This window comes from Methylotuvimicrobium buryatense 5G, from assembly GCF_000341735.1.
Taxonomy (GTDB): Bacteria; Pseudomonadota; Gammaproteobacteria; order Methylococcales; family Methylomonadaceae; genus Methylotuvimicrobium; species Methylotuvimicrobium buryatense.
In genome coordinates, this window is sequence record NZ_KB455575.1 from 1,270,619 (window position 1) to 1,328,289 (window position 57,671).

Sequence of the window (57,671 nt, forward strand, 5' to 3'; positions counted from 1 at the left end):
ATAATTCAAGAATGCGCGGAACGCTACGAAAAGAAACCACCGCATCAAGCACGATAAGCACGCATAAAAGTCGCGTTTGCTGAGCTTGTGTTATGTCAATAACCGTTGAAGTATTCGCGGGTACAACAGCAATATCCTGGGTTGTTAGGGTTGACTGATGCTCGAAGGTAATGTTTTTTTTGCTTCGACAAGCTGCTCTAACTGGCAATTATTCCGTTTCAGTTCCGCTATTTTTTTCAAATGACGTTTTTGTGTTTTTCTAAGCTCACGAAGCTCAGCTGCGCGCTCAGTCGCTTTGTTTTTCCATTCATCGCGGCTGTTTAGTAGTTTTGACATTTGAAGCATAGTATTTGGGGGATGGGTTAAAATAAGACCTATTTGTACCGCATACAGCGATAATTTTAAATCCACAAGCTGAGGAAATAAAATCACTGTAAAGTGAACGATTATAAACCATATAGTTGTGCTTCTTTTAGCTAAGTCATTGATTAGTCGCTTTATGAGCAAAATAAAAGCGGCTTAAGCTGTCGTTTTGGTCAAACGATTGCATCCAGAATGATTTTAAGTTATTGAATATTAATAAGGTATGTGATTTGATGCATGCGTTTCGACAGCCTAGGATCGCTCCCACAGAGCACCCAACCCTTTTGTGGGAGCGACACCTTCGTCGCGATTTCGAGGCCGTGAGCGTTAAACGCCAACAAATGATATCGAAGTCTCATTGGCTAAGTAACTGTTTAAAAACTGCCTCCCGATTTTTCTCGGGCGCGTTACGCTAAACTTCGGTAAATAAATGATAGACAGTTATACCTTTCACACTTCAAATTTCGGCAGTATCTGAGGAGGCGCCGGGGTGTACGGCAAAGGCTTTGCCAGCATGGAGCTGGCATAGAGCCTACAGGGATGTATTTACGGCGTCCTTTGACGGACACCCCGGCGCCGAATTTTGATCTGCGATGTGCATACTTAGCGAAGATAAACCCCGTCCGAACCAATCTTCCCCGCCCCGTTCAACACATAAATACCTGCCGAATTGGCTGGCACATGAAAACCCAGGCAGCCGTTACCGACCGACATTTCCTTCCCGGTGATTGCGTCGCGATAAACGCCGTTACGGATATTTTCAACCGCAATGTCCTGATCACTTCCGATTGACAGGCCGACCACGGCATAGCTCGCTCCATCTTGAAAATCGCGTACGAATCGCATGCCGCTTCCCCACTCATGGATTTGGCTCATTTCGCCCTTTTGCAATGCGGGTATCGCTCGCCGGATCTGATTCAAGCGCTTGATGTGTTGATATAGCGGATGGCTTTGGGTCGTACCAATGTTCTCGTCGGTCAGATGATCGCCGAAATAGGCCCTACCGGTTTGATCGAGCGTGTCGTCGTTGCCGATAACATCCTGCGGCGCACCTTTCATGAACTCGATTTCCTCGCCGTAGTACAAGCAAGGAATGCCGCGCACGGTCCACAACAAATTATAAGCGGCCGCCGCCATCCACTGCTCGCCTTTAAAGCGGAAACGAAAGTCGTTGTCAGGCCCGACATCGTGATTCTGTAGAAAGGTCACCAGCGTCGAGGCATTGCCGTAGATCCAATCCATTTCCAGCACCCTAGCCACACCTTCGAAGCTGCCCCGACTCAGATTATCGCGAAAGGTCGAGAACAATCCGAAATCGAGTTGCGGAAAACCGGAATCACCGCCGGAATGCGGATTACGCGGATCGTGACCCAAGCGTGTATACCACCACGGACGAATAAACGAAGGCCCGTTGTCGCCGCCGCCGAGATCGCCCCAACCGTAGCCCTTGACCAAATTTTCCCCGAACACGAACAGCCCCGGCTTGTGCGCCTTCCAGGCATTGACGTATTCCAATAGATTGTCGCGCGGCACATGCTTGACCGTGTCGATACGCAATGCATCGACGCCCATGTCGAGATAACGGTTGACCGCGCCGATCAGATAATCCTTGACGTTTTGACGGTCGGTCGCGAGGTTGATGCAATCGCCGGCGATATGTTTCTTCTGAACGGCCTCGCTTTCCCAATCTCCCCCGCAGATAAAGCCTTGCTGCATGTACCATTCGGGATCGAGAGCTTGCGCGTCGATGCCGAAAAAACGGCCGGGATCGTAACCGGGTTTCGGAATCGTTTCACCGGTCTTGGGATCTTGCAGCGGCAACTTGCCTTCGGGATCGCTATGATGCCTTTCACGATACCAGTCAGGAGCCAACGGGTTGTCGATGTCGTCGCGGTTCGGCCAAGTGTAATTGCCAAGATGGCCTTGATACGGACCATGATCGACTCGACCTTGCTCCGAACCTTGCGGTACATAATATTTGATCGGCAGATGATCGATGTGCACCTTGCCGCGAATACCGTACTGGCAAGAATGATTGACGACGACATCCTGAATGATCTTGATGCCGCGTTTATGGGCTTCGTCGATCAAATTCTGATAAGTCGCATCGGGCGATTCTAGGCGTGGATCGATGCGGGTCCAATCGTAGGCGTGATAACCGTGATAATCCAAACCGCTACGGTTCTCGACCGGCGGCGTGATCCAGATCGCGGTGAAACCGAGATCGCGGAGGTAGTCGAGACGTTCGATCAAACCTTTGAAATCGCCGCGCCAATGCGGGTCTTCCGGTTCGCCGGTATCAGGATTGAACTTGATACGGTCGCGGCAAAAAAAACTGCTGCTCGGGTCGCCTTCATTGAAACGAGCGGTCAGCAAGAAATAAATCGTTTCCTCACGAAAATCGCCCAATGGCCCGTTCGGATCGACCGGAACATGTAAAGGCTTCGCCGAAGCGTTTGAGCTCGGCCGTGTCGCGGCTGAAATCCCGCTAAAGGCGGCCACTCGCGGATCGACGTTCTCTTCGTATTCATGCCAATGCCCGTTCGCGTAATAGCCGCTACGCGCACAGTGCAAATCCCCAGTCTGCGAACCATTGCCGTCGTTGAAGACCACGCTGGCGGACTTCACGCCATTAAAGCGATAAACGAACCAACCATCGTTATCGACCATTACCGGTACGCCGGGCCAATGAGTGTTTTCGCCGCTCGGATAAGTATTCCAGTAATGAATATGAACGAAATCCGCCCAATCGGCGGGTTTAAGGAAGCGTATAACGAGTTCGGGCATGTGATTTTAAAGCGATCGGTGAATAAGATGGGTATCAAGACAGTATGCTAGTCATAAAACCTTAAACTAGCACACTGCGCCGGGGATAATGGCAATTGAATACTCGACTGTCAAGTACCGGATGATTAATCCCACAATTCCCAATTTGAAAATCCGCAAGAGCATGGAGGGAGTAACGAATTTTGCTCCTGCAAAAATCCACAAGGGTAAAAAAGAGCGCTTTCATCTTTTGCCTTCGAGTGTCTTCAGTGGAAAAACCGAAGACTTCGTTGACATTTACAGGTATTACTCCCTTTTGATCGAAAAACCGTCTAAGAATAAAAGGTATGGGGTGTATCTATAAAGGGATTATACACATCGCAGATCAAAATTCGGCGCCGAAGTGCCCGTCAAAGGACGCCGTAAATACGTCCCTGTAGGCTCTATGCCAGCTCCATGCTGGCAAAGCCTTTGTCGAGCACCCCGGAGCCTCCTTAGTCACCTGCCGAATTTTGAAGTACGAAAGGTATAGATTCATTGCCATAGCGTTCCGCCGTCCTCCAAGACTTCGCGGCAAAATTTTACGACGCTCGCATCATAGATGGAGCCCTTGCCTCGCTCGATCTCGTTCAAAGCCGCTTGCACTCCCAAAGCCGCCCGATAGGGCCGATGCGAGGCCATCGCTTCAACCACATCGGAAACGGCGAGAATGCGCGATTCCATCAAAATTTCGTCGCCTTTTAGCCCATGAGGATAACCGGTGCCGTCCAAGCGCTCATGATGCTGAACAACCATTTCGGCTATCGGCCATGGAAATTCGATGCCTTTGACAATTTCATAACCGATCGACGGATGGCTTTTAATGATAGTAAACAATATCGGTTCTAGCTTACCGGGCCGATTGAGTATTTCGATCGGGACGGCAATCTTGCCGATATCGTGTATCGTCGCACCTAACCGCAATCCTTCCAAGCGATAAGCATCGAAACCCATACGCCTGCCGATTTGCACGGCCAACTCGGCAACTCGCTCTTGGTGCCCGGCGGTATACGGATCGCGTTTTTCAATCGTCATGGCTATCGCGCGAATGGTTTGTATCAATGATCCTTGCAATTTCTCGGCAAAACGCTGCTGTTCTTCCTCGGCATGTTTGCGCACCGAAATATCGATGATACTGGCCCGGTATTCGGCAACGCAGCCTGTTTCGTCTTTTATTGGATCGATGCTAAGACTAACCCACAGCCCGCGCCCATCGGCACGGCGCATATTGAGCTCGATATCGCGAATGCTTTGCTCGCCGGCGAATAATTTCCCGACTTCCGTTTCCCCAAACAGATCGAAAATCGTGTTCGTTTCCAAAATAGCCCTGTCATATCCCAACATCTCGCATAACGACTGATTGAACTGCAACAAAACTCCGTTTTTAGGTGCAACAGATACATAAGCATTAGGCGCGTTTTCGTATAATTCCTCGTATCGATTCTCGGCGACTTTCAATACCGACTCGGCATGCTCGCGCTCTTGTCGAATACGCAATGCTCGGATACCGAACGCCAAGTCGCCGGCCATTTCTTCGAGCAATCTCAACTCGGCTTGATCGAAGGCATCCGGCTCAGCAGAATCGAGCGTGATCGCACCCAAGGTTTCGTCATCCGAAATCAACGGTAGCGCGACCACTGACGCATAACCTTGTGCCAACGCGGCTTCTCGCCATGCAGGGGCAAAATCATGAGCATTATTGACGATATCTTTCAGAATAAACGTTTCCTTGTTGCGAATGGCGTAGGCGGCCGGATTACGTCCGCTTGCATCATCGGCCCAAGACAGCTCGGCCGAGGTAATCAAGTCGATATCGCCCCCGGCAAAAGCCATCGGACGAATCGTTTTTCGATCGTCGTGTTCCGCATAGCCGACCCATGCAAAACGGTAACCGCCGCTGTCGATCAAGATACGGCATATATCGTTCATCAAAGTTTGTTCTTGTTGCGCATGGACAAGCGTGGTATTGCACAGGCTCAGCGTGCGCAATGCCCGGTTGAGCCTATGCATTTCACTCTCGGCCTGACGCAGCTCGGTAACATCCTGTACCGTGCCGATCATACGGATCGGTTCTCCCGCATCGTTGACAATCACTTCTCCGATTTCGTGAAGCACTCGCTCGACACCATCGGCACGGCGAATACGGTGATCGAGCTCGTATTCATCGCCTCGCGAGAAGGCATTTTGCACGGCATCGGCCACAAAGTCGCGATCCTTCGGCGATATCGACTCAAGAAACCTTCGATAGGTCGCAACGAATTGTTGCGGCTTGAAACCGAACATGCGGTACACTTCGTCGGACCACGACAACTCGTCGGTGACAATATTCCATTCCCAACTGCCTAGATGAGCGATGTGTTGAGCCGCGGCCAAGTTCGTTTCACTGATCTGCAAATGAATCATCGTCTTGATGCGGCGGAGGGTGTTGACAATCATCTCGCCAACCGTTTGCAGTAGACGCTCTTCTTCTTCGTTCCAACGACGAAGACGCTTGACGGAATCGACGCCGATAAACCCCGAGAAAACGCCGCCGTAATTAAATGGTTCAGAAAGTAGCGAAAGTATATTCTCCCGCTTGAACTCCTCGCGCTCGAGGATAGCGACGGAAGGCAAGCGATTAACATCTTCTATCTTTACGCTCCTTCCGCTCATCAGCTCTCCGAACAACCACGGAAAGGATTCGACCGTAAATTTGCTTAGTGAATCGATTTCCGGCTCGATGCCTTCCGCACACCACTCGTGAGTATGCCCAAAAATATCTTCGGTATCGTCGTAATCGAAAATATACACCCGATCGACGTCTAAAAACCGGCCTAATTGCGTGAGGGTTTTCAAAACCACTTCATTGACTTGTTCCGGTCTAGCGTTACTCAAGTTCGAAGCGATTTCGGCAATCAAGGCTTCTAAACCGATACGATAGGTCAGTGCCTGCTCGGCCCGCTTGACTTCGCTAAGGTCCAGAACGGTCAAGACAAAGCCTTCTCGTTCATCGTTATCGTTTAAAATTCCCGCAACCGTGATAAAAACCGGCAACCCAAGACCGTTCGGCACATTCAATTCCATTTCGGCCGAAAAGTCTTCGCCGTCTCGCTCGGCTTTATCGAATAGCGCTTGCAACTGCGACATGAAATAGGCCGTGACCAATAAACAGTCTCCCTTATTAAACAAGCGCTTGTTGCACTCGGGTTCGTGCGAATCGCAGCCTAGAAGAGCCCTCAAACTCGGGTTGCAAAAAATCACCCGGCGCTCGCAATCCAATATCATAATACCTTCGCCAGCCTGCTCTAGGGCTCGGTTCAATATTCTTCGACGCGCCTCCGTCTTGCGCAACTCGGTTACGTCTTCCAAAATATGAATCGCACTCTTGACGCTTCTATCCGCATGCATAATCCCGAAGGAGCGCGAAACGAATATATCTCCATTAGGTAGTTGTAATTCGTTTGCTTTTGCAAAACTGTCTTCCGGAAAATTACGGCATGCGGGCATCGGTTCATTCAGTTTCGGAAATAATTCGAAATACAAGCGTCCAATGACTTGATCCAGCGTCATTCCCGCACGATCGCAATAAGCGGGGTTGGCTCTAACGATGCGCATCGCGGCATCGTGAATGAAGATAGGATCGCCAATCGCATCGAAAGCATCGTTCCAATCTTTGCTAATGCGCTCCAATCGTCGCCGACTTTCTTCCAATTCGGCGGTTCTTTCCCTAACTCTATCCGCTAAATAATCGCGCGCGTCGATCAATTCGATTTCAGTTTTGCGCAGGCGGCCATTCAGACGTATGAAATAAACAACAACGAGGCTTAATACCAACGGCGTCAGTATCGACAATAACAACCAATGCCAATAATGACGCAAAAAATCCTCAAAACCGATCCGGCCAACACCTTCATATGGGCTCAAACGAAGCTCACGCAATAAGTCATGCACCGGGCGGTAGTTATAAGCTACAGTCCAACCGGTAATTCCCGCTGCTTGAGCTGCAGAACTATCGTTTGACATCAACATTAACGCCGAGGCAACTTCGAGACTCAAAGACTCGGGTGTATCGGCAAGTTTGGCGAATGGCCATTCGGGATAAAGGCGAGTGCTGCTTAAATAACTGAAATTTTCATGCTGTATAGGATTGATGATTTTCAGTTCATTCAGATCGATCTCGCCTTCTTTATGCATGTGCTCCAAAGTATCGCTACGCGCGGTCCCGGCATCGACAACTCCATCTAAAACCGCTCGAACGGTCGCATCATGGGTATTAAGAAAACTTAACCGAGTATGCTTCTCCGGCATCACGCCCTGAGCCTGCATTTCACGCCGAGCGGCCAGATATCCGCCTAGTGACGATTGGCTCACTGCAGCGAAACGCTTGCCGTTCAAGTCGGCGATTGTATTTATGTCATCCCGGTCCGCGCGCGCGAATATCACGCCGCTAAAAAATGTATTGCCGCGCCCGCCGTTACGTTTACGCATTGTAGCGATACGCCCCGCGCCATAACGCACTTCGAAATCGACATAGATTCCCGAGTTCGCGACAAAAAAATCCACTGCGCCCGAAGCGACAGCTTTATCGATTTCGTTAAAATCTAGCGGAACGATGGAAAAGTTTCGGCTGGATATTTCACTCGTCAAATACTCGGCGGTCGGCAACCATTCGGCCAAAGCGCGGTCCTTGCCCCGATTCGCCAATACGCCGATACGTACCGTATCGTCCGCAACAACAGACGCCGGTCTCAAGAGCAACATCGACGATAAAAACAAGATAATTAAGCGCAGCAGAAGCATATCGAACAATTTAATAGAGGAAGATTTTCTTAGGCCTTTAAGAATGAAATACGAAGTCCCCACCGGAACGGCTTAATTTCATTGAGCATCATAGCAGATAAATCTTAAACAACGGTTCGGCTAGCCAGTAAAAAAAATCGGTGATTTATCATAATGATTTATCCTAAAAAGAGCAGTTGGCATGTGCATTAGACCGTTCGTGCTGAGCCAAGTCGAATCATGAAGGGCCTACTGCACTTTCACCGGCCTGGTGAAGCTTCAAACCACCCTTCACCCTTCGACAGGGCTCTCCTGAGCGTAGCCGAAGGGCTCAGGGCGAACGGTAGTTTGAGGCTCTCAACTGCTCTTTTTAGGTTTATACTCTTTGCCAGGACTACCATTAAGTTAAAAAAACCCGTCATTCCGCCAGGAACTGGCGGAATCCAATGCCATGGATGGCAAGCTTTTGAGGCACACTAAAGCCTGAAGCAAGCATTACTTATTTTCTGTCATGCCATAAATTCTTAACCTGTCAAACACGATCCACCTAGACCATTGATTTATGAACATTGTTCTGTTCATAATAGCGACAGTTTGTGCGAATGGAATATAAAGGAAGTAAAATGGTTGTAACTATTCAGTCCCCGGCAATTATCGTTCCCACGATGGAGCGAGGGAGCGATAGGGGATGTGAATAATTACACTACATTTGTTAAAACCGGGCTAATTGATAGATTTTGGCTGATGCCAAAATTTGATTCGCGAAGAGCTTATATCTCTTATTCGTTTTTACTTATTTTTTGAAATTCGACTAAAATCGATCAATAAAGAGGAACGCCTATATGCTTGAATGGTCGATTCTATTTTTTTTACTTTTTATTATTTATATCATTATGAAAAAATCTAACGCCACCACTGAAAAAACTAAACCTGAGACTGAAAAAACCGTAACACCCGAAGCGGTTAAAGAAACGCCGAAGAAAGCAAGCCCTACCCGGCCGGCCTCTAAAAAAGTTAAAGCCACCGAAGCACCTAAAGCAACAATCGAACAACCGGTTACAACTGAAACCGCTAAAGTAACGCCAAAAAAAACCAGCCCCTCCCGAGCTGCCACTAAAAAAACAAGCAGCCCAGCTCCAGCTCCGGTTGCCGAAACGCCGGAATTAAGCATACGTGAACGCGTCGGCTTAACTGCGGGTAACATCTGGCAATACTTGGATCAAAATGGCGAAACTTCCGTTGCAAAATTAATCAAGGAACTTCCTGAAGAAGAAAAAATTATCCAGCGCAGCATCGGTTGGTTAGCCCAAGAAGGTAAAATCACACTCGACACCGTCAATCGAGTTGAAACCGTCGCACTAAAATGATGAAGGGAATGAATCGTAAAAATTAATCTACCTATCTGCTGTCACAATCGGCCCAGGGTGTAGCATGACTGGCGCGCAAGACTTCGGGCACGGCAATGCCTGTCACCGAACATGCATTCCCTCAAAAATCCAGCGTCGCCTTGCAAAAGACGTTTTGCCCGATGCGCTGTCGGACCATGCATTCGACTTCGGTGCCGTTGAGCGGCAACTGGGTCAGTTTTTTTTTGAACTTCGGCCTGGTAATCGAGTTCGGCCTGATTGGGAAGCGATTGAGCCAATGCCGCCGCTCGACTTAGCAATTGCGTCAAAATATCGATGCTTTTTGCTGTAAACCGGACTTGGGCGCGATGCCTTGCCGAACCCAAGCACACAGCATCGTCATCGACGGGCAAGACATACTCGAAGCCATGTTCTCGCCCCGCTTTTTCGATCAGTATTCGCTCGAGCGAATTCATGCCTGGATTACGAAATAGGTCACTTTGAAATCATGCTTGAAGCGCTTTTTTCTTGGTGCCGATTATGCGCAAGCTGGATGGTAGGTAACACTAATCTCGGCAAATGCATGCGGCCGCTCTGGCTCATCAAAAATTCGCGCCAATAAGGCCAAACATGATAACTGGCATTTTTTAGCGCGTATTCATCGATACACGATTGTTCCAGTTCCCCATCCGCCGTGTATTCCGCGATATATTCGGCTTCGATAAATGCCCGTACAGATTCGTCTTTCCTGGTATATTTCAGATAAACGCAATTGACCAGTCCAAGGTGCCAGTAAGAATTCTAATGAGGTTTCACCTTGCGGATTTCGTCAGTTATCGACGACAGAGCACAACACATCAGTCATTTTCCTGCTGAATTCGTCATCTACGGCATAGTTGAGCTCAACTGGCTTGGCAGTCCTCAACAGACAAGCTTGAATAACACCATCGTTATATCGATCAAAACATGCGGGACTAATTAACCTAAAAAGAGCAGTTGAGAGCCTCAAACTACCGTTCGCCCTGAGCCCTGTCGAAGGGTGAACGGTAGTTTGAAGCCTCACCAAGCCGGTGAAAGTGTTGTAGACTCTTCATGCTTCGACTTAGCTCAGCACGAACGGTCTACAACACATGTCAACAGCTCTTTTAAGGATTAAAGTAGTACGATAGGTACTTTCCAATCCCTTTTTGACAGAATTAACGCGAAGGTTATGTAGAACAGATTGTATTGTTCAATACACATCCGACTGTGAAGCATTATTTACATCGGGGGCAGGCATCACCGCTACAGAATAATGGGACGCTAACTGTTGATAACTGGGATTGAGTTCAGGGTCTTAACGACAGGCTTTAGTCACACCGCTTTTTAAATTATCGGGGACCAGCATCACGGTTGTACCACCAAAAAACTCAACGGCTTAGCCCTTTGACTGCCTAACCAGTCGGGCAGACTGTGGCTCCAGGTCGCCTCGGTACCATGAGTTTTTCCGATCTGCACGAAAAGTATTAGCAAGATTTCTCCGGACAATAAAAAACCCGCTAAGCCTTGAAACTTGCGGGTTTTTGGAGTTGTTCGGACTGTCCCGAACTTGAATTTGGTGCCGATGGCCGGACTTGAACCGGCACGACTTGCGTCACCACCCCCTCAAGATGGCGTGTCTACCAATTTCACCACATCGGCTGATAGTTTTTTATTCGTTTATTTCTTCTGCCGGTTGTTCTTTTGCTTCAACCGTTTTTGATTCATCTTCGATAGCGGGCGTTTCGGCAGATATGGAGGGGACGGCAACCGGCGCTGCTTCTTTACTCATTAATGGAATATCGAAAGCTTCTTCGGTTTCTGCGTCATCAAAGAAGTCTTTCGCGGCTTTACTACCACCACTCAACATTGCAAGTGAAAGACTTGTCACAAAGAACAAAGTCGCTAAAACTGCAGTGGTTCTCGATAAAAATGAAGCCGCGCCTTGTGCGCCGAATAAAGTTCCTGAAGCACCGCTTCCGAACGCGGCACCGGCATCGGCACCTTTGCCTTGCTGCATTAATACTAGACCAATAACACCCAGTCCGAATAATACATGAATGACTATGATAACTTGATACATATTATTATGGTTATTTTGCTGTGATTATTTAGATGCGCTATATATTTTCAAAAAACCTTCGGCATCGAGTGATGCGCCGCCGATTAATCCGCCGTCGATATCAGGCATTGCAAATAAGCCTTTAGCGTTGTCCGGCTTAACACTGCCACCATACAAAATTTGCAGTTGGTCGGCGATCGCTTGATTTTTTGCAGCAAACTTTTGACGGATATACTGATGAACTTCCTGAGCTTGCTCGTCAGAGGCAGTTCTTCCTGTACCGATGGCCCATACCGGCTCATAAGCAATGACTGCTTTACTGAAAGATTCGATGCCTGCCGCACTTAAAACCGCATCGAGCTGTTCATCGATGACGCTAAACGTTTGATCGTTTTCACGTTGCTCTAATGTTTCGCCAACGCACAATATAGGAATGATCCCTTGTTGTTGAGCTTGAGAATAACGTAATGCGACCGATTCGTTGGTGTCGCCGTAATAAGTTCTACGTTCGGAGTGACCGACGATTGCATATTTGCAATTAAATTCATTCAGCATGGATGCTGAAATTTCTCCGGTATATGCGCCAGAACTTTGATCGGCAACATTTTGTGCGCCAAGATCAAGAGGGGTGCCTTCCGTTAATTTGGCTGCATCGGCTAAATAAACATAAGGAACACAAACTACGATTCCGGTATCGGATGAGTTAAGTCCGGCAATGATGGCTTTGCATAATGATTCTGTGGCCGCTTTAGAGCCATTCATTTTCCAATTTCCAGCCACGAGTGTTTGACGCATAATTTCTCCCTCTCCATCCAAAATTAAGCTGCGTATGATATATGCTTATCGAAACTTGTTCAAGCATCGATTGCTTTCTTAACCTCATCGGCTAATTGGTTAGCGCATTTATTCACCAACGCTTCGTCGACTCCTTCCACCATTACACGAATCAAAGGCTCGGTTCCTGAGGCTCTCAACAAGACTCTACCGTTAGCACCCAATATTTTTTCGACATCCTTAACCGCTTTTTGTATTTTTTCGTGATTATCGGGATTGATTTTGATATCGGTTCTCAAGTTAATCAGAACTTGAGGATACATGCGAACTCCGGACCTAAGCTCATGCAGCGTCTTACCGCTGGTTTTCATTTCGGCCATGACTTGTAAAGCCGCCACGATACCGTCGCCTGTCGTCGTTCTGTCTAGACAAATGATATGCCCCGAATTTTCACCCCCTAAAATACCCTTCTTCTCTTCAAGCATTTCCATGACATAACGGTCTCCGACTTTTGCTCGAAACAATTCGATGCCTAAGCTTTTTAGCGCATGCTCCATACCGAGATTGGTCATTAAGGTACCGATCACCGGACCTTTTAGGACTCCAGCATTTAATCTCGATTTAGCGATGATATAAATTAATTCGTCGCCATCGACGATTTCACCCTTATGATCGACCATGATCAACCGATCTCCATCACCGTCGAGCGCAATACCGAAATCGGCCCGATAGGCAAGAACAGTCGAAACCAATTTTTCGGTCTTCGTGGCCCCGCACTCTTCATTGATATTCAGCCCATCCGGTTCGGCGCCGATCGTAACGACTTCAGCGCCTACTTCGCTAAAAACGTGAGGTGCGATATGGTAAGTCGCGCCATTGGCACAGTCGACTACGATTCTGAGACCGTTAAAGTCCATCCAAGTCGGAATCGTACTTTTGCAAAACTCTATATACCGGCCTGCCGCATCTCCAACACGATTGGCTTTACCTAGTTTAGCCGAGTCAACCGTCGTCATCGGCGAGTCAATGTAATGCTCTATTTTTTTCTCCATGGAGTCGGGTAATTTCGTTCCCTCAACTGAAAAAAACTTAATGCCGTTATCATAGTAAGGATTATGTGATGCGCTGATGACGATACCCGCCTGGGCGCGCAAAGTTCGTGTCAAATAGGCTACCCCCGGCGTCGGCATCGGTCCCAATAAACGCGTATCGACACCGGCAGCAGTTAATCCCGCTTCGAGAGCCGATTCGAACATATATCCTGAAATTCGGGTATCTTTTCCGACCAATACGAAGCCGTGCCCTTCATTTGCGAATACACGCCCGGTTGCCCAGCCCAATTTGAGCAAAAAATCAGCCGTTATCGGATACTCACCCACTTTTCCTCTAATGCCATCGGTTCCAAAATATTTTTTTTCCTTCATATTTAAGCCCGTTTGTTACTTATTCGTTAAAAAGCATGCTTGTTTCAAAATATAGTGTTCGCACATCAAATTTCGGTTTTTTATCCCCGCTTCCTAGCCTTCTTCCAAAGGGAGACGGTGCTGAAGTGCCGAAATTTGATGTGGCATAAGTATAATATACCCTTTGCTGGTCAAATTTCGGCGCCGGGGGTCCGTCAAAGGACACCGTTAATACGCCCATGTAGGCTCTGTGACAGTATCCCTGCTGTCAAAGCCTTTGCCGAACACCCCGGCGCCTCCATGCGTCAATGCCGAAATTTGAAGTGCGATGGGTATAAAAAAGGAGAGCCGTCACCGACTCTCCTTTTCACTTGTTTCCGAAAAGATTATTGGCCTTGTTCGGCGGCATCGCCTAATGGCGACTCGGAATCTTTAGCATCGGCATGACCGTCCACTTTGATACCACCTTGAGGTGGCGAGGGATCTTCCCAGCCTTGTGGTGCTCTAACCGGTTTCCTTGCCAACAAATCGTCGAGTTGGGCTTTGTCGATCGTCTCATACTTCACCAAAGCCTCGGCCATCGCATGTAAAATATCTTCGTTTTCTTTCAGAATTTTTTCTGCACGCTCGTAGTTCCTATCGATAATCGAGCGAATTTCTTCGTCGATCGTATGCGAAGTCTCCTCGGCAACCGACTTATGCTGCGTAACAGACCGACCTAGAAACACCTCGCCTTCTTCTTCACTATAAGCCAAAGGACCGAGACGTTGCGACAAGCCCCATTTCGTAACCATGTTTCTGGCCAACTCGGTCGCACGCTCGATATCATTGGATGCGCCGGTGCTGACTTCCTCCCAACCGAAAATCATTTCCTCGGCAATTCGTCCGCCATACAAACTCGAAATCATGCTGTCGAGTTTACGTTTACTAATGCTGTATTGATCGCTTTCAGGAAGAAACATCGTCACCCCTAAGGCGCGCCCACGCGGCATGATGCTTACCTTGTAGACCGGATCGTGGTCAGGCACCAAACGACCGACAATGGCATGCCCGGCTTCATGATAAGCCGTCATTCTTTTCTCTTTTTCGCTCATCACCATCGAGCGGCGCTCCGCACCCATGATGATCTTGTCTTTCGCCTTTTCCAAGTCGACCATGCTGATTAATCGCTTGTTGGTTCTTGCCGCACACAAGGCGGCTTCGTTAACCAAATTAGCCAAATCTGCACCGGAAAAACCGGGCGTGCCTTGCGCTATATATTTGATCACGACATCATCGGCAGCAGGAACTTTCTTCATGTGAACATTCAGAATCTGCTCCCGTCCTTTCACATCGGGCAAACCGACCGTGACTTGGCGATCGAATCGCCCGGGGCGCAACAAGGCTTTATCCAATACGTCCGGACGGTTGGTCGCGGCGATCACGATAACCCCTTCGTTCCCTTCAAAACCGTCCATTTCGACCAACAACTGATTTAAGGTTTGTTCGCGTTCGTCATGCCCGCCGCCTAATCCAGCGCCGCGTTGGCGACCCACGGCATCAATCTCATCGATAAAGATAATGCAAGGCGCATGTTTTTTTGCCTGCTCGAACATATCGCGAACTCGAGACGCGCCGACACCGACGAACATTTCGACAAAATCGGAACCGGAGATGGTGAAAAACGGCACTTTTGCTTCACCGGCAATGGCCCTAGCCAATAACGTTTTGCCGGTCCCGGGCGGACCCACCATCAATGCGCCTCGCGGTATTTTTCCGCCGAGTTTTTGATATTTAGCGGGGTCCTTTAGAAAATCGACCATCTCGGCAACCTCTTCCTTGGCTTCGTCACATCCTGCAACATCGGAGAATGTCACTTTGATCTGGTCTTCCTCGAGCATACGCGCCTTGCTTTTACCGAAAGACATAGCTCCTCTTCCGCCAGCGCCTCCGCCTTGCATTTGGCGCATAAAAAAGACCCAAACCGCAATCAACAACAAGATAGGACCAAATGAAACCAGAAGCTGCATTAAGAAGGAAGGTTGTTCAGGCGGTAGTGCTTTAATGTCGACCCCGCCTTCGAGCAAATCATCGACTAAATGTGGATCGTTCGGCGCATAGGTGCGAAACGTCTCGCCGGTTTGCATTTTTCCCTTGACGACATTGTCATCGATTGAAACCTGTTGAACCTGCCCCATTTTAACCGCTTGTATGAACTGCGTATAAGACAGCGTAAGATCGCCGCGATCTCCACGCGGAGCGAAATTGTTGAATACCGACATCAATACGACGGCGATGACAACCCATAAAATTACATTTTTTAACATATCGTTCAAGTTACTAGCCTCTGACCTTATCAGGCCCTCGGTTTAAAAACATTGCAATTGTATCAGGAATCTGCACTCCTGATCGTTGTTATTGATTTTCGCCACTCTCATTCATTAACATGGTGACTCAATCAGCTTATTTAAACCCTTTCCCTAAAATATATACTTCATTGCTTCTTGGTCTGGAGGCTTTCGGCTTTCTGATCGTAACCGATGAAAAACTTTGCCGGGCATCTTTAAGAAAACTTTCGTATCCTTCCCCCTGAAAAACCTTGACTAAAAATGAACCGCCGCGATTTAAAATCGAGCGCGCAGTATCAAGCGCAAGTTCGCATAAATACATGGAATTAGGCTGATCAACACCTTTATTGCCGGTCATATTCGGTGCCATATCCGACATAACCAAGTCGACAGTCGCTCCGGCCAACAGGCTTTGCAACCGTTCCAACACTGCCAGTTCCCGAAAGTCTCCTTGAATAAAATCGACATTTTCCAATGGATCCATCGGCAATATATCCAGAGCTATAATTTTATTTTTTTTTCCGATAATGCGTCTGGCATATTGAGACCAGCCGCCCGGTGCCGCGCCTAAATCGACGACATTCATTCCCGGTTTTATGATGCCGTCTTTTTCTTGTATTTCAATTAACTTGAATACTGCACGAGATCGCCATCCTTGCGCTTGAGCCATTTTGACGTATTCATCGTGAAAATGTTCCTGTAACCAGCGACTACTGCTTTTGCTTCGTGCCATATCGGAAATCGTGTAAAATTCGCGTTTTATTTATAGCTAAGGAAACACAGAGTGACCCCTGCCGAAAGAAAACAACTCAAAGCCCAAGCCCACAGCCTGAAACCGGTTGTCATAATAGGCCATTCAGGCTTAACGCAAGGCGTTTTGGCTGAAATGGATATTGCGCTCAATAGTCATGAACTCATTAAAGTAAAAATACGCGCCGAACGCGACGATCGAAAAAAGCTACAACAGGAAATTTGCACACAAACCGGAGCCGATTTCGTTCAAAGCATAGGCCAGATTCTTGTTATTCATCGATTAAATCCGGAGAAATAAGCGTATGAGCGGGCAACGCACAAACCGCCCGCCGTTTCACACGATCGTTAAATATACTGAATCGAAAGGATTTCGTATTCTATATCGCCGCCTGGCGCTTTGACGATGACCACATCCTCTGCTTCTTTACCTATCAAGGCCCGTGCTATCGGAGAGCCGACGGAGATACGACCGGCTTTGATATCGGCTTCGTCTTCGCCTACGATTTGATAAGTAACGGTATCACCGCTTTCAAGCTCTTCGATTTCAACGGTTGCACCGAATACGACTTTACCGTTGGCATCTAATTTAGTGACATCGATAATTTGAGCATTGGACAACTTGCCTTCGATCTCGGCGATGCGCCCCTCGGCAAAACTCTGCTGTTCGCGCGCTGCATGATATTCGGCATTTTCCTTCAAATCTCCGTGCTCCCTCGCTTCAGCAATGGCCTTGATAATTCTGGGACGCACCACGGATTTCAGTTCGTCTAATTCCTCTCGTAATTTTTTGGCTCCGGTGACTGTTAGAGGTACTTTATTCATGGATACAACTCCTTTAATTTATTTTAGTTCCCGAGCAAAAATAATTTGCCTGGTAAAAAATTCGGAATGAGTCGGCATATGACTTGTTGCAATAAGCCAATGTGACGCTTAAAAAAATTGTCAGCTCACGATGGAAACTGACAGAGATCTTTCAGCTTGTTGAGAGACACGAGTGATTAATCGGCATCGATTAAGCTTTTGTGAAGTTCTTGCAAGCTAGTCACGGTTCCCGCCGCCAATTCTCCCAATGCATAACACGCGGCACGCGCACCAGCCATCGTAGTGTAATAAGTTACACGATGCTGCAGTGCTTCTCTTCGCATCGTGAATGAGTCGTGAATAGCTTTCTTGCCATCAGTGGTGTTGACGACCAATTGAATTTGGTCGTTTTTGATCATATCCACGGTATTTGGCCTACCTTCGTTGACTTTGAAGACTTCATCGCAAGGGATACCGGCTTCTTTCAAGACTCTAGCCGTACCTCGAGTCGCGACGATTTGATAGTCTTTCGCAACCAGCATTTTAGCCAATTCAGGCAGTTTAGCTTTATCCGCATCACGAATACTAATCAATACTTTCCCGCTTTGACTTAAATCTACACCGGCGGCACGTTGCGATTTGGCGAATGCTTCGCCAAAAGTTTTTCCAACACCCATCACCTCACCGGTCGACTTCATTTCCGGTCCTAATAAGGGATCGACACCAGGGAATTTAACGAAAGGAAACACCGCTTCTTTGACCGAATAATACGAAGGTATACGCTCTTCTGTAATACCCTGCTCAACTAAAGATTTACCAACCATGCAACGAGCAGCGATTTTGGCCAACGGATAACCCGTTGCTTTGGATACGAACGGCGCCGTTCTTGATGCCCGAGGATTGACTTCAAGTACATATATATCATCGCCTTGAATTGCAAACTGGGTATTCATCAATCCCCTCACACCAAGCGCTTCCGCCATTTTAGCGACTTGTTCGCGCAACTGATCTTGAATAACCGCCGGCAAATCGTATGGCGGTATCGAGCAAGCCGAATCGCCCGAATGAACGCCCGCCTGTTCGATATGCTCCATCAATCCGCCAATCAACACTCGTTCGCCATCGTAAATCGCATCGACATCCATTTCAACCGCATCATCGAGAAACCGGTCCAGCAAGACCGGCGAATCGTTCGAAACACTAACAGCCTCTTTCATGTAGCGCTGCAAACCTTCTTCATTGACAACGATTTCCATTGCCCGGCCACCTAGCACATAAGAAGGTCTAACTACTAAAGGATAGCCGAGCTCCTTTGCCGAAATAATCGCCTGCTCGACCGAACGCGCCGTTGCATTGGGCGGTTGTTTCAAACCCAATCTTTCCAACAATTTTTGAAAGCGTTCTCTGTCCTCGGCCAAATCGATCGAATCGGGAGACGTACCGATAATCGGAGCCCCGGCGGCCTCGAGCGCGCGCGCCAATTTCAGCGGAGTCTGTCCGCCGTACTGAACGATCACGCCCTTCGGTTGTTCGAGGTGAATGATTTCCAAGACATCTTCCAAGGTCAACGACTCGAAATACAAGCGATCGGAGGTGTCGAAATCGGTCGAAACGGTTTCCGGGTTGCAGTTAATCATGATCGTTTCATAACCGTCTTCGCGCAAGGCCAATGCGGCATGCACGCAGCAATAATCGAACTCGATGCCCTGCCCGATTCGATTCGGACCGCCGCCCAAAATAATGATTTTATCCTTGTCGCTGACTCTCGCCTCGCACTCTTCATCGTAACTCGAATATAAATAAGCGGTATCGGATGAAAATTCGGCCGCGCACGAATCTATGCGTTTATAAACCGGACGGATATTATTTTTATGTCGAGCATTTCTAATTTCCGACTCGCTGGTATCGAGTAATTTTGCCAGCCTGGCATCGGAAAACCCTTTACGCTTCAAACGATAGAGCTCTCCCTCTTCCAAAGTCGCCAAGGTTTTGGTTGACAGCGATTTTTCGGAAATCAGCAAGTCTTCGATTTGCGCTAGAAACCAGGGGTCGATTTTGCAAATATCATGTATTTCTTCAAGCGACATACCGCTGCGAAACGCATCGGCGACATACCATAGACGCTCCGCACCCGGGTGACGCATTTCTCTAAGCAGAATTTCCTTCGCATCCTCGGCGTTTAAATCGACAATCTCATCAAGACCGGTCTTGTCGACTTCAAGCCCACGCAAGGCCTTTTGCAACGATTCCTGAAACGAGCGTCCGATCGCCATGACTTCGCCGACCGATTTCATTTGTGTCGTCAGTCGATCGTCGGCTTGCGGGAATTTTTCGAAGGTAAACCGAGGCACTTTGGTCACGACATAATCGATCGTGGGCTCAAACGAGGCAGGCGTAGCACCGCCGGTGATTTCGTTTTGCAGCTCGTCCAATGTATAACCGACCGCGAGTTTCGCAGCAACCTTCGCAATCGGAAAACCGGTGGCTTTCGATGCCAAGGCGGACGACCGCGAAACGCGCGGATTCATCTCGATAATGACCATCCGTCCGTTTTCCGGATTGATAGCAACCTGTACGTTCGACCCACCAGTATCGACGCCGATTTCTCGCAAGACGGCCAAGGAAACGTTGCGCAATATTTGATATTCCTTGTCGGTCAAGGTTTGCGCCGGGGCGACAGTAATCGAGTCTCCTGTATGAACGCCCATCGGGTCGAAGTTTTCGATCGAACAGACAATAATGCAATTGTCTTTCGAATCGCGCACGACTTCCATTTCGAATTCTTTCCAGCCCAGCACGGACTCTTCAATCAGCAATTCATTGGTCGGCGACAAATACAATCCGCGCTCGCAAATTTCAATGAATTCCTCTTTGTTGTAGGCAATTCCGCCTCCGCTACCGCCCATTGTAAAAGACGGACGAATAATTGTCGGATAGCCGACTTCCTGTTGCGCGGCCAGCGCTTCTTCCATCGTGTGTGCCGTTTTGGATTTCGCGACTTCCAAGCCGATCTTACGCATCGCCTGGTTGAACAACTCCCGGTCTTCGGCTTTATTGATCGCTTCTTTGGTCGCACCGATCATTTCCACGCCGTATTTTTCTAAGACGCCGTGCTTGTCGAGCGCTAACGCACAATTCAACGCGGTCTGCCCGCCCATCGTCGGCAATATTGCGTCGGGACGCTCTTTTTCGATGATTTTTTCGACGGTTTGCCAGTCGATCGGTTCGATATAGACCACATCGGCCATATCCGGGTCGGTCATGATCGTCGCCGGATTGGAATTGACCAAAATGACTCGGTAACCTTCCTCGCGCAATGCCTTGCACGCTTGCGTGCCGGAATAATCGAATTCGCAAGCTTGTCCGATAACAATAGGGCCTGCGCCCAATAATAAAATCGATTTTATGTCGCTTCTTTTTGGCATTTTTTAACTAATTCTATGTCGGTGGCGGTTTAGTGCGTTTTGGCTTGGTTCATCATGTCGACGAAACGGTCGAATAAGCTTTCGACATCCTGCGGTCCCGGGCTCGCCTCAGGATGCCCTTGAAAGCCGAAAGCCGGACAATCGGTTCGCTCTATGCCTTGCAGACTGCCATCGAAAAGCGAACGAAAAGTCGCTTTTAAATGAATCGGCAAACTCGCTTCGTTGACCGCAAAACCATGGTTTTGACTACTGATCATAACCCGCCCGGTCGCAAGATCTTGAACGGGGTGATTCGCTCCATGATGCCCGAATTTCATTTTCTCGGTTTTTGCGCCGCTGGCTAAGGCCAATAATTGATGGCCGAGACAAATACCGAAAACAGGCACCTTGGTATCGAGAATCTTTTTTATCGCTTCGATCGCATAATCGCATGGCTCCGGATCGCCGGGGCCGTTTGATAAAAACACGCCGTCCGGATTCATTGCCAATACTTTCTCAGCAGGTGTCTGTGCAGGAACTACGGTTACTCTGCAGCCTCGATTGGCAAGCAACCTCAGGATATTGCGCTTAATTCCGAAATCAAAAGCGACGACATGCTTGGTCAAATTGGTCGCCGACTGATACCCCTTGTCGAGATCCCAAACATCTTCCGTCCATTCATATGACTTATCGACAGTCACTATCTTGGCTAAATCCATGCCTTTAAGGCCGGGAAAAGCGGCTATCGCTTTTTTGGCAATTTCGACATCAGCGTTATCGCCAGCAATAACGGCACCGCGCTGAGCACCCTTATCGCGTAACAAGCGGGTCAGTTTGCGCGTATCGATTTCGGCAATCGCGACCACATTACGGTCGATCAAATATTCCTGCAAGGTTTTCTCACATCGCCAATTACTAGCCTGCAACGGTAAATTCCGAATAACCAAGCCGCTGGCACGAACGCTCGAAGACTCATCGTCTTCAGCATTGGTCCCGACATTGCCGATATGCGGATATGTCAATGTTACGATTTGACGCGCGTAAGATGGATCACTCAAAATTTCCTGATATCCAGTCAAGGAAGTATTAAAAACGACTTCTCCAACGGAACAACCGTCCACTCCGATGGATACGCCATTAAAAACCGATCCATCCTCCAATACCAGTAATGCGGGTTTACTCAAAATCTGCTACCTCAAATGTGCAAAACGGGAGGAGCCGCACAAGGCCCATCCCGTTACAGAAAGACAAAACTGTGCTAATTCTACGAAATTATCGCTATTTGGTCATTAACAATTTTTACTTACTGCAAAGCTATCGCTATACTCTCCGATCAAAATACCATTCGACCGTTCGGATTATTTTAGTAACTCCGGTTATTGCAACTGAACTTTCAATTAAAAAATGCCTCTTTGCATTAATTTATAATTAAGTGCGTGATGGATAAAGGGTTTACTATCAGTTATTGACGATCATCTCACTTAAAAATGTCGACCTATCCAACACTTGGACGCCCCAATTCAACAAAATCTGACTGACAAGGTAACCAGAGAAGATGCGAAATGTTAAACTGAAAATTCGCCGGTTATTGGTATTGAGTTTTTGGACCGGCGCGGCATGGTTAAGCTATTCCTTTGTCATCTTAGTCAAGGAAGAAATAGAAACCTCACGCTATCAAGCCCGCTATCTTTCCGAGATTACCGAACAATTAAGCTTCAAGCTCGAACCCGGCGCCAGTTCGTCGATCCGCTTTCCTGCTGACGGCCCTTACGATCGGCGACTCGGGTACACATCGTTACCCGACATGATCTCCCGTCTGGAAAACAATGATTTCAAGATATCGGCGCAGGCAAGCTCCTCCGATATGATGTTGCAATTGAACCAATACGGCCTCAACCCCATATACCAAGAAAAAACCCAAGCAGGTCTTCGAATTATTGATTACAAAGACCGCGAATTATTCAGCACTCACTATCCGACTTACGGATATGCTCATTTCGATGAGATTCCTCCGATTATTCTCAACACTTTGTTGTTTATTGAAAATAGGGAATTACTCAATGATAAATTCCCCACGGTCAATCCGGCTGTTGAATGGAGTCGACTAGGATTCGCCGGCATTCAATTTATTGCTAAGCAATTCGGCTCAAACATCAACGTACCGGGCGGAAGCACCCTGGCGACTCAGTTGGAAAAATATCGCCATTCACCGGACGGCTATACCCGCTCGATAAAAGATAAACTGCAACAAATGGTCAGCGCTTCGTTACGCGCTTATTTATTGGGACCCGATACCCGAGAAATGAGAAAACAAATCGCGCTTTCTTATCTAAACTCAATGCCGCTGGCTGCGACGCCTAAATTAGGTGAGATTCATGGTTTGGGCGATGGATTATCGGCCTGGTACGGCGCGAACTTTGAAGAAATCAATCGCCTACTCGCTTCAAGCGCCTTCGAGCCCGAACAAGCAATCAGCCCCGAGCAAGGCAAAGCCTACCGGCAAGTGCTTAGCTTGCTTCTATCGCAACGCAGACCATCGCATCTACTTGGTTCTAAGACCGGTTTCAACGCCTTACAAAATCTTACTGACAGCTATCTAAGAGTCATGGCCGAACAAGGTCTAATTTCCAAATCATTACGCGATGCCGCATTACAAGCATCCGTCACCCGCCCGCCAAGCGAAAATTCAGAACCGGCCAAATTCATGGCCGAAAAAAAGACCCAAGCCGTTCTCCGAACACGATTAGCTAAAGCGCTAGGTGTTCATTCGATTTACGAATTAGACCGAATTGACTTGACCGCAAAATCGTCAATCGATTTTGATACTCAGCAAGCGGTCGGCCAAGCGCTTAGACGCTTGAGCGAAATAGAAGGCGCCCGAGCAGCGGGCGCCATCGGTTTCAGATTGCTAAATGAGGCCAACGATCCCTCGCCTATTATTTACAGCTTGATGCTGTTCGAGAGAAGCCCGAAAGGCAACCTGTTGCGCGTACAAACCGATAATTATGATCAACCGCTGGACATCAATGAAGGCATCAAGATCGACCTAGGCTCTACGGCTAAACTCAGAACGATGGTTCATTATCTTGAACTAGTGACCAACGTTTACGAACTTTACAAAAACACACCCGTTTCCGATTTGAACAAAATCGAACTGCATTCTCGCGATTACATTTCCGCCTGGGTAATCCATCAACTTCGCGCCAACCCTAATATACAATTGGAAGATTTATTAAACCGGGCCCTCGACAGGCGTTTCTCGGCAAGCCCGGGAGAAAGTTTTTATACCGGGGGCGGTATCCATCGTTTTAGCAATTTCAGCCGGATAGACAACGAAAAAATCTTATCGGTTCGCGATGCCCTGCGCGACTCTGTCAATTTAGTCTTCATACGACTCATGCGCGAAGTCGTCTATCATCATCTATACAAACCGGGAGGCGTCGCACGATGGCTGGAAATTCCGGACGACCCTCGCCGTCAGGAATATCTCCAACGCTTTGCGGACCGCGAAGGACGTATATATTTGCGCCGGTTCTACGCAAAATATCAAGATAAGTCGCCAGAAGAAGCGCTAGCCATGCTGACAAAACGCGTTTACGCCAAAGCATCCCGATTTTCTATGCTCTACCAATCGATTCATCCCGAGGCGAGTATCGATGCGCTGGAACAGTTTCTGAAAAAAAACTTACCTGCTTCCGCACTTGGCAATGAAAAAATCGAAAAACTGCACGAAAAATATTCTCCCGCCAATTTCGACTTACAGGATCAAGGTTACATCACCAAAATTCATCCGCTCGAACTTTGGTTGGTGAGTTATTTAGCCCAACACCCTAACGCAACAAGAGAAGAAATCCTAGAAGCCAGCACGGAGCAACGCCAGGAAGTTTATCGCTGGTTATTTAAGAGTCGCCGTGCCAGTGCTCAACAACGGCGAATTATGACATTGTTGGAAATCGAAGCGTTTACTTCAATTCATCGTGCCTGGCAAAAAACGGGCTACCCTTTCAGTTATTTGACGCCTTCCTATGCCAGCGCAATAGGTGCATCGGGAGACCGTCCGGCGTCATTGGCAGAGCTAATGGGTATTCTACAAAACGACGGAATCAGGCAACCTTTAGTTCGTTTTGAAAACCTTCATTTCGCAAAAGACACACCCTATGAAACCATCATGATTCGACAACCGGCTCATGGCCAGCGCGTCTTTGCGCCCGAAATTGCCAAAGTAACCCGCGATGCGTTGATTGGCGTCGTCGAAGGAGGAACGGCAACACGCTTAAGAGGGGTCTACAAAGACACCGATGTCAAACCGATCGCAATAGGCGGAAAAACAGGTACCGGCGATCATCGGCGTCAGATATGGGGAGAACGAGGACGGTTGATCGAGTCGAAATTCATCAGCCGCGCCGCAACGTTTGCATTTTTCCTTGGCGATCGATTCTTTGGCGTCATTACCGCTTATGTCAAAGGACCCGACGCGGAAAACTACCGATTCACCAGTTCGCTACCGGTGCAAATTGTCAAATCGCTGGAGCCGACATTATCTCCATTACTAAATCGAGAAACTGAGATGGATGACGTTCGGCCAATTTCCGAAGTGACGATAGCTGGGGCAATCCAAAATAAATCCTAGGATTTCGTGACAAATAACACCCCTATTTATCATCGTTCCCATGCTTTGCGTCAATGCCATTAAGTTAAGAGTAACCCGTCATTTCGCCATGGACTGAGGCAGCAATTCCCAGTTTGAGCATTTTCGCCGATCTTAGGGTGTGGGGTATGCCTGTCGAGGAACGCCGTAAACCCATCCATGGGGGCTTGGCGGCAGCTCGAACGCCAAGGATGGCGTGAATGCAGATTTTGCATGGAGCAAAAATCTGCCCTGCTGCCGACATCCTCGCCAAGCACACCCCACACCCTTTTTGATCCCCAAATTGGGAATTGCTGGGACTGAGGAAGCTAGTCCATGGATGGCAAGCTTTTAAGGTACATTAGAGCCCGGCGGTCAAGAATTACATTCGCTATCCCGTAGATTTTAATTTTTCCAGTGTCCGAGCTAAGTCAACGCCTAAATCGATGACGGCTTCTTGTTGAACGGAATCGACCAATGAACCGTCATCGTTAAATGCTTTTGCAGCATTGGCTATCGCTTGTTGACCGGATTGAACGGTTACACCGATGTTGGACAACAACAACCTTAAAAACACCAAGCCCCTCAAACCACCCAAGGCCCCAGGCGAAGCGGACATAATTGTCGCTAATTTTCCGCGATATGCAAGCAGAGGCAACTCATCACCCTCCCGGCGTGACGCCCAGTCTATTGCATTCTTTAATAATGGACTAAATGCACTATTATATTCAGGCGATGCGATTAAAAAACCGTCGTGTACGATTAGAAGCGACTTGAAATCGCGAGCCGCCGCCGGCATTCCCTCTTTTTTTTCGAGATCCTCATTGAAAATAGGCATTTCAAAATCAGCTAAATTAATCAAAGTAACTTCCGCACCCGCACGCCGAGCTCCACCTGCAGCAATCTCAACTATTTTCTGATTATAGGAATCTTTTCTAGCGCTGCCGGAAAAGGCAAGAATTTTGACCATGGCCTCTTTTCTCCAAGTCGCTTCAGTTAAATCTCATCCGGTTCGGTTTATTCGCCGTTGAAATTGTTAAAATCAACATCGAGATCCCAATCGTTTTCGGGCACATTCCCGTCCAAAATCAGATATTCCCGTTGTTGTATATAGGCATTTTTAAAGAATTCGTATCGATCCACAGCGGCTTCTGTCGCAATTCTCATTGTGCTTAAATTATCGGCGCGAGTATCGACCGTATTCAATACAAATAGACCGCCCCCAATAGCACCATAGGTCCCTGATACAATACCGCCATCGATATAACTAATCGGATTCATCGCGGCATCGCCGACAAGGCCGAAAACGCCTCTGACAGAACTCGGGCCAAAAAGCGGCAATACCAAATAAGGACCTGACGGCACGCCCCAAACCGCTAAAGTTTGATCGAAATCCTCATTATGCTTCGGCAAATCGATTTCTGTCGCGATATCAAACAAACCGCCGATACCCGCCACCGTATTCACAAGAAAACGAGCGCCATCCGATCCGGTCTGAGCCAATTTAAATTGCAACAAATCGTTAATGGTAACGCCTATATCATTGATATTACTGAAAAAGTTTGTAACCCCCTGATCAACAAAAGTCGGAGTAATCCATTGATAACCTTTGGCAAGAGGCTTCATGGCATACTCGTCCAAGTTATCGTTAAAGACTTGAATATTCCGGTTAAAGCCTTCCCACGGATCACTCTCATCTATCCTAGATGCGGGCGCCGACGCGCATCCGACCACAGAACTCAGCAATACCGGCATCGCCAAACGGATCACCATTGGTTTTAAATTCATATACAGCCTCGCAATACCTAAATTTTTATTATTCGGTGTTTTTCGCGTAACATACCACAATATCCCTGCCCTTTCGAGCATTGGCAATAAACTTGCCGCTACTCCTTTTTTCAAATTTTTCTCAATTTTTATGTATCGATGGAAAAAACCATAACCCCTCTAGGAAGTCGCTTCCGAGGCTACCTTCCTGTAATTGTCGACATTGAAACCGGGGGCTTCAACCCCAAAAAGAATCCGTTACTGGAAATTGCGGCGGTTATCGTGGAATTAAATAGTCACGGTAACCTTGAAATTACCGAGCGTCACGCCTGTCATATCATTCCTTTTCAAAACTCCGAATTAGACGAGTCTGCTCTAAAATTCAACAAAATCGACCCCTATCACCCTTTTCGTATGGCTATTCAAGAAAAAGATGCATTGGACAAACTATTCAAGCCAATCAAAAAGGCTGTAAAAAGAAATGACTGCACCCGAGCGATACTGGTTGGCCACAACCCGGCTTTCGATATTGGTTTTTTAAATGCCGCTATCCAAAGAACCCAAATCAAACGGAGTCCATTTCACCCTTTCAGCACTTTTGATACCGCAACGTTAGGGGGGCTAGCCTATCAACAAACAGTACTGGCAAAAATTGCCGCAGCAGCAGGATTAAATTGGGACAGCGACCAAGCACATTCGGCGTTATACGATGCCGAACAAACGGCTAAGCTGTTCTGTAAAATCGTTAATCGCTGGAAGCAACTGGAATCGTTAGAATCTGACACCATGACAAAATCAGGCTCAGACATAGCTGAAAGCTAGAGGAAGCGGCCAATAACTTAACCGTTACGAAAAGCCTAAACAAGCACCGACCATCCATGGCCGGTAAAAAAACTTAAGCACTAATGGCTTCAGCATCTTGCAACAGCTTGACTAACTCACCCGTGTTATATAAATCGAGAATGATATCGCAACCGCCAACTAATTGACCTTTGATATAGAGCTGAGGGTAAGTCGGCCAATTGGAATATTCCTTCAATGCCTCTCTGAGCTCAGGGTCCTCGAAAATATTGACAAACGTGAAATCGGCCTTGCAGGCGCGCAATACTTGCACCGAGCGCCCGGAAAACCCGCACTGTGGAAAATCGGGAGTACCTTTCATGTAAAGTACTACCGGATTGTTTTCAATCTGATCTTTAATTCTGCTTATTACATCCATAAAAATTACCCGTTAATGATAAAAACCTAGTAATACTATCAAGATTAGACCGGATAAAAAAGCTTCTTTTTATAGCATTACTCTTGATTAGCCTGATTATCAAACATATAATCATCGGTTTTCTTCTAGGCGGCTTTTAGCCGCCTTTTTGCATTTTAGGTAAGGTGTAATCAATGACCGGCCACATTATGCCAACTTACGGACGCTTGACCATTTCCTTGGATAGAGGCGAAGGCGTTTGGCTTTGGGATCAACAAGGCAATCGTTATCTGGACGCTATCTCCGGCATTGCGGTATGCAATCTGGGCCATGCCCATCCTTCCATACATAAAGCCATCTGTGAGCAAAGCGCGAAATTGGTTCACACATCCAATTTATACCGAATCGATTTACAAGAACAACTCGCCGATAGGTTAATGACCCTAAGCGGCATGGATAATGCCTTTTTCTGTAACTCGGGTGCCGAAGCCAATGAAGCGTCTATTAAAATAGCACGCCGATTCGGTCATCAAAAAGGCATTGAACGTCCTGCCATCATCGTAATGGAAAAAAGCTTTCACGGCAGAACTTTGGCGACACTTAGCGCGACCGGTAATACCAAGATCCAGCAAGGTTTCGCGCCACTGGTTGAGGGCTTCATTCGAGTACCATATAACGACATTACCGCGATTGAAAACGCCTTACAACAGCACAGCAATATTGCTGCCATTCTTATCGAGCCGATTCAAGGCGAAGGCGGTGTTAATATCCCCGCACCGGATTATCTCAATAACATCCGCTCACTATGCGACCGGCACGATGTTTTGATGATGCTGGATGAAATCCAGACCGGCATTGGCCGTACCGGCAAGTTTTTAGCTTACCAGCATAACGGCATACTTCCCGATGTTTGCTCACTTGCCAAGGCGCTCGCTAATGGCGTTCCAATCGGCGCCTGCTTAGCGAGAGGAAAAGCCGCGCAAATTTTGACGCCGGGCACTCACGGTTCAACTTTCGGCGGCAATCCGTTAGCTTGTAGTGCAGCCCTAGCCGTATTAAACGAATTAAATGACGGTCATTTGATCGAACAAGCCGAGATCAAAGGACGAATGATCGCGTCCAAACTACATGAGCGCTTGGTCGACAAAAATAAGATCGTAGAAATTCGTCACAAAGGTTTAATGATCGGCGTCGAATTATCGGTACCTTGCGGCGAGCTCGTCAGCGACGCCTTATCAAAAGGACTATTGATCAACGTAACTAACGAAAAAACCATAAGGTTATTACCGCCGTTGATTATCGACGAGCAACAAATCGAAAGACTGGTGGAAACACTAACCGCCGTCATCCAAGAATTCACGGAAAAACATCAAGCCAATGAACCCTAGACACTTTATTAGCCTAAACGATCTAACTTCGACCGAATTTCGAACCTTAATCGATCGGGCAATCGAGCTAAAGAAATATCGTGATCCGAATTATCAGCCGTTGAAGGGTAAGGTTCTTGCCATGATTTTTGAAAAATCATCGACGCGAACCCGTATTTCATTTGAAACCGGCATGATTCATTTGGGCGGTTCGGCTTTATTTTTATCGCCGCGGGACACGCAACTCGGCCGTGGCGAACCTTTGCAAGATAGCGCGAAAGTCATCTCAAGCATGGTCGACGGCATCATGTTGAGAACGTTCAAACATGAAACGGTCACCACGATCGCAAAATACTCCAGCGTACCGGTCATCAACGGCCTTACAGATCTTCTGCACCCTTGCCAGTTACTTGCCGATATGCAAACTTATTTCGAATATCGCGGCGATATAGAAGGCAAAACCGTTACTTGGATCGGAGACGGCAACAATATGTGTCACTCCTATATAAACGCTGCAAAGTTATTGAACTTTAAATTACATATTGCCTGCCCGCAGGGCTATGAACCGAACCCGGCAATAGTGGAAGCCGGACAGTCGCACATCAAGTTTTTTAATAGCCCAGAAGAAGCGGCAAAAGCTTCGGACTTGATTGTCACCGACGTATGGGCCAGCATGGGCCACGAAGAAGAGCAAAAACAACGCGAAATAGCTTTCAAGGATTATCAAGTCAGCGAACGAGTCATGAACGCGGCAAACCAGGACGCGCTTTTCATGCATTGCCTACCCGCGCATCGAAACGAGGAAGTCGCCGCTGAAGTCATCGACGGTCCTCAAAGCGTCGTCTTCCCCGAAGCGGAAAATCGCCTGCACGCACAAAAGGCTTTGCTGGAATTATTAATGAGTGACAAGTAAAATTCGACCTATTCCTATACAATAATGCAACCATGTCTGCATCAAGGATACTTGTGAAAATATTAGTATACGCTTTAATTCTCTCTGCAATAGTTATCAATACTGCCCAAGCTAAAACCGTGTATGTTACCGACGACTTGGAATTAACACTCAGAGTCGCCGAAAACGAACGCAGTAAAATTTTGCGAATGCTTCGCTCCGGCACTCCATTGACACTGATCGAAGATCGCGGCAATGGCTATTCTTACGTCAAAACAAGTAACGGTGTCGAAGGTTTTTTTCTAACCCGTTTTTTAAAAACCACGCCGCCTAACAGTCATCTACTTGAACAAGCAAATAAAAAAATCGACCAACTACAAAATGAAAATGTAGGACTAAAATCCGAGTTAACTTCATTGCAAGAGACCTTTAAATCTAGCGAGACATTAATGGCCGAGCGCAACCAATTGATGATGGAACTGGCCGAAATCAAACAAATTTCGTCAAGTGCTATCGACATTAAAAACCAGCGTGATCAATTTCAAGAGCGCGTGGTTTCAGCCGAACGCGAGTTACAGCAAATTAAGCGCGAAAATCAAGCCTTACGCGATAGCGCCCATCAAGACTGGTTTCTCTATGGCGGAATACTCGCATTAGGCGGTGTTTTACTCGGTTTTTTATTACCGAAACTGAGTTTGGGAAGACGAACCAGCAGTTGGGATACGTTTTAAGAAACAGGCATTAAATAACTTCAACATCTGTTGGCAGGGGCCCGGCGGCTCGATTGATAGATGTTCGCGGTAGGGAGGCGCCGTAAAGCCTACTCCTTGTAGAGGTTATTTGTGCATATTCCTAACCGAACCCTCGACAAAGCTCATAACTCCCGGAAGTTATCGCGAAATCCTAAGTTATTTTACTCATTCCTAAGGAACCGCTTCAGCTTGATACCCCAATCCACTATTAACAATTGAACACATCAGGAATTCAGATGGCAAATTCAGGTGATAAATCCACAAGACGCTTTTCATCACAAGTCGTTGACGGCATGGAGCGCGCGCCTAGCCGCGCAATGTTGCATGCAGTCGGCTTCAAAAATGAAGACTTCAAAAAACCGCAAATCGGCGTCGCTTCAACTTGGAGCATGGTAACTCCCTGTAACATGCATATTAATCGGCTCGCCGACGATGCAGCACGGGGCGTCGATAAATCAGGCGGAAAAGCGGTTATTTTCAATACCATCACGATTTCTGACGGTATTTCGATGGGTACCGAAGGCATGAAATACTCGCTGGTTTCCCGTGAAGTCATTGCCGACTCGATTGAAACCGTAGTCGGCTGCCAAGGCTTCGACGGCGTTGTTGCGATCGGCGGCTGCGATAAAAACATGCCCGGATGCATGATCGCATTATCGCGCCTGAACCGCCCAGCTATCTTCGTTTACGGCGGTACGATTCTGCCGGGATGCCATAATGATAAAAAGCTCGATGTCGTCTCGGTTTTCGAAGCGGTCGGCGCTCGCGCGAACAATAAAATCGATGACGAAGAACTCGCTCAAATCGAAGCAAAAGCGATACCCGGCGCGGGTTCCTGCGGGGGCATGTACACAGCGAATACGATGGCTTCGGCGATCGAAGCGCTGGGCATGAGCTTACCGAACAGTTCGGCGCAAGCCGCAGTTTCCGAAGACAAACGCCTGGACTGCGAACGCGCCGGCGCGGCCGTGCTCGAATTGCTCGCTAAAGACATCAAACCGCGCGACATCATGACCAAAGAAGCCTTCGAAAATGCGATCACGATCGTTATCGCACTCGGCGGCTCGACCAATTCGGTGTTACATTTGATTGCGATGGCCAATGCAACCGGTGTCGATGTCACGCTCGACGATTTCACCCGCATCGGCAAAAACGTTCCAATGCTGGCAGACCTGAAGCCGAGCGGAAAATATCAAATGGCCGAGCTGATTGAAATCGGCGGCATTCAGCCATTGATGAAAGCCCTATTGGACCGCGGTTTACTGCACGGTGATTGCTTGACTGTCACCGGCAAAACGCTGGCCGAGAACCTTGCCGACGTACAACCGTATCCTGAAGGTCAGGACATGATCCATTCCTTCGACAATCCGATTAAAAAAGACAGTCACCTGGTCGTTTTATACGGCAATCTGGCTCCGGAAGGCGCGGTCGCAAAAATCACCGGCAAGGAAGGTTTATTGTTTACCGGCAAAGCAAAAGTATTCGATGCCGAAGAGCAGGCATTGCAAAGCATTTTGAACGGCAACATCGTCAAAGGCGACGTTATCGTGATTCGTTACGAAGGACCGAAAGGCGGCCCCGGTATGCGCGAAATGTTGTCGCCTACTTCAGCCGTCATGGGCAAAGGCTTGGGCAAAGACGTCGCATTGATCACCGACGGCCGCTTTTCAGGCGGAACGCACGGCTTCGTGGTCGGACATATTACCCCTGAGGCCTTCACCGGCGGCCCGCTAGCCATCGTGCAGGACGGCGATTCCATTACGATAGACGCGGAAAACAACGTATTGACGCTGCATATCAACGAGCACGAAATGAACCGTCGCATGGAAAAATGGCAACAACCGGCTCCAAAATACACACGAGGCGTATTGGCGAAATTTGCCAAATTGACCAGTTCGGCTTCAAAAGGTGCCGTAACCGACAATTTAGATTGATCGAGGAAAACCGACCGAGTCAGCTTTTTTGTGACAAATTCGAATTTACCGGCCCCGTCTCTGAACCGCGCTTTCGTCAACTGGTTCAGAGACTCCTCGCCTTATATACATGCCCATCGTAACCGCACCTTCGTCGTATCTTTCGGTGGCGAAGCCCTACTCGATCCCGGCTTTGCGCATCATGTGCATGATTTCGCGCTGCTCAACAGCCTGGGGATACGGCTAGTTCTGGTACATGGCATTCGCCCTCAAATCGATACCTGCCTACGCAAACAAAACATCTCCCCCCGTTTTCATAAGAACCTCCGAGTCACTGACGATTTGGCTCTGCAATGCGTAAAAGAAGCTGCAGGCCTCGTCCGAGTAGAAATCGAAGCTCTCTTATCGATGGGACTGGCCAACTCGCCTATGGCCGGCGCCAAAATTCGCGTCGTTTCGGGTAATTTCGTCATTGCCAAACCGATCGGCGTCATCGACGGCATCGATTACGGCCATACCGGAGAAGTCCGCAGAATCGATAGCCAAGCCATACACCAACAATTGGACATGAATTCCGTTGTATTAGTCTCTCCGGTCGGCTATTCTCCGAGCGGCGAGGCATTCAATTTATCGGCCGAAAAAGTGGCCACCGAAATTGCGATCGCCTTAAAAGCGGAAAAACTGTTATTACTCACCGAACAAAGCATCAATCATCCTGAAACCGGCGACAAAATTCAGCAAATGACGACCGCCGAAACCAAACAATTTCTTGATCGCTTTCGGGATATAGAACAAACAATCAGCCTGCCTTTGCTGGCCGCGCTCCATGGCTGCCAATCCGGCGTTGAACGAGTGCATCTTGTCAATCGCCATCAAGACGGCGGCCTGCTTCTGGAATTATTCAGCCGAGACGGCACGGGCACATTAATTAGCTCAACACCTTACGAAGAATTGCGTCAAGCGACACTAAACGACATCGGCGGCATCCTGGAACTCATCATACCGTTGGAAGAACAAGGCATCCTCGTTAAGCGCTCACGGGAAAAATTGGAAATGGAGATCGGCGACTATATTATTATCGAACGGGACGGTCTGATTATCGGCTGCACCGCACTGCACTCGATCGAAAACGAACACGCCGGCATGATTGCCTGTCTGGCCGTACATCCCGATTACCGAGGTGCGGCTAGAGCCGGTAGACTACTGGAGGACTTGCAAAACAAAGCGAAAAAACTAGGCATGCGGAAACTTTTTGCACTCACGACACAAACCAGTCATTGGTTCTTAGAGCGCGGATTCGCGCCAACCGCAGTCGAAACGCTGCCTGAACATCTAAAATCGGTCTACAATCCGCAGCGTAACTCTAAAATATTGTGCAAATCCATCTGAATTAATACCCATGAGCACTCAAGGCGCGTTATCGCTATTACAATTAACCGACCTACACATTCTTCCGAGCCCCGGCGAAAAAATGCTAGGAGTCGACACCGAATTTTATTTCGAGGCCGTATTGCAACATGCGCGGAAAACGAACACTCATTATGATTTGGTATTGGTTACCGGCGATTTAACTCAGGACCCCTGTCCTGAAGCTTATCAAAGAATTTTTGGTCGACTACAAGCATTATCGGTCGATACGCTATGCCTTCCGGGCAATCACGACGATTATGCTTTAATGCAGCAATGGCTAAACCAAGACAACATCAGCTGTAAGAAACATATCGAATTCAAGCATTGGCAAGTGCTTTGCCTGAATAGCCAGATACCGGGAAAAGCCGAGGGAAGCCTTAGTGAAAACGAATTGAGGTTTATTGAAGACGCGTTAGAAAAAAAACCGAATCTTTTTACGTTGATTGCGGTTCATCACCACTGCGTACCGACCCGAAGTAGCTGGATGGACACGATGATCATCAAAAACAGCGACGAGTTTTTAGAGATTGCAGGCCGTTATCCACAAATAAGGGGCCTCACGACCGGGCATATTCATCAAGAAATGGATATTCACTTGGGCTCGCTAAGAATATTGGGTACGCCATCGACTTGCTTCCAATTCAAACCGCTATGCTCGCGATTTACGTTAGACGAGCTGATGCCGGGCTATCGAACCATTGAGTTACATTCGGACGGCCGGATCACCACCCAAGTTCACCGCCTGCCGGGCATCTTGCAAGAAATCGATCGGAACTGCACGGAATATTAAGAAACTGTTTAAAAGTTACTACCCGGTTTTATCCGTCAGTATCAGGTAATGCTGGAACAAGTGTGCGCGGAACGGACGCCGCGCCCAAGCCTATAGGGATATATTCACGGCCTCTTCCGGAAGCTGTGCCTGATACTTACTAAATTACCGAACTTTCTGTTGCTGCCATTTCTTAGCTAAAAAACCGTCCGCCTTGACCGGCACAGAATCGGCCAACAAAATCTCGCCTAACTCGGACATGGCTCTGCGATACACCTTTCGCTTGAAATACACGACGTCTTTGAGCGGTTCCCAATAATCGACCCAACGCCAACCGTCGAATTCAGGTTTGGCCCCGCAATCGAATCGTACTTCCGAATCTTGTGTCAGCAAACGAAGAATAAACCAAATTTGTTTTTGCCCTATGCATAACGGCCACGAGTTTTTGCGCATGTAACGTTCCGGCAATTGATAGCGTAACCAATATCGAGTTCTGCCCAATAACTGAACGTGTTCGGAACGCAACCCCGTCTCCTCCCACAACTCCCGATACATCGCCTGTTCCGGGTCCTCGCCTTCATTGATGCCTCCTTGCGGAAACTGCCATGAATTGGCGCCCGTACGCTTAGCCCAAAACACGCGACCCTCGTCATTGCAAAGGATGATGCCGACATTGGGCCGGTATCCTTTTGAGTCAATCATGTTAAAACCTGTCAATATAAGCCTGATGACCAAGACTCCTAAACTGAGACGATAAAACGCACAAATTACTACCTGACCCGATTTTCGCCCTTGATAGGTTGAGGACAAAATAATCGGATGCGAGAACTACAGCGTATTATTTCTAAGTGTTAGAATGGCCCAGTAAACCAGGAATTTAAAATATTGCGTTATTGTTCCACAAAACAATCAACAAGGCTATAGCGCGATGCCCTTTAAAACTTTTCAATAGGTTACAGCAGTGAGTTTAGCGATCTTCGATTTAGATAACACCTTAATCGCCGATGACAGCGATTATTTATGGGGGCAATTTTTAGTCGACCGAGGCATTGTCGACAAAGCCCAATATGAAGCAGCCAATGCCAAATTTTATGACGATTACAAACAAGGCTGCCTGGATATCGTGGAATTTCTTAACTTTTCACTAAAACCCTTATCTGAGCATGCCCCTAGCCAACTGTTTGAATGGCGGGAACAATTTACCGAAGAAATCATCAAACCGTTAATGCTCAAACCGGCTCAAGCTTTAATCGACAAACACAAAGCCAAAGGCGATACATTGATGGTGATTACCGCAACCAATCGCTTCGTCACCGAGCCGATCGTCAAGCTTTACGGTATCGAACACTTGTTGGCGACGACCCCGGAGTTCATCGACGGCCGATATACCGGCAATTTCAGCGGCACGCCTTGTTTTCAAGCCGGCAAGGTCGCTTTACTGGAAAACTGGCTGACATCCTCGGAAGAAACGCTTGCAAACAGTTGGTTTTATAGCGATTCGCACAACGACTTGCCTCTGTTGAATCGAGTGCAAAACCCGGTTGCGGTCGACCCCGACGAAAAACTCAAAGCCTATGCGGAACAATCGAATTGGCCGATTATTAGCTTGCGCAACGATCACTGCCCTACTCACCATTTTCAAAAATAGAAATTCGCGATTACCGGCGAGGGAACCCCTTACGATTAACTTGCATTAACAAAACTAACAAACAATGCCATGAATTTTTTCATACGCTTGAAGTATGCTTTGCTAATGTCGTTTTTGGCGCTGCTCGAAATCGGACCCATACCGATCGCTCCAATCATCGGATTATTCATCATAATATTTCTGCCTAGCTGGTTTAAAGACGCAGTCGACAGGATGTACCATTCGAATGACAGCCGCAAAAAATGAAACCTATCCCCAAACGCCAAACGAACTATCTATTCGTATACGGAACTTTAAGAAGACATCACGGACACCCCATGTCGCGTTGGCTAAGTCAATGCGCCGACTGGATTGGCACCGGATATTTTCAGGGAAAATTATTTAATCTTGGGAAATATCCGGGCGTCGTAAAATCCAACAAAGCCGGTGACCATGTGCTGGGCGATATATACCGAATCGGCCGTCCAAAAATGATCCTAGCCACACTCGACCGCTACGAACAGTGCTCCATCCGCGACCCTCGACCCCACGAATATGCGAGGTCCATCGAACCAGTCATGCTCGGCAAAGGTAAAACCCTGAACGCCTGGGTTTATCTCTATAACCGCCCGATCAAGGATCTCATTTGCATTCCTTCCGGCGATTATCTTGCATCAAGCGCCAAACAGAGTATTGGACGAACCTCAATAGGGAGAAAACGATGACAACACAGATACACGACTACGATATGCACACTAGACCGGTAGAGGGACTTTCACCTTCCGAGATTCGCACAGCCTTGCTGGCTGCTCCTAAGTCCGTCGAGTAGACCGGTTCCTCTCAGCGAAGCCTGCTCTATCCATCTGCCGACACTTTTGTTGCTACGCCTCACCGCACGCGGCTTTTACGTGATCGCAAATAGTTTCGCTGTGCATCATTGATCCTGATTAGCAAGTTTCTTCAGATAAAGCTCAAAGATCAGCATATTCCTAGCAGGACGGGGTTCGCAAGCCATGCGCGTCAAGCTAAAAACGGCCAAGCCGCATCACGCTCTTTCCCAAGTTCCAGCTTCCTGAACAGATTACCCAAGCTGGAGCTTGGGTAACAGCCTATTTTAATTTTTGCGACTACGACTGGCACCTGCTAGGACAATTGGCCTCGGCAAGCTGAAGCATCTTGCTATACCTTTCGCACTTCAAATTTCGGCAGTGCCTGAGGAGGCGCCGGGTGTCCGGTCGATTTTCGCTCCTGCAAAATCGACATTCACGCCATCCATGGCGCTCGCTAAGGCTTTGCCAGCATGGAGCTGGCATAGAGCCTACAGGGACGTATTCACGGCGTCCTTTGACGTGCATCCCGGTGCCGAATTTTGATCTACGATGGGTATATAGAGCTTAAAATTGCAAATTTTACATTTGTCGACTAATTGACAAAATTACCCCATTTATCGGAAACACAACAGCAAACGGCAATTCAATCTTATCCAAAAACGCCAACGAAGATTGAGTCCTACGCGTGACTGTGACGACCGTTTTTGCTAGGCTTGCGCGCATGGCATCCGACGAATCCAATTCTCATCATTTAGTCCGCCCGCGTATCCATATCGGAACAGGCAAGGGAATTGCCATCGGCCCCGGAAAAATCGATTTGCTTAGGGCGATCGCCCAAACCGGTTCGATAGCCGCGGCGGCTCGCACTCTCAAAATGCCCTATAAACGCGCCTGGCTTTTGATCGACAGTCTCAATCAAGGATTTGGTCGACCGGTCGTCAGCACCGCGAGCGGCGGTAAAGAAGGCGGCGGAACCTTTTTGACGCCGCTGGGAGAAAATCTTTTGGAACGCTATACCGCGCTTGAACAACGGATCAACGACGCATCGAGCCAAGAAATCAAAGCGTTATGCGATTTAGCGGATCGCCTTCCTGAATAAGAAGACACAGCCCCATTTTTCATTGATTGGCATGGAATTCGCTTAATGACTAGCGTTATATCATTTTTGACCACACGATTCGTTAAATGCGACAATTTCAACCCGACGGTAAAAATTAACGCGATGTTCAAAAAACCACTTTCCCAATTAGTATCGGAATATTCGACAGATACGGCAATACCCGGCATTACGTTGGCGGTCGCCGGCTTGATTTCGAGTCCGATTGCGCTAGCCGACGCCACCGCCAAGAGAGCGGCCGCACCGCCGCTTGCTTGCTTTTCGAGTCAAATGAACGACCGTTTGGCGGATCACCCGCGTTATGAAAAACCGCTCTGGAACTTACATGATGCGTTAACACTGCCCGACTGGCTTTCGATCTCGCTCGAACAACGCACGCGCTATGAACTCCTCGATGGGCAATTCAGAGCCCATGCACAAGGAGGCGATCAACAGATTCCGCTGGAAACATGCCTGAGCCTGGAAGCGAGCTTCGACGCGTTTCGTTTCGGCGTCGAATTTCTCGATTCGCGGCAATTCGGCAGCGATTCGGGATCGCCGATCAACAACACCCATGCCAACGAAGCCGATTTTCTGCAGGCCTATCTGGCCTTCGCGCAACGGAATTTTCTCGACAGCGGCATCGGCGCCGAAGTGATTCTCGGCCGGCAGACGCTCAATTTTGGCAGCCGCCGTCTGGTCGCACGCAATGTCTTCCGCAACACGATCAATGCCTTCACCGGTGCGCGGCTGCGTTTCCAGGATAACGGCAAATGGCAATTCAACGGTTTCGCAACGATGCCGGTCGGCCGCTATCCGAACGACCGTCAGGAACTGCTGGACGGCAAGCACAAGTGGGATAAGGAATTGTACAAGACCTGGTTTTCAGGCGGTTTTCTGGAAATTTACGACATAGGCTGGAAAACTAATGCCGAACTCTATCTGTATCATCTGAGCGAAGGCGATCAAAACGATAATGCAACACTCAACCGGCGCTTGTTAACCCCAGGCATGCGCTGGTACCGCAAGGAAGCTAGAGGCGAGTTCGGTTTTCAACTCGAAACCGCCGGACAATTCGGCACGGTCCGCGCGACGAAGGAAGCCGGCGACGAACGCGATTTGGATCATACCGCCTGGTTTCAGCACGTTTCGGTCGGCTATACCGTCGACATGCCATGGTCGCCGCGTCTCGCCCTGCACTACGATTACGCGAGCGGCGACAGCGATCCGAACGACAACAAAAGCGAGCGTTTCGATACCTTGTTCGGCGCGCGGCGCTTTGAATATAGCCCGACCGGCATCTACGGTGCCGTCGCGCGCGGCAATCTGAATTCGCCAGGCTACCGACTCATTATTTCGCCGCGCGACGACCTTCAAGCTTTTTTCAGCCATCGTTTTTTCTGGCTCGCCGAAAGCCGCGACTCCTGGACGGCAGCAGACTTGCGCGATACGAGCGGCGCATCGGGCGACTATCTGGGCCACCAGATCGAGCTGTCGACACGTTGGGACGTCAACAGCAGCCTGAACCTAGAAACCGGCTGGACGCATCTGTTCAAAGGCGGTTTCGCGCACGACGCGCCGAATGCGCCCGACGGCCAGGACGTCGATTATACCTTTCGCACTTCAAATTTCGGCAGTGCTAGAGGAGGCGCCTGGGTGTCCGACAAAGGCTTTGCCAGCATGGAGCTGGCATAGAGCCTACATGGACGTATTCACGGCGTCCTTTGGCGGACACCCAGGCGCCGAATTTTGATCTACGACGGGTATATTTCTATGTACAAAGCCTGTTTCGCTTCTGATTGCCGATCCAACACCCCCGGAGATAAACGGATGAAAACGATTCAAACGTTACTACTGATCGTCTGTTGTTTGTCGGCCTCGCTCGCTCATGCCGAAAAAATCTTAATTGCGGCGGCGGCCGACCTCAAGTTCGCGCTCGATGAAATCGCCGCCGAATTCCGGAAAGCGCATCCCGACGACACTATCGAAATCGTTTACGGTTCGTCGGGCAAGTTTTTTACGCAAATTCAGCAGGACGCGCCCTACGATCTGTATTTCTCGGCCGACATCGCGTTTCCGGATAAACTGTCGAAAGCCGGTTTCGCGGCATCCGAAGTCAAGCCTTATGCCGTGGGCCGCATCGTGTTATGGAGCGCGCAGATGGATGCCTCCAAACTGACGCTGAAAAACCTGACCGATCCATCGATTACCCGCATTGCCATCGCCAATCCGAAACATGCGCCTTACGGCAAAAGGGCCGAGGAAGCGCTCCGCTCGACGGGAATTTGGGCGGCCGTGGAACCGAAATTGGTGTACGGAGAAAATATCGCGCATACCGCGCAATTCGTGCAAACCGGCAACGCCCAAATCGGCATCATCGCGTTGTCTCTGGCGTTGAATCCCGAACTGGCGAGGCAAGGCGGCCATTATTTGATCCCGGACACGCTGCACGAACCGCTCGCACAAGGCTATATCATCACCAAACGGGCCGCGGACAATGCCCTGGCCGAACGCTTCTCCGCCTATGTCGACTCAAAACCGGCGCGCGAGGTGATGACCCGCTACGGATTCACGTTACCGGCGCGGAGGTAGACCGATGACATTGAGCGCCGGCGACCTCCAAGCGGTCATCCTGACTCTCGAACTGGCGCTGGTCGTGACCGCGATTCTGTTCGTTGCCGGTACGCCTATCGCCTGGTGGCTCGCAAGAACGAAATCGCGCTGGAAAGGCCCGATCGGCGCCGTCGTGGCTCTGCCGTTGGTTTTGCCGCCTTCGGTGTTGGGCTTTTATTTGTTGCTGGCGATGGGACCGAACGGCCCGGTCGGCCGTTTGACAAGCGCGCTGGGCATCGATCCGTTACCATTCACGTTTGAAGGTCTGGTGCTGGCATCGGTATTCTATTCGCTGCCGTTCATGGTGCAACCGCTGCAAAACGCCTTCGAAGCCATCGGCGACAGGCCCTTGGAAGCGGCCGCGACATTACGCGCCTCGCCGTTGAACGCGTTTTTTACCGTCGCGCTGCCGTTGGCCTTGCCCGGTTTCCTGACCGCCGGCGTGCTGACGTTCGCGCATACGGTCGGCGAATTCGGCGTCGTATTGATGATCGGCGGTAACATTCCCGGTATCACCCGCGTCGCGTCGGTGCAGATTTACGATCACGTCGAAGCGTTGGAATACGGCGAGGCGCACAGTTTGGCCGCAGTCATGCTGATTTTTTCTTTCCTGGTGCTGCTGACTGTCTACGCCTGGCGACCCGGCGCGGAAAAGGCTTGAACGATGACGAAAGACCAAATCGAAGCCCGCTTTTTATTGAATTGGCCGGGCTTTTCGCTCGATATCGACCTGACTTTGCCGGGACGCGGCGTCACAGCGTTGTTCGGACAGTCCGGTTCCGGCAAGACCACGCTGCTGCGCTGCATGGCGGGACTGGAACGCGCCGATGAAGGATTCTTGTCGTTCAAAGGCGAAACCTGGCAAAACGGCAAGACCTGGTTACCGGCGCACCGACGGCCGATCGGGTATGTCTTTCAGGAAGCAAGTTTATTTGAGCACATGACCGTGCGGAATAATTTGCATTACGGCCGAAAAAGAATTCCCGCTGCCCGGCAAACCGATCTCGATCCGATCATCGAGTTGTTCGGCATCGGCCATTTATTGGGCCGCAAACCGGACCGCCTGTCCGGGGGCGAACGTCAGCGCGTCGGCATTGCCCGCGCGCTCGCGGTCAATCCGCGCATGCTGCTGATGGACGAACCGCTCAGCGCCCTGGACTCGGCTCGAAAGCAAGAGATTTTGCCTTATTTGGAAAAGCTCCGCGATCGACTCGATATTCCTATCGTTTATGTCAGCCATTCGCCCGAGGAAGTCGCCCGGCTGGCCGATTATCTGGTTGCGATGAATAACGGCAAGGTCATGGCTCATGGACCGCTCAAAGAAACACTGGCGCGAATTGATTTGCCGATACGCCTCGGCGAAGAGGCCGGCGTCGTGCTCGACGCGGTCGTCGCGGAACGTGACTCAAGCTGGCATTTGGCAAAATTGGATTTTTCCGGAGGTAGTCTATGGACGCGGGACAAAGGCATTGCACTCGGCCGCCGCGTTCGCGTCAGAGTGCTGGCAAGAGATATCAGTCTAGCCCGCGACAATCGAGAACATTCCAGTATTCAGAACGTACTGCCCGGCGAGGTGGAAGCCATCGCGGACGACGAACATCCGGGATTGGCCTTGGTCAGCGTCAAAGTCGGCCCAAGCGTTTTGGTTGCGCGACTAACCAAGCGTGCCGCGCACATGCTCGAAATAGCACCCGGACAAGCGATCTGGCTTCAGATTAAATCGGTGGCGTTGATGGAATAACATTTTGTCCACGAAACAAACGAAGATCACGAAAACATTCAATCCAAGCTGAATTAGCTGATCACCCAATGGGCAATTCAAGTGATTTCGCTCCTTCTCAAGCTCTTTACTTAGAAATGCGGTAAGAGAAGCTCCAGGTTCTCGAAGACGGGAAGCTATAGTTTGCAGGAATGTTTTTTTAAACCGGAGAATAGAGAATCGATCAACCCACGTGCGGGTGACGGGTTACGGCTTTCGCCTAACTCGACCTACTTCTTTTTCAAAGCCTGTTTCGCTTGGTCCCATAAGGCATCGAGTTCGGCCAGTTTGCAGTCTCTCAAATCGCGCCCGGATTCTTGAACGTGTTTTTCGATATATTGAAACCGCGACGAAAATTTTTTCGTGCTTTCGCGCAACGCGATTTCGGGATTGACTTTCAGATGCCGGGCCAGATTGACCGCGACCAAGAGCAAATCGCCGATTTCTTCCTGAATATGGGCTTGATCGCCCGACTCCCACGCCTCCCTGACTTCCTCTAATTCTTCGGTAACTTTATCGAACACCGGCAAGACTTCGGGCCAATCGAACCCATGACTCGCGGCGCGGTTCTGGATTTTTTCGCATTGCACCAATGCCGGCAGATTTCCCGGAACGCCATCAAGCACACTGTCCGGTAATTCAGCGGAGCGTTTCGATTGACGCTCCTCGAGCTTAGCTTGCTCCCAGGCCTGTTTACGCTCTTCGTCGCTCTGATAGACAGCATCGCCGAAGACATGCGGATGCCGTCTGACCAGCTTTTCGGCGATGCTGCCCGCTACTTGTTCGAAATCGAACAGACCTCGCTCCTCGGCGATGCGCGAGTGGAAGACGACCTGCAATAACAAATCGCCGAGTTCCAAGCGCAAGTCGTCCAAATCGCCGCGCTCGATCGCATCGGCAACCTCATAAGCTTCCTCGATCGTATATGGGATCAAACTGTAGAAATCCTGCTCGATATCCCAGGCGCAACCGCCGTCCGGCGAGCGTAGCTGCGCCATGATACCGAGCAATTTTTCGGTATTGCTTAAACTCAAAACGACGCCCCGAAGGTCTCGCGGTAACGGTCCTTAAAAGAATCGATGTCGAAGCTGTGATTTTGCGTGCCGTGATGCTCAATTTTAATCGAGCCCATCAACGAAGCGATCCTGCCGGTCGTCGGCCAACCCAAATCGTTCATCAAACCGTATAAGAGTCCGGCGCGGTAGGCATCGCCGCAACCGGTCGGATCGACAACCGCGGCAGGCTTAACCGGCGGAATCTCGATACACTCGCCGCCGACGTATATTTTCGAACCGTTACCGCCCAAGGTAACAATTAACGCCTCGACCTTATCGGCCATTTCATCCAAGGACAAACCGGTGCGCTGCTGCATCATTTCGGATTCGTAATCGTTTAGCGTGACCCAATTCGCCAGTTCCAAAAACTTCAGTAGTTCATCGCCGTCGAACATCGGCATGCCTTGGCCCGGGTCGAATATGAACGGAATGCCCTGTTCGGCGAATTGCTCGGCGTGCTGCAGCATGCCTTCCTTGCCGTCCGGAGAAACGATGCCGATGCTGATCGAACCGTCGGTCGGCACCGAATTCAAATGCGAAAAATTCATTGCGCCCGGATGAAACGCGGTGATTTGATTGTCTTCCTGATCGGTCGTGATGTAAGCCTGACCGGTGTAATTGTCGTCGAGAATGCGGATGTATTCGCTCGAGAGACCGCATTGCGACAACCACTGCGAATACGGCTCGAAATCGTGCCCGACCGTCGCCATGATCAAAGGATCTTCGCCAAGCAAGTTGAGGTTATAGGCGATATTGCCGGCACAACCGCCGTATTCGCGGCGCATGACCGGCACCAAAAACGAAACATTAAGAATGTGGACTTTTTCCGGCAGGATATGATTCCTGAAATTATCATGAAAGACCATGATGGTATCGTAAGCCATCGAACCACAGATTAATGCACTCATTGTTTCTCCTAAAAAAATAAAATCAATATCCAGGTCGCCGCCGCCCAAACCAAGGAAAGCATGACAGCGGCCGAACCAATGTCCTTGGCCCGGCCGGACAGTTCATGATGCTCGAATCCGACTCGATCTACGACCGCTTCAACCGCCGAATTCAGTAGTTCCACCAATAAAACCAGGACCATGCTGCCGATAAGCAGCAATTTCTCAATGTTTGTCTCGCCGAGCCAAACGGCCAACGGCGTCGTGACTATAAACAACCAAACCTCTTGCCTAAACGCCTCTTCATGAAACCAAGTGGCCTTAAAGCCCGACAGCGAAAAGAAAAAAGCGTTTACGATGCGTTTAAAACCTTTTGCGTTTTGATTTGCCATAGTTTGATACAAATTCCGGTAGATTAAAACGCCAGATTACACAAGCCTTTTGTCATTTTAATTACAATGATTTTACAGCGTCTTAATAAGCTTGATAATTTTTATAAGTCATTGTTTATTAATGATATTATATTCCGACCAATACTTGTTCGATTTGTAAAAACGCCTGCTAAGTCAAATTGTTGAGAACCTTCTCAAGACGCTATCCACAGAGTTATCCACAGATTTTGTGGAAAACTGACAAACGGACGCATCACTTACAGGCAAAGTACCGGCCAACTCACATCCCTTCTTTCCCAAGTTACTATTCAAGTATATGTAGCCCGTTATGCAGCGTAGCGAATACGGGAATGGCGTGGCCTCGAACTTCCCGGATTGCGCTTCGCTCCATCCGGGCTACGCTAATTGGACGCACCGGAAGCGATCGGTAGCGATTTAGCAGCGGCGACCTGTGCTTAGCTTGAGCGTATGACCGCCCCCCCATAACGCGCCAAACAAGGCTTTCGGCTTATTCGGCAATCAATTGACCGTAGGCCGAGGCATCCAGCAAGGTATCCAATTCGGCCGGATTATCGGCCTTCACGCAAAACAGCCAAGCATCGTAGGCATCGTCGTTAACCTGCTCCGGCGCATCGGATAGCTCTTCATTAACCGAAACGATTTCTCCGGACACGGGGCTGAATAAATCCGAAGCGGTTTTGACCGACTCGACGACAGCGCATTGTTCGTCCGCTTTAACGACACGCCCGACTTTAGGCAGTTCGATAAAAACTAAATCGCCGAGTTCGGCTTGCGCGAATTCGGTAATACCTACGCGCACTACATTGTCGCTTTCCAGTTTTGCCCATTCATGGGTTTTTGCATACTTCAAATTTTCCGGCAAATCGCTCATCGATAGTTCTCCGTTCAATAGTGCCTAACGGCGCAAACCGTAAAGAATAACGCGATCAATTATAAAAACAACAAATAATTTCGGTTACGCCCCTTCCGGCCCTTATAATTTGCTCATGCCGCACATGAAATTCTCCTTTATTAGCCTCGTTAGTTATCCCATAACCTTGTTGGGCGGTTTGAAATGGCCGACTTTGATTACCGTAGCGCTTGCATTAAGCGATAACGGCATTGCCTTTGCGACGAATCAAGACAAAGAAGCCGCTCCCGTTCGAACCGAAACCGATGTTGACGACTACGGGAAGGAAGGCACTCTGAACATCGACTCGGCGTCCCAAACTCGCTCCGGGTTGCAAACAATAAAACTCGAACCTCATCGGTATCGTCCGGAACTGACCGCTTACGGCAATGTCGTTGCGTTACAACCGCTGCTGGATTTGAGAAACCGTTACCTCGCCGCACTCAGCGGGCATGAGAGCGCCAAGTCTCGACTAACGCTGGCTCAACAATCGATCGACCGAACCCGGCTTTTACACCGCGGCGGCGCCGTTTCCGGGCGCAGTCTGCAAGAACAACAGTCGCAATGGCAATCGGAACAAGCGTTAACTCAAGGCAGTCGCCTACAAATCGAAACCGTTCGCAATGAGGCGATACTCAATTGGGGCCAAGCGATTGCCGAATTGTTCCTTGATGCCAATACCGACACCCTGCTCCCCTATTTGTCGGGGCAAAAAAATTTATTGCATATCTCGTTGCCGCCTAATAATAAACCGGTCGATACGCTCGACGAAATCCGGGTCTCACGCTACGGCGATCGAAACCGAGCCGAACCGGCGCGTTTTATATCGCCCGCACCGCAAACCGACCCGCTCACCCAAGGGGAAAGTTATTTTTTCGAAACCGAACACGGCGGCATTCGAACCGGCATGCGCATCGCCGCCTTCATTCCATTGCAGGAAAACGCCGAAAACGGCGTCTTAATACCGGCATCATCCGTCATTCGCCATCTCGGTCAAGCTTTCGTTTACGTCAAAACGTCTCCGGAACATTTTCAACGACTGACTATTACCGGATTTATCGACACACATGCCGGCTATTTCGTCACGGACGGTTTGCATGCGGGTCAGGAATTAGTCGTAAGCGGTGCGCAAATGCTGCTTTCGGAGGAATTCAAAAGCCAAATTCCCGATGAAGATGATGACGATGATTGAATTGCAGAACCCTGAAACGCCGGGCGGCGGGAAATCCGTTTTAAAATGCTAAGCGCCTTAATCCGCTTTGCGATCCGTCAACATGGCATCGTGATCGTCGCTGCAATGCTGCTATTCGTCTACGGCTTTTATCGTTTCACCGCAGCAGGCCTCGACATATTTCCGGAGTTCTCGCCGAAGCAAATTGTCATCCAAACCGAAGCGCCCGGCTATTCCGCCGAGCAAGTCGAAACGCTGGTCACGCAAGCGATTGAAAGCTCAATCTCGGGGCTAATCGGCTTAAAAACGGTCCGCTCGGAATCGATACAGGGCTTATCGGTCGTGACCGCGCTTTTTGAAGAAAGCAGCGATATCCACCGTAATCGGCAAATGGTCGGCGAACGCCTGGCCGGTATCGCCAATCGCCTGCCGCAAGGCATCGGCCCGCCTCTGGCAGTCCCCTTGTCTTCGTCATCGGCAACGGTTTTGACAATCGGTCTGCATTCGGATCGACAGGATTTAATGGCCCTGAGAAGCCTTGCAGATTGGACGATCGTCCCGCGATTAATGGCTGTCCCAGGCGTTGCCGACGTCAATGTATTCGGCGGTGAAATTCGGCAATTGCAAATTCAAGTCGACTCCGCCCGTTTGCAGCGCTTCGGCTTGGCGCTCGACGAAATCTTTCAAGCCGCCTCGGAATCGACGAACCTACAAGGCGGCGGTTTCATCGAAACCGACAATCAGCGTTTTAGCATCACGCTTTCCGGCCAAAATCTCAACCCGAAACGACTTCAAGACATTATTGTCAGGCATACTCAAGGCCGAAGTGTCAGACTCGCCGATGTCGCCGATATTCGCTATGGGCCGGAACCGCCGATCGGCGCCGCACAAATCATGGGCCATCCGGGTATCGTCATGATGGTCATCGGCCAATACGGCGCCAATACGCTCACCGTTTCGAAACAAGTCGAAAAAGCCTTGAGCGAATTCAATACGCTATTCGCCAAGCAAGCGATCGATTTTTATCCGAACTTATTCCGTCCGGCCGATTACATCGAAACCTCGTTGCATAACCTATCGGGACATTTATTAATCGGCGGCTTGTGCGTGCTGATCGTGCTGTATCTATTTTTATTCGAAATACGGACCGCCCTCATCGCCGCGACGGCAATACCGGTATCGCTGATTGCCGCTGTTCTAGTGCTACTCGAATTCGGCGTCAATTTGAACATCATGGTCTTGGGCGGACTTGCCATTGCGCTTGGAGAAGTCGTCGACGATGCGATCATCGATACCGAAAATATCTTTCGTCGGCTGCGCGAAAATCGGCTTTCGGCAGTACCGCGTCCGGTTTCCGAAGTCATCTACTCCGCCTCGATGGAAGTGAGGGGCTCGGTGGTCTATGCCAGCTTCATCGTCGCACTGGTTTTCGTGCCGCTGCTAACTTTGACCGGCGTCGCCGGACGTCTGTTTTCACCGCTGGGTATGTCCTACATTCTTGCCATACTCATGTCGTTAATCGCGGCATTAACGCTAACTCCGGCGCTGTGCTTCATGTTATTGGGCAAAAACGACTCAAGCGTTAAAGAACCGCCATTGATCCGGTACTTAAAACCGGTTTACCGGCGTTGGCTCAGTTTCATTAGCCGGCATTTTAAACTAGCGATAGCGACTGCCGTGCTAATCTGTATCACCGGCCTGGCTGCTTTGTTTTTCACGAACAGCCGATTTCTACCGCCGCTGCGTGAAGGTCATTATATTGTGCATACCAGCAGTATTCCCGGCACGGCGCTGAAGGAATCGATCCGAATCGGTACGAAAATCACCGAGCAATTTTTAGAAATTGCGGGCGTCGTTTCGGTTTCGCAATGGGCCGGGCGCGCGGAGCGTGGGGCCGATACCTACGGCAGTCATTACAGCGAGTATGAAGTGCGCCTGGCGCCGATGTCCGGTCCGGAACAGCAACAAGTCTTAAACCGACTGCGCAAGACTTTGGACGGCGTACCTGGCATCGTGTACGAAGCCAATACCTTTTTGACCGAACGGGTCGACGAAACCATCTCCGGCTATACGTCGCCTCTCGTGGTCAATGTTTACGGTAATGACTTAGCGTTTCTCGACAGGAAAGCCGAGGATATCGCGGGGCTGCTACGATCAATGCCGGGTGCGGCCGATGTAACGGTCCGTTCGCCTCCCGGCGCGCCGATGCTCGATATCCGGTTACAATCGGACAAGCTGGCCTTTTGGGGCTTGCGGCCGACTCACGTCATGAGCACCGTACAAAGCGCCTATGAAGGCCGCATCGTCGGCAAGCATATCGAGGGTAACCGTATTGACAACATTGCGGTTACCCTCGATGCCAATCTCCGCAATAAGCCCGAAGCACTTGAAAAACTGCCGATACGCGCCCCGGACGGTACGCTCGTGACGCTCGGGCAAGTCGCCGCTATCGAGCAAAGCTCCGGGCGATACAATATCCTGCATGAAGGAGCGCAAAGACGGCAGACCGTTACCGCAAACATTATCGACCGGGATTACGAATCGTTCGTCGCCGAATTAAAGCAAAGAGTATTCGACGAAATCCCATTTCCGGCCGATATGTATCCGGAATTTACCGGCGCCGCGATCGAACAAGCCGAGGCGCGCCGAGAATTGGTCTTGCATTCGTTGTTGGCCGGTGCGGGCGTATTGATGCTGATCTACATTGCGATCGGCAGCTTTCGTCACACAGTATTGACACTCGTGAATCTGCCGTTTTCGTTGATCGGCGGCGTCGCGGCGGTATTATTGACCGGAGCGTCACTATCGGTCGGTTCGGTTGTCGGTTTCATCACGCTGTTCGGCATTACCGTACGTAACAGCATTATGTTGATCGCCCATTATCGGCATCTGGTCCAAACCGACGGCAAAAGTTGGGATTTCGCCACTGCCATGCAAGGGGCGGAAGAACGCCTGCCGTCGATTCTTATGACTGCATTGGTCACCGCACTAGCGATGCTGCCTATCGCATTGAACAGCGATAATCCGGGACGTGAAATCATGGGGCCGATGGCGGCAATCATCATCGGCGGCTTGGCCTCCTCGACGCTACTCAACCTACTACTCATGCCGGTTATTTTGTTACGGTTCGGCAGATTTCAGGGGAAACCTTAAGCGATGAACCTAGAAAAAGCATTTCACCATGAAGATTATGAATATTCTCTTGAAATACTTCAAGAACATCATGCACTTGATGGCTAAATTGCTAAATTTAGGATAAATCGTAAAAAACCTTACGGACTGCGCGATTATTTTAATAAATAGCTGCATTAATAATTTTGTACGCTAAAATTAAATAACCCTTACATCCAATATCAAGCCTCATCCATGAAACTCAGAACGCAAATTTCACTTGGCTTCGCCGGCATCCTAGTTCTGTTATTACTGACATCCGGAATCGGTATTCAACGACTTATTTCGCTAGTCGACGAAACTCGTAATGTCGTCGAAGCCGATAATCTGCGCACCGATTTGGTCGAACGAGAGGTCGATCATCTAAATTGGGCCGCCCAACTCAATGCCTTTGTTTATGACGATCATGCTCATGATTTGAATATACAGCTGGATCATACGCAATGCGCCTTCGGACGATGGTTTTACGGTCAGGAAAGACGGCACGCCGAATCGCGCTTTCCTGAATTAAAACCGCTACTCGCCAATGTCGAAGAACCCCACCGACTCTTGCACGAATCGGCGAAATTAATCCGGGATGCCCGAGTCAACATAATCCGCAACGAGGACCGGAGCGAAGATCAACAAACCGGTACGCTTTATAAAAACGAAACCGTGCCCAATCTTCAGAGCGTGCAACACTATCTTGGACAAATGCGCGACATCGTCAATGCTTCGGCGGCAGCCATTCAACAAGCCATGGAAAACGACAGCACTCAAGCTCGTTTCGTTTTGATTGCAATCACACTCTCCGCGGTTTTGGCGGGTATCATTCTGGCCACGGTCATCGTCAGATACATTCTCAAACAGCTCGGAGGGGAACCGGCGGAACTGGCGGCGATCTCGAAACGCATGGCTACTGGCGACTTGACGATGAAATTAAATGTCAAATCCGGCGACAGGGAAAGCTTGTATGCATCGATGGCGGAAATGATCAACAACCTTAAGCAAACGGTTGAGGAAGTAAGAAACCGTGCGGATTACTTGACCAGTGCCGCGAATGAAGTTAGCGCGACCTCGCAGAGCCTTAGCCAAAGCGCCACGGAACAAGCCTCGGGACTGGAGGAAACGACCTCAAGTTTGGAAGAATTGACAGCGTCAGTGCAGCAAAATAGCGAGAATGCCGTTGCAACCAGCAAAATCGCGACAGGAACGGCAGCGGAAGCGCAACAAGGCGGCGATGCAGTATCTCGGACCGTGCAGGCAATGCGCGAAATTGCCGATAAAATCGAGATTATCGAAGACATTGCCAGAAAAACCAATTTGCTTTCGCTCAATGCCGCAATCGAAGCGGCTCGCGCCGGAGAACATGGGCGCGGCTTTTCGGTCGTCGCATCGGAAGTTCGAAATCTCGCCGAAAATAGCCGCAAAGCCGCGGAACAAATCGGGGAACTGGCCACCGACAGTGTCGATATCGCCAACCAAGCCGGGCAATTGTTACAACAAATCGTTCCGGATATTGGCAAAACCGCGACCTTGATCGAAGAAATCACATCCGCCAGTAACGAACAAGCATCTGGCTTGGCGCAAATCAACGAAGCCATGGCGCAACTGGACAAAGCCACCCAACAAAATGCCGCCGCGTCCGAGCAACTTGCGGCAACGGCCGAAGAACTTTCCGGCAATGCCGAGGAACTTCAGCAAGCCATGGCTTTTTTCAAAGTCGACGATGATGCCCAAAACCGTTAATCCTTAATTCGGCAGTTTAACCATGAAGCACATGAAGTCTTTCAACGGCTTGCCATAAAATAGTGGATAACGTTACTGTGAAAGTTCGTGGATTTGAAATCTTAATCTAGTTTTTCGATATTCAATACAATGCCGGTTCCGAAGAGGGTGCGGTTGCTCGATCGACAGCCGCCGTCGAGCCTACATGGACGTATTCACGGCGTCCTGTCGGGCGAGTGACCGCACCCTCCCCGCCAGAGAGCTTTCATTTACCGGGGCGAGGGCTAGGCCTTCATGAACGTTACTGTGAAAGTGCGCGGATTTGAAACGCGGATTCAACTAACAAGTGCAATACCTTACGAATCCCGCAATTGCTCGAGTAAAGCCGAGAACTCATTCAATCCTTGCTTAATTTCGGCAATATCGAAACTATCGATATGCCGCTCGAGACGTTCGGCGTAGTCAAGGACCGGGGTAAACCGGTAACGCTCGCCGATTGCCGACACGTTTTCGGCAAATGTTTTCATAGTCGATATGTTATTACTGAACGCTGCCTGCTCGCATTGCGGACTTAATTTTTCCAAGGCTGCCAGTACTTCGGGCAAGACAGCCTGTTGCTCCGTCGTTAATACGAGCGGATATGGCTCGACTTGTGCCGTCTCGTCTCTATCGAACGGTAAAAACTTCGCAAGCTCTTCAATCAAGTCGGCTTTCAATATCGGTTTTCTCAGATAAGCGTCGAAGTGCGCGGTTTTTACCCGATCGTATTCGTCTTTCATAACCGACGCGGTCAACGCGATAATCGGCGTATCGCTAAACGATTTTATTATCTCGGCCGCCTCGTAGCCGCTCATTACAGGCATACGAATGTCCATCAATATCAAATCGACAGGCTGCCGTTTAACCAAGTCAACGGCATCAAGCCCGTTTTCGACCGTCAAGACAGTCAAAGCGGTTCCGGAAAAGTTCTCTTGCAATAAACGCCGATTATTTTCGATATCGTCGACGACCAAAACCGTTGCCGGGTGAAACCGGATTTTTTGATGACTCGTCCCGATTGGTATTTGTTCGGATTCGTCGATGGACGCGATATCGACATTGTAAAGTCTGACGGTAAATATGGAGCCTTCGCCCAAACGGCTAGCAACAGTAATCTCGCCACCCATCATTTCGACCAAACGTCGACTGATCGCTAGCCCCAAACCGGTACCGCCGTATTTCCGAATATCCTGCCCTTCCGATTGCTCGAACTCTTGAAAAATGACTTGTTGATGTTCCTGTGAAATTCCGATACCGGTATCCTCGACATCGATACATAAATCCAATCGACTGCGAATATCGTCTTCATTAGCGGTACGCGCAATCAAACGAATATGGCCCTGATCGGTAAATTTGACGGCATTGCCGATCAAGTTGAATAGCACCTGGCGCAAACGCGCGGCATCAAGCACCAAGCTGCGTGGAATTGCGGGATCGACATTTAAAATCAATGCCAAATTTTTTTCTCGCATCTTCATCGTAAAAATTCCGCCTAGCTCGGTAAATAATTCATGCGGATTGCAAGCTTGCTTTTCGATACTGAGTTTACCGGCCTCGATTTTCGATAAATCCAAAATATCATTGATCAATGCCAACAGGTTTTGTCCAGCGGTTTTGATCGTTTTCACGAAAGATTTGAGATGGGGTTCCTTGATTTGCTCGTCGAGCAAATCGGTAAAACCGATAATTGCATTCATCGGCGTTCGGATTTCATGACTCATGTTCGCAAGAAAACGGGACTTGGCTTGGTTTGCCGACTCCGCTTGCTCCTTGGCTTTAGCCAGCGCGATTTCAGCATTTTTGCGCTCGCTGATATCCCAACTCACGCCAATGATTTTCCCCGGATTATTTTCGTTGCCAGTAATCCGGCTTCCGCTGTAGAGTGTGCGAATGATACCGTCCGGACGAATGATCCGATATTCGTTATGAGCTTGATCATCGCGCAGGTGTAACTGACTGATCACTCCTTGAACCAGCGACCGGTCTTCCGGATGGATACGTGCTATCCATTCGGCAAAGGCAAGACTCGGCTGTTTGGGTAGGCCGTATATGTCGAACATCCTATCGTCGAACAGCAAATTGGGTTCTCCGGTCAAATTCAACTCCCAAACGCCGATCGATGCGATTCCGGCCGCAAGCGTTAGCCGTTCGTTTAATAATGCGGCTTCTTGCTCGCTCTGCTTACGCCGGACTACTTCGTCGGCCAAACGCCGGTTCCAAAAAAACACGAACGCCAATATCAGCAAAAAGCCCCCAACGATCCATGCGATCAACCGATAATCGATTTTCTCGGCAATACTTTTGCTTGCCCAAGTATCGCGTATCTTCTGATGTTCGCTGGGTCCGATCGTATGTAAGGCACGATTAAAAAGCGGTGCCAGTTGCGCCTGTTTCTGTGCAATGGCGAACCCCAGATCGCTGGTAAATTCGGTTTTACCTACGATGCGGATATTATGGATGCCTTGGTCTGCAATTTGATAACCGGCTGCCGCCAGCGTACAAAGCAATGCGTCTACGCTGCCTGTCGAAACCGCAGTCAAACCTTCGGCGACCGAATCTACATAGTGAAAATCGATTTCCGGATAATGATCGGCAATGGTCGATGCATAGGCGTAACTCTGGACGATCGCCAATCGACGATGCCGGATTTCCCGGATATTATCGACATAGGGCTCTCGATCGCCCATCACGATTACAACGGGGCTACTGAATATGGATTCGGTAAGAACCAAGCGTTTATCGTCTAAACTATCAAGCGCCTCAAACATGATGTCGACTTCGCCGAGTTCGACTTTTTGTTTGGCTTCGCGCCACGATTCAAGCGGAATAATGTCCAACTCGATACGGAGTATTTTGGCGATCCATGCCAAATAGTCGGCCGCCATGCCGATATATCGACCCTGACGATCGACGCTTTCATAAGGTAACTTATTTCTCTTGGCGGCAACTCGAATGACCGGATGCTCGGCCAGCCATTTTTGCTCGTAAGACGTCATAGCGACCGTTTGTCCCTTGAATCTGGCACCGAACCATTTATCTTGTACTTGCTGCTTCTCCTGTTCGGGAATCGCCGCAAGCGCTTTATTCAAGATCGAATGCAATTCCGGCAAATCCGTACGAACCGCCATGTGCAATTGCTGAGCCTCGCCAGGAGGCAATACCTTAAACGGCCGAATTGTTGTTATCGCATTACGTTTCAACCAATAAGTGATAACCGAATGCGCATCGACCAGTAAATCCGCTTTTCTCTCAATAACGCTTTGCAAAGCTCCCATCAGATCCTCGACTTCGAGAATACTCAGTTCCGGGAACATTTTTTTTATGGTTTCATCATGCAAAAAACCTCTCGGTATCGCGATCGTTTTACCGGCTAAATCCGCCAAGGACTTGGCTTGGACATCTTCATGAATGAAAAAATAATCCAACATCCACTGATAAGGCTCGGTAAAAAGCATATAGTCGGCCCGCTCGTCGGAATAATACAGCGATGGCAGTAAGTCGATTTCCCGTTGCCGGATCTTTTGCAGAAGATTATTCCAGTCGTCGATCTCGGCTTCGAAAGTCAGTCCGGTATATTGCCCGATCAATTGCAATATATCCCGGCTCAAGCCGTTATGAACACCGTTACGATCGACAAAATCGTAAGGCGCCCAATCCCGCTCTCCCCCGTAACGGACCACCGGGTTACGTTTTATCCAGGCTCTCTCTTTCGCCGAAAAAGCCAGTACCGGACCGGTTTCGGCATTCGGCAAACGGTAAAAAAAATCATCCTCGATGAGGCTGTGCTCGACAAATCCCAAACGTTGGTAATCCTCGGCCGTCAAACGATAACGCTTTGGATCGACCGAGCCCAACTGTATCAACTCGGGAATAATCATCTGCCGGGTCATGCGCGCTTCGTACTCCAAATAAGCGCGGGAAAGCTTAGGGTTATAACGATCGATAATCAACTCGATGATTTCTTTCGGGTGATCGAGCGCATACTGCCAACCTTTGGTCGTCGCCCGGCTGATTTTTTCGACTCGCTCGGGATGTTCGATGATTTCATTGCGGGTAGTGAATAAATTGTCTCCGTAATAATCGATTCCGTAATTTAGCGGATTGATGACATTGACTTCAACCCCTTGCTCTTTTAGAAGAAACGGTTGGGAAGTCGCATAGGCGGTAACGACATCGATCTTGCCGTCGCGTAAATCCTGATAGGAAGCTCCGGTTGCCTTGATCCGTTGAACTTTATTCAGATCGCCGAGGGTTTTCAGCAGCAGCGCATTCAGCGCCGCATCGCCCCGGCTGGATAAGTCGAGCGCGACTTTTTTGCCGATCATTTCATAAGGACTGACGATGCCCGATTCGCGGCGGGCGATGAATACCAGCGGAGAATGTTGAAAAAATTGATTGATCAGAACGACCGGATCGCCCTGTAAATGATAGATCAGCAAAGTGCTATCGGTTACGCCGTATTCCGATTCTCCGGCAAGGACCTGCTTGACGAAGTCTTTCGAATAATCGATTTCTTTTAACTGAACTTCGAGCCCCTCGTCCCGGTAAAAACCTTTCTCGATAGCCGCATAATAACCGGCAAACTGAAAACCATGTTCCCAACGTAATTGAATACTGACCGAATCCGAGTCTAGCGCCGATTCGTCTGCTGCTGCGTGCGCCCCCCTTAAAAATAGATAAAGGAAGCACCATAGGATAACGATACCGGTTTTTACGACCATAAACGGCATTGAACCGGCACTCACTTCAAATCGGCAATTGCAAAAAAATCATCGACATGGTCTAAGAAAATGTCGACTAACTCCGGGTCGAACTGCGTTTCGCGATGTCCCTCAATATAATCGACAACCCGATCGCGACTCCAAACGGCTTTATAGCATCGCACATGAGTCAACGCATCGAACA

Annotated in this window: 43 protein-coding genes, 1 tRNA gene and 1 pseudogene (1 of these 45 cut by a window edge); 20 read left to right on the forward strand and 25 right to left on the reverse strand. The window is 49.2% G+C overall.

Annotated elements, in window-relative coordinates; translation table 11 throughout:
- Positions 1-144 precede the first annotated feature (144 nt).
- The 3 genes from METBU_RS0105720 to METBU_RS25160 form a co-directional block, all read right to left on the reverse strand.
- Positions 145-432: a hypothetical protein gene (locus METBU_RS0105720; RefSeq protein ID WP_235726384.1), complete on the reverse strand. Its 288-nt coding sequence runs from the start codon at positions 430-432 to the stop codon at positions 145-147.
- Between the two features lie 534 nt (positions 433-966).
- Positions 967-3,150 (reverse strand): alpha-amylase family glycosyl hydrolase, encoded by a 2,184-nt coding sequence (locus METBU_RS0105725; RefSeq protein ID WP_017839714.1) that lies wholly within the window; start codon positions 3,148-3,150, stop codon positions 967-969.
- A 513-nt stretch (positions 3,151-3,663) separates the two neighbouring features.
- Positions 3,664-7,947, reverse strand: coding sequence for a PhnD/SsuA/transferrin family substrate-binding protein (locus METBU_RS25160; protein ID WP_017839717.1), 4,284 nt, complete (start codon positions 7,945-7,947; stop codon positions 3,664-3,666).
- Positions 7,948-8,768: 821 nt separating this feature from the next.
- On the opposite strand from METBU_RS25160, the gene METBU_RS25165 reads away from it, so the two are divergent.
- Positions 8,769-9,293: a winged helix-turn-helix domain-containing protein gene (locus METBU_RS25165; protein ID WP_017839718.1), complete on the forward strand. Its 525-nt coding sequence runs from the start codon at positions 8,769-8,771 to the stop codon at positions 9,291-9,293.
- A 41-nt stretch (positions 9,294-9,334) separates the two neighbouring features.
- Here the strand turns inward: METBU_RS25165 and METBU_RS0105755 are convergent, their stop codons facing one another.
- The 8 genes and pseudogenes from METBU_RS0105755 to rlmE all read right to left on the reverse strand — a co-directional run bounded on the left by METBU_RS0105755 (position 9,335) and on the right by rlmE (position 16,589).
- Positions 9,335-9,748 carry a hypothetical protein gene (locus METBU_RS0105755; protein WP_026130059.1) on the reverse strand — a complete coding sequence of 138 codons (414 nt, stop codon included), beginning with the start codon at positions 9,746-9,748 and terminating at the stop codon, positions 9,335-9,337.
- A 794-nt stretch (positions 9,749-10,542) separates the two neighbouring features.
- Positions 10,543-10,742 (reverse strand): annotated as a pseudogene (locus tag METBU_RS28680) (IS21 family transposase); the annotation flags it as partial.
- 125 nt (positions 10,743-10,867) lie between these two features.
- Positions 10,868-10,952 (reverse strand) — tRNA-Leu (locus tag METBU_RS0105760).
- A 10-nt stretch (positions 10,953-10,962) separates the two neighbouring features.
- Entirely contained in the window at positions 10,963-11,373 is a 411-nt protein-coding gene (gene secG / locus METBU_RS23415; protein WP_017839719.1) for a preprotein translocase subunit SecG, read from the reverse strand.
- A 24-nt stretch (positions 11,374-11,397) separates the two neighbouring features.
- Positions 11,398-12,147, reverse strand: a complete 750-nt coding sequence (tpiA, locus tag METBU_RS0105770) for a triose-phosphate isomerase (RefSeq protein ID WP_026130060.1) — start codon at positions 12,145-12,147, stop codon at positions 11,398-11,400.
- Positions 12,148-12,206: 59 nt separating this feature from the next.
- Positions 12,207-13,550: a phosphoglucosamine mutase gene (gene glmM, locus METBU_RS0105775; RefSeq protein WP_017839721.1), complete on the reverse strand. Its 1,344-nt coding sequence runs from the start codon at positions 13,548-13,550 to the stop codon at positions 12,207-12,209.
- A gap of 365 nt (positions 13,551-13,915) precedes the next feature.
- Positions 13,916-15,835, reverse strand: a complete 1,920-nt coding sequence (gene ftsH, locus METBU_RS0105780; protein ID WP_017839722.1) for an ATP-dependent zinc metalloprotease FtsH — start codon at positions 15,833-15,835, stop codon at positions 13,916-13,918.
- 136 nt (positions 15,836-15,971) lie between these two features.
- Positions 15,972-16,589, reverse strand: coding sequence for a 23S rRNA (uridine(2552)-2'-O)-methyltransferase RlmE (gene rlmE / locus METBU_RS0105785; RefSeq protein WP_017839723.1), 618 nt, complete (start codon positions 16,587-16,589; stop codon positions 15,972-15,974).
- A gap of 51 nt (positions 16,590-16,640) precedes the next feature.
- On the opposite strand from rlmE, the gene METBU_RS0105790 reads away from it, so the two are divergent.
- Complete coding sequence (locus tag METBU_RS0105790; RefSeq protein WP_017839724.1) at positions 16,641-16,907, forward strand: YhbY family RNA-binding protein; 267 nt, start codon at positions 16,641-16,643, stop codon at positions 16,905-16,907.
- A 47-nt stretch (positions 16,908-16,954) separates the two neighbouring features.
- Here METBU_RS0105790 and greA read toward each other — a convergent pair whose 3' ends face one another.
- From greA to carA, 3 genes are all read right to left on the reverse strand, one after another.
- The gene (greA, locus tag METBU_RS0105795; RefSeq protein ID WP_017839725.1) at positions 16,955-17,431 is read right to left on the reverse strand and encodes a transcription elongation factor GreA; all 477 of its coding nucleotides are present in this window, start codon (positions 17,429-17,431) and stop codon (positions 16,955-16,957) included.
- Between the two features lie 176 nt (positions 17,432-17,607).
- Complete coding sequence (gene carB / locus METBU_RS0105800; RefSeq protein ID WP_017839726.1) at positions 17,608-20,835, reverse strand: carbamoyl-phosphate synthase large subunit; 3,228 nt, start codon at positions 20,833-20,835, stop codon at positions 17,608-17,610.
- Between the two features lie 29 nt (positions 20,836-20,864).
- Positions 20,865-21,998 carry a glutamine-hydrolyzing carbamoyl-phosphate synthase small subunit gene (gene carA / locus METBU_RS0105805; protein ID WP_017839727.1) on the reverse strand — a complete coding sequence of 378 codons (1,134 nt, stop codon included), beginning with the start codon at positions 21,996-21,998 and terminating at the stop codon, positions 20,865-20,867.
- 371 nt (positions 21,999-22,369) lie between these two features.
- Between carA and METBU_RS0105810 the strand changes: the two genes are divergently transcribed.
- Positions 22,370-25,444 carry a transglycosylase domain-containing protein gene (locus METBU_RS0105810; RefSeq protein ID WP_017839728.1) on the forward strand — a complete coding sequence of 1,025 codons (3,075 nt, stop codon included), beginning with the start codon at positions 22,370-22,372 and terminating at the stop codon, positions 25,442-25,444.
- A 388-nt stretch (positions 25,445-25,832) separates the two neighbouring features.
- Here METBU_RS0105810 and METBU_RS0105815 read toward each other — a convergent pair whose 3' ends face one another.
- Positions 25,833-26,411, reverse strand: a complete 579-nt coding sequence (locus METBU_RS0105815; RefSeq protein ID WP_017839729.1) for an NADPH-dependent FMN reductase — start codon at positions 26,409-26,411, stop codon at positions 25,833-25,835.
- Positions 26,412-26,458: 47 nt separating this feature from the next.
- Complete coding sequence (locus tag METBU_RS0105820) at positions 26,459-27,229, reverse strand: MlaA family lipoprotein (RefSeq protein ID WP_040575505.1); 771 nt, start codon at positions 27,227-27,229, stop codon at positions 26,459-26,461.
- A gap of 138 nt (positions 27,230-27,367) precedes the next feature.
- On the opposite strand from METBU_RS0105820, the gene rnt reads away from it, so the two are divergent.
- Positions 27,368-28,030, forward strand: a complete 663-nt coding sequence (gene rnt / locus METBU_RS0105825) for a ribonuclease T (protein WP_017839731.1) — start codon at positions 27,368-27,370, stop codon at positions 28,028-28,030.
- A 73-nt stretch (positions 28,031-28,103) separates the two neighbouring features.
- On the opposite strand, the gene grxD is transcribed toward rnt, so the two are convergent.
- Positions 28,104-28,427, reverse strand: coding sequence for a Grx4 family monothiol glutaredoxin (grxD, locus tag METBU_RS0105830; protein ID WP_017839732.1), 324 nt, complete (start codon positions 28,425-28,427; stop codon positions 28,104-28,106).
- Positions 28,428-28,600: 173 nt separating this feature from the next.
- Between grxD and METBU_RS0105835 the strand changes: the two genes are divergently transcribed.
- The 6 genes from METBU_RS0105835 (at position 28,601) to cpdA (ending at position 35,530) form a co-directional block, all read left to right on the forward strand.
- The gene (locus METBU_RS0105835) at positions 28,601-29,794 is read left to right on the forward strand and encodes an acetylornithine transaminase (protein WP_017839733.1); all 1,194 of its coding nucleotides are present in this window, start codon (positions 28,601-28,603) and stop codon (positions 29,792-29,794) included.
- On the forward strand, positions 29,784-30,686 hold the full coding sequence (gene argF / locus METBU_RS0105840; RefSeq protein ID WP_017839734.1) for an ornithine carbamoyltransferase: 903 nt from the start codon (positions 29,784-29,786) through the stop codon (positions 30,684-30,686). The genes METBU_RS0105835 and argF overlap by 11 nt, the downstream gene beginning before the upstream one ends.
- Positions 30,687-30,739: 53 nt before the next feature.
- Positions 30,740-31,396 (forward strand): TIGR04211 family SH3 domain-containing protein, encoded by a 657-nt coding sequence (locus METBU_RS0105845; RefSeq protein WP_026130061.1) that lies wholly within the window; start codon positions 30,740-30,742, stop codon positions 31,394-31,396.
- A gap of 257 nt (positions 31,397-31,653) precedes the next feature.
- Positions 31,654-33,351 (forward strand): dihydroxy-acid dehydratase, encoded by a 1,698-nt coding sequence (gene ilvD / locus METBU_RS0105850; RefSeq protein ID WP_017839736.1) that lies wholly within the window; start codon positions 31,654-31,656, stop codon positions 33,349-33,351.
- Positions 33,352-33,381: 30 nt separating this feature from the next.
- Entirely contained in the window at positions 33,382-34,719 is a 1,338-nt protein-coding gene (argA, locus tag METBU_RS0105855; protein ID WP_017839737.1) for an amino-acid N-acetyltransferase, read from the forward strand.
- 10 nt (positions 34,720-34,729) lie between these two features.
- Complete coding sequence (cpdA, locus tag METBU_RS0105860; RefSeq protein WP_017839738.1) at positions 34,730-35,530, forward strand: 3',5'-cyclic-AMP phosphodiesterase; 801 nt, start codon at positions 34,730-34,732, stop codon at positions 35,528-35,530.
- Positions 35,531-35,674: 144 nt separating this feature from the next.
- Here cpdA and METBU_RS0105865 read toward each other — a convergent pair whose 3' ends face one another.
- Positions 35,675-36,211, reverse strand: a complete 537-nt coding sequence (locus METBU_RS0105865) for an RNA pyrophosphohydrolase (protein ID WP_017839739.1) — start codon at positions 36,209-36,211, stop codon at positions 35,675-35,677.
- Between the two features lie 259 nt (positions 36,212-36,470).
- Here METBU_RS0105865 and METBU_RS0105870 point away from each other — a divergent pair, with 259 nt between their 5' ends.
- Complete coding sequence (locus METBU_RS0105870; protein WP_017839740.1) at positions 36,471-37,157, forward strand: histidinol-phosphatase; 687 nt, start codon at positions 36,471-36,473, stop codon at positions 37,155-37,157.
- Between the two features lie 35 nt (positions 37,158-37,192).
- Here METBU_RS0105870 and METBU_RS27960 read toward each other — a convergent pair whose 3' ends face one another.
- Positions 37,193-37,330, reverse strand: a complete 138-nt coding sequence (locus tag METBU_RS27960; RefSeq protein ID WP_017839741.1) for a hypothetical protein — start codon at positions 37,328-37,330, stop codon at positions 37,193-37,195.
- Between the two features lie 69 nt (positions 37,331-37,399).
- On the opposite strand from METBU_RS27960, the gene METBU_RS23420 reads away from it, so the two are divergent.
- From METBU_RS23420 to modC, 6 genes are all read left to right on the forward strand, one after another.
- Positions 37,400-37,861, forward strand: a complete 462-nt coding sequence (locus METBU_RS23420) for a gamma-glutamylcyclotransferase family protein (RefSeq protein WP_083877641.1) — start codon at positions 37,400-37,402, stop codon at positions 37,859-37,861.
- A gap of 826 nt (positions 37,862-38,687) precedes the next feature.
- Positions 38,688-39,065, forward strand: a complete 378-nt coding sequence (locus METBU_RS0105885) for a winged helix-turn-helix domain-containing protein (RefSeq protein ID WP_017839743.1) — start codon at positions 38,688-38,690, stop codon at positions 39,063-39,065.
- Positions 39,066-39,110: 45 nt separating this feature from the next.
- The gene (locus tag METBU_RS0105890; protein WP_017839744.1) at positions 39,111-40,757 is read left to right on the forward strand and encodes an alginate export family protein; all 1,647 of its coding nucleotides are present in this window, start codon (positions 39,111-39,113) and stop codon (positions 40,755-40,757) included.
- A 135-nt stretch (positions 40,758-40,892) separates the two neighbouring features.
- Entirely contained in the window at positions 40,893-41,654 is a 762-nt protein-coding gene (gene modA, locus METBU_RS0105895) for a molybdate ABC transporter substrate-binding protein (protein ID WP_017839745.1), read from the forward strand.
- A gap of 4 nt (positions 41,655-41,658) precedes the next feature.
- Positions 41,659-42,336, forward strand: coding sequence for a molybdate ABC transporter permease subunit (gene modB / locus METBU_RS0105900; protein WP_017839746.1), 678 nt, complete (start codon positions 41,659-41,661; stop codon positions 42,334-42,336).
- A gap of 3 nt (positions 42,337-42,339) precedes the next feature.
- Positions 42,340-43,416 carry a molybdenum ABC transporter ATP-binding protein gene (gene modC / locus METBU_RS0105905; RefSeq protein ID WP_017839747.1) on the forward strand — a complete coding sequence of 359 codons (1,077 nt, stop codon included), beginning with the start codon at positions 42,340-42,342 and terminating at the stop codon, positions 43,414-43,416.
- A gap of 248 nt (positions 43,417-43,664) precedes the next feature.
- On the opposite strand, the gene mazG is transcribed toward modC, so the two are convergent.
- The 4 genes from mazG to gcvH form a co-directional block, all read right to left on the reverse strand.
- Positions 43,665-44,468, reverse strand: coding sequence for a nucleoside triphosphate pyrophosphohydrolase (gene mazG, locus METBU_RS0105910; RefSeq protein ID WP_017839748.1), 804 nt, complete (start codon positions 44,466-44,468; stop codon positions 43,665-43,667).
- Positions 44,465-45,397: a carbohydrate kinase family protein gene (locus METBU_RS0105915; RefSeq protein WP_026130063.1), complete on the reverse strand. Its 933-nt coding sequence runs from the start codon at positions 45,395-45,397 to the stop codon at positions 44,465-44,467. The genes mazG and METBU_RS0105915 overlap by 4 nt, the downstream gene beginning before the upstream one ends.
- A gap of 8 nt (positions 45,398-45,405) precedes the next feature.
- Positions 45,406-45,768: a diacylglycerol kinase gene (locus tag METBU_RS0105920; protein ID WP_014148841.1), complete on the reverse strand. Its 363-nt coding sequence runs from the start codon at positions 45,766-45,768 to the stop codon at positions 45,406-45,408.
- Between the two features lie 508 nt (positions 45,769-46,276).
- Complete coding sequence (gene gcvH / locus METBU_RS0105925; protein ID WP_017839750.1) at positions 46,277-46,660, reverse strand: glycine cleavage system protein GcvH; 384 nt, start codon at positions 46,658-46,660, stop codon at positions 46,277-46,279.
- A gap of 124 nt (positions 46,661-46,784) precedes the next feature.
- Here gcvH and METBU_RS23425 point away from each other — a divergent pair, with 124 nt between their 5' ends.
- The 3 genes from METBU_RS23425 to METBU_RS23430 all read left to right on the forward strand — a co-directional run bounded on the left by METBU_RS23425 (position 46,785) and on the right by METBU_RS23430 (position 52,748).
- Complete coding sequence (locus tag METBU_RS23425) at positions 46,785-47,870, forward strand: efflux RND transporter periplasmic adaptor subunit (protein WP_014148844.1); 1,086 nt, start codon at positions 46,785-46,787, stop codon at positions 47,868-47,870.
- 45 nt (positions 47,871-47,915) lie between these two features.
- The gene (locus METBU_RS0105935) at positions 47,916-51,002 is read left to right on the forward strand and encodes an efflux RND transporter permease subunit (protein ID WP_017839752.1); all 3,087 of its coding nucleotides are present in this window, start codon (positions 47,916-47,918) and stop codon (positions 51,000-51,002) included.
- Between the two features lie 213 nt (positions 51,003-51,215).
- Complete coding sequence (locus METBU_RS23430) at positions 51,216-52,748, forward strand: methyl-accepting chemotaxis protein (RefSeq protein ID WP_017839754.1); 1,533 nt, start codon at positions 51,216-51,218, stop codon at positions 52,746-52,748.
- Positions 52,749-53,083: 335 nt separating this feature from the next.
- Here the strand turns inward: METBU_RS23430 and METBU_RS0105950 are convergent, their stop codons facing one another.
- Positions 53,084-57,511: an ABC transporter substrate-binding protein gene (locus METBU_RS0105950; protein ID WP_017839755.1), complete on the reverse strand. Its 4,428-nt coding sequence runs from the start codon at positions 57,509-57,511 to the stop codon at positions 53,084-53,086.
- Positions 57,508-57,671: the 3' portion of an HD-GYP domain-containing protein gene (locus METBU_RS0105955; protein ID WP_017839756.1), read on the reverse strand. It continues 892 nt past the right edge of the window; the window shows 164 of its 1,056 coding nt (coding positions 893-1,056); its start codon lies off the right edge, out of view — the gene reads right to left on this strand; its stop codon occupies positions 57,508-57,510. Before METBU_RS0105955 ends, METBU_RS0105950 begins: the two co-directional genes overlap by 4 nt.

Coding starts and splice junctions, on each gene's coding strand:
- METBU_RS27960 (WP_017839741.1), bottom strand. CDS start 37,330: ATGATGAATAATCCGATGATTGGAGCGATCGGTATGGGTCCGATTTCG.
- ilvD (WP_017839736.1), top strand. CDS start 31,654: ATGGCAAATTCAGGTGATAAATCCACAAGACGCTTTTCATCACAAGTC.
- METBU_RS23425 (WP_014148844.1), top strand. CDS start 46,785: ATGAAATTCTCCTTTATTAGCCTCGTTAGTTATCCCATAACCTTGTTG.
- METBU_RS0105865 (WP_017839739.1), bottom strand. CDS start 36,211: ATGATTGACTCAAAAGGATACCGGCCCAATGTCGGCATCATCCTTTGC.
- greA (WP_017839725.1), bottom strand. CDS start 17,431: ATGAATAAAGTACCTCTAACAGTCACCGGAGCCAAAAAATTACGAGAG.
- ftsH (WP_017839722.1), bottom strand. CDS start 15,835: ATGTTAAAAAATGTAATTTTATGGGTTGTCATCGCCGTCGTATTGATG.
- METBU_RS0105890 (WP_017839744.1), top strand. CDS start 39,111: ATGACTAGCGTTATATCATTTTTGACCACACGATTCGTTAAATGCGAC.
- glmM (WP_017839721.1), bottom strand. CDS start 13,550: ATGAAGGAAAAAAAATATTTTGGAACCGATGGCATTAGAGGAAAAGTG.
- METBU_RS0105935 (WP_017839752.1), top strand. CDS start 47,916: ATGCTAAGCGCCTTAATCCGCTTTGCGATCCGTCAACATGGCATCGTG.
- METBU_RS0105885 (WP_017839743.1), top strand. CDS start 38,688: ATGGCATCCGACGAATCCAATTCTCATCATTTAGTCCGCCCGCGTATC.
- METBU_RS23430 (WP_017839754.1), top strand. CDS start 51,216: ATGAAACTCAGAACGCAAATTTCACTTGGCTTCGCCGGCATCCTAGTT.
- secG (WP_017839719.1), bottom strand. CDS start 11,373: ATGTATCAAGTTATCATAGTCATTCATGTATTATTCGGACTGGGTGTT.
- modB (WP_017839746.1), top strand. CDS start 41,659: ATGACATTGAGCGCCGGCGACCTCCAAGCGGTCATCCTGACTCTCGAA.
- METBU_RS0105835 (WP_017839733.1), top strand. CDS start 28,601: ATGACCGGCCACATTATGCCAACTTACGGACGCTTGACCATTTCCTTG.
- METBU_RS0105725 (WP_017839714.1), bottom strand. CDS start 3,150: ATGCCCGAACTCGTTATACGCTTCCTTAAACCCGCCGATTGGGCGGAT.
- METBU_RS0105915 (WP_026130063.1), bottom strand. CDS start 45,397: ATGAGTGCATTAATCTGTGGTTCGATGGCTTACGATACCATCATGGTC.
- gcvH (WP_017839750.1), bottom strand. CDS start 46,660: ATGAGCGATTTGCCGGAAAATTTGAAGTATGCAAAAACCCATGAATGG.
- METBU_RS0105920 (WP_014148841.1), bottom strand. CDS start 45,768: ATGGCAAATCAAAACGCAAAAGGTTTTAAACGCATCGTAAACGCTTTT.
- METBU_RS25165 (WP_017839718.1), top strand. CDS start 8,769: ATGCTTGAATGGTCGATTCTATTTTTTTTACTTTTTATTATTTATATC.
- rlmE (WP_017839723.1), bottom strand. CDS start 16,589: ATGGCACGAAGCAAAAGCAGTAGTCGCTGGTTACAGGAACATTTTCAC.
- modA (WP_017839745.1), top strand. CDS start 40,893: ATGAAAACGATTCAAACGTTACTACTGATCGTCTGTTGTTTGTCGGCC.
- METBU_RS0105810 (WP_017839728.1), top strand. CDS start 22,370: ATGCGAAATGTTAAACTGAAAATTCGCCGGTTATTGGTATTGAGTTTT.
- carB (WP_017839726.1), bottom strand. CDS start 20,835: ATGCCAAAAAGAAGCGACATAAAATCGATTTTATTATTGGGCGCAGGC.
- grxD (WP_017839732.1), bottom strand. CDS start 28,427: ATGGATGTAATAAGCAGAATTAAAGATCAGATTGAAAACAATCCGGTA.
- METBU_RS0105815 (WP_017839729.1), bottom strand. CDS start 26,411: ATGGTCAAAATTCTTGCCTTTTCCGGCAGCGCTAGAAAAGATTCCTAT.
- METBU_RS0105755 (WP_026130059.1), bottom strand. CDS start 9,748: ATGAATTCGCTCGAGCGAATACTGATCGAAAAAGCGGGGCGAGAACAT.
- tpiA (WP_026130060.1), bottom strand. CDS start 12,147: ATGCGTCAAACACTCGTGGCTGGAAATTGGAAAATGAATGGCTCTAAA.
- METBU_RS23420 (WP_083877641.1), top strand. CDS start 37,400: ATGAAACCTATCCCCAAACGCCAAACGAACTATCTATTCGTATACGGA.
- METBU_RS0105820 (WP_040575505.1), bottom strand. CDS start 27,229: ATGAATTTAAAACCAATGGTGATCCGTTTGGCGATGCCGGTATTGCTG.
- rnt (WP_017839731.1), top strand. CDS start 27,368: ATGGAAAAAACCATAACCCCTCTAGGAAGTCGCTTCCGAGGCTACCTT.
- METBU_RS25160 (WP_017839717.1), bottom strand. CDS start 7,947: ATGCTTCTGCTGCGCTTAATTATCTTGTTTTTATCGTCGATGTTGCTC.
- cpdA (WP_017839738.1), top strand. CDS start 34,730: ATGAGCACTCAAGGCGCGTTATCGCTATTACAATTAACCGACCTACAC.
- argF (WP_017839734.1), top strand. CDS start 29,784: ATGAACCCTAGACACTTTATTAGCCTAAACGATCTAACTTCGACCGAA.
- modC (WP_017839747.1), top strand. CDS start 42,340: ATGACGAAAGACCAAATCGAAGCCCGCTTTTTATTGAATTGGCCGGGC.